Annotated in this window: 48 protein-coding genes and 1 pseudogene (1 of these 49 cut by a window edge); 33 read left to right on the top strand and 16 right to left on the bottom strand. The window is 73.1% G+C overall.

Going from position 1 to position 56958, the window contains the following annotated elements; all coding sequences use genetic code 11:
- The 12 genes from ABD944_RS13195 to ABD944_RS13140 form a co-directional block, all read left to right on the top strand.
- A protein-coding gene (locus ABD944_RS13195; RefSeq protein WP_345175786.1) for a precorrin-8X methylmutase crosses the window boundary here: on the top strand, positions 1-380 show its 3' portion. It extends 217 nt beyond the left edge of the window; 380 of the gene's 597 nt are visible here — the last part of the coding sequence; its start codon lies beyond the left edge, outside the window; it ends in the stop codon at positions 378-380.
- A complete protein-coding gene (cobC, locus tag ABD944_RS13190; protein WP_345175784.1) occupies positions 377-1402 on the top strand; it encodes an Rv2231c family histidinol phosphate aminotransferase CobC in 1026 nt (341 codons plus the stop codon). Before ABD944_RS13195 ends, cobC begins: the two co-directional genes overlap by 4 nt.
- 17 nt (positions 1403-1419) lie before the next feature.
- Positions 1420-2499, top strand: coding sequence for a nicotinate-nucleotide--dimethylbenzimidazole phosphoribosyltransferase (gene cobT / locus ABD944_RS13185; RefSeq protein ID WP_345175783.1), 1080 nt, complete (start codon positions 1420-1422; stop codon positions 2497-2499).
- A 127-nt stretch (positions 2500-2626) separates the two neighbouring features.
- The gene (gene cobA, locus ABD944_RS13180) at positions 2627-3865 is read left to right on the top strand and encodes a uroporphyrinogen-III C-methyltransferase (RefSeq protein ID WP_345175782.1); all 1239 of its coding nucleotides are present in this window, start codon (positions 2627-2629) and stop codon (positions 3863-3865) included.
- Positions 3862-5859, top strand: coding sequence for an AAA family ATPase (locus ABD944_RS13175; RefSeq protein ID WP_345175779.1), 1998 nt, complete (start codon positions 3862-3864; stop codon positions 5857-5859). Before cobA ends, ABD944_RS13175 begins: the two co-directional genes overlap by 4 nt.
- Positions 5856-7571: a GTPase family protein gene (locus ABD944_RS13170; RefSeq protein WP_345175777.1), complete on the top strand. Its 1716-nt coding sequence runs from the start codon at positions 5856-5858 to the stop codon at positions 7569-7571. Before ABD944_RS13175 ends, ABD944_RS13170 begins: the two co-directional genes overlap by 4 nt.
- An 84-nt stretch (positions 7572-7655) precedes the next feature.
- A complete protein-coding gene (locus ABD944_RS13165; protein ID WP_345175775.1) occupies positions 7656-8120 on the top strand; it encodes a single-stranded DNA-binding protein in 465 nt (154 codons plus the stop codon).
- Positions 8121-9211: 1091 nt separating this feature from the next.
- Complete coding sequence (locus ABD944_RS13160; protein WP_345175773.1) at positions 9212-10501, top strand: GGDEF domain-containing protein; 1290 nt, start codon at positions 9212-9214, stop codon at positions 10499-10501.
- A gap of 47 nt (positions 10502-10548) precedes the next feature.
- Positions 10549-12213, top strand: a complete 1665-nt coding sequence (gene ettA / locus ABD944_RS13155; RefSeq protein WP_345175770.1) for an energy-dependent translational throttle protein EttA — start codon at positions 10549-10551, stop codon at positions 12211-12213.
- A 700-nt stretch (positions 12214-12913) separates the two neighbouring features.
- Entirely contained in the window at positions 12914-13345 is a 432-nt protein-coding gene (locus tag ABD944_RS13150; RefSeq protein WP_089309629.1) for an acyl-CoA thioesterase, read from the top strand.
- Positions 13342-13935, top strand: a complete 594-nt coding sequence (locus tag ABD944_RS13145; protein ID WP_345175766.1) for a GNAT family N-acetyltransferase — start codon at positions 13342-13344, stop codon at positions 13933-13935. The genes ABD944_RS13150 and ABD944_RS13145 overlap by 4 nt, the downstream gene beginning before the upstream one ends.
- Before the next feature lie 408 nt (positions 13936-14343).
- Positions 14344-15756 carry a S28 family serine protease gene (locus ABD944_RS13140; protein WP_345175764.1) on the top strand — a complete coding sequence of 471 codons (1413 nt, stop codon included), beginning with the start codon at positions 14344-14346 and terminating at the stop codon, positions 15754-15756.
- Positions 15757-15840: 84 nt separating this feature from the next.
- Here the strand turns inward: ABD944_RS13140 and ABD944_RS13135 are convergent, their stop codons facing one another.
- From ABD944_RS13135 to ABD944_RS13120, 4 genes and pseudogenes are all read right to left on the bottom strand, one after another.
- A complete protein-coding gene (locus tag ABD944_RS13135) occupies positions 15841-17412 on the bottom strand; it encodes a glycoside hydrolase family 13 protein (RefSeq protein ID WP_345175762.1) in 1572 nt (523 codons plus the stop codon).
- 24 nt (positions 17413-17436) lie between these two features.
- Positions 17437-17802: pseudogene (locus ABD944_RS13130) on the bottom strand (globin); the annotation flags it as partial.
- Positions 17803-17874: 72 nt separating this feature from the next.
- The gene (locus tag ABD944_RS13125) at positions 17875-18906 is read right to left on the bottom strand and encodes a mechanosensitive ion channel family protein (protein WP_345175760.1); all 1032 of its coding nucleotides are present in this window, start codon (positions 18904-18906) and stop codon (positions 17875-17877) included.
- Between the two features lie 292 nt (positions 18907-19198).
- Positions 19199-19483 carry a hypothetical protein gene (locus ABD944_RS13120; protein WP_179836786.1) on the bottom strand — a complete coding sequence of 95 codons (285 nt, stop codon included), beginning with the start codon at positions 19481-19483 and terminating at the stop codon, positions 19199-19201.
- Positions 19484-19876: 393 nt separating this feature from the next.
- On the opposite strand from ABD944_RS13120, the gene ABD944_RS13115 reads away from it, so the two are divergent.
- Positions 19877-21526 (top strand): NsdA family TPR-like regulatory protein, encoded by a 1650-nt coding sequence (locus ABD944_RS13115; RefSeq protein ID WP_345175757.1) that lies wholly within the window; start codon positions 19877-19879, stop codon positions 21524-21526.
- Positions 21527-21531: 5 nt separating this feature from the next.
- A complete protein-coding gene (locus ABD944_RS13110; protein ID WP_345175755.1) occupies positions 21532-22134 on the top strand; it encodes a GNAT family N-acetyltransferase in 603 nt (200 codons plus the stop codon).
- 439 nt (positions 22135-22573) lie between these two features.
- On the opposite strand, the gene ABD944_RS13105 is transcribed toward ABD944_RS13110, so the two are convergent.
- Positions 22574-24670, bottom strand: a complete 2097-nt coding sequence (locus tag ABD944_RS13105; RefSeq protein ID WP_345175753.1) for a prolyl oligopeptidase family serine peptidase — start codon at positions 24668-24670, stop codon at positions 22574-22576.
- Positions 24671-24931: 261 nt separating this feature from the next.
- On the opposite strand from ABD944_RS13105, the gene ABD944_RS13100 reads away from it, so the two are divergent.
- Together ABD944_RS13100 and ABD944_RS13095 are read left to right on the top strand one after the other, a co-directional pair.
- A complete protein-coding gene (locus tag ABD944_RS13100) occupies positions 24932-25441 on the top strand; it encodes an HNH endonuclease (RefSeq protein WP_345175751.1) in 510 nt (169 codons plus the stop codon).
- A 31-nt stretch (positions 25442-25472) separates the two neighbouring features.
- Positions 25473-25691, top strand: coding sequence for an FmdB family zinc ribbon protein (locus tag ABD944_RS13095; protein ID WP_345175750.1), 219 nt, complete (start codon positions 25473-25475; stop codon positions 25689-25691).
- A gap of 42 nt (positions 25692-25733) precedes the next feature.
- Here ABD944_RS13095 and ABD944_RS13090 read toward each other — a convergent pair whose 3' ends face one another.
- The 3 genes from ABD944_RS13090 to ABD944_RS13080 all read right to left on the bottom strand — a co-directional run bounded on the left by ABD944_RS13090 (position 25734) and on the right by ABD944_RS13080 (position 29014).
- Positions 25734-26081 (bottom strand): DUF1330 domain-containing protein, encoded by a 348-nt coding sequence (locus ABD944_RS13090; protein ID WP_345175749.1) that lies wholly within the window; start codon positions 26079-26081, stop codon positions 25734-25736.
- 98 nt (positions 26082-26179) lie between these two features.
- A complete protein-coding gene (ilvD, locus tag ABD944_RS13085; RefSeq protein WP_345175748.1) occupies positions 26180-28042 on the bottom strand; it encodes a dihydroxy-acid dehydratase in 1863 nt (620 codons plus the stop codon).
- Between the two features lie 246 nt (positions 28043-28288).
- Positions 28289-29014, bottom strand: a complete 726-nt coding sequence (locus tag ABD944_RS13080; RefSeq protein ID WP_345175746.1) for a nuclease-related domain-containing protein — start codon at positions 29012-29014, stop codon at positions 28289-28291.
- 364 nt (positions 29015-29378) lie between these two features.
- Here ABD944_RS13080 and ABD944_RS13075 point away from each other — a divergent pair, with 364 nt between their 5' ends.
- Together ABD944_RS13075 and malQ are read left to right on the top strand one after the other, a co-directional pair.
- The gene (locus ABD944_RS13075) at positions 29379-30803 is read left to right on the top strand and encodes an amidase (RefSeq protein ID WP_345175745.1); all 1425 of its coding nucleotides are present in this window, start codon (positions 29379-29381) and stop codon (positions 30801-30803) included.
- A gap of 28 nt (positions 30804-30831) precedes the next feature.
- Positions 30832-32934: a 4-alpha-glucanotransferase gene (malQ, locus tag ABD944_RS13070; protein ID WP_345175744.1), complete on the top strand. Its 2103-nt coding sequence runs from the start codon at positions 30832-30834 to the stop codon at positions 32932-32934.
- On the opposite strand, the gene ABD944_RS13065 is transcribed toward malQ, so the two are convergent.
- Both ABD944_RS13065 and pepN read right to left on the bottom strand, forming a co-directional pair.
- Positions 32915-33907 carry a hypothetical protein gene (locus ABD944_RS13065; RefSeq protein WP_345175743.1) on the bottom strand — a complete coding sequence of 331 codons (993 nt, stop codon included), beginning with the start codon at positions 33905-33907 and terminating at the stop codon, positions 32915-32917. The two genes, malQ and ABD944_RS13065, sit on opposite strands and share 20 nt — an antisense overlap.
- 81 nt (positions 33908-33988) lie before the next feature.
- A complete protein-coding gene (gene pepN / locus ABD944_RS13060) occupies positions 33989-36523 on the bottom strand; it encodes an aminopeptidase N (RefSeq protein WP_345175742.1) in 2535 nt (844 codons plus the stop codon).
- Positions 36524-36687: 164 nt separating this feature from the next.
- Here pepN and ABD944_RS13055 point away from each other — a divergent pair, with 164 nt between their 5' ends.
- From ABD944_RS13055 to ABD944_RS13020, 8 genes are all read left to right on the top strand, one after another.
- Complete coding sequence (locus ABD944_RS13055) at positions 36688-37302, top strand: mycothiol-dependent nitroreductase Rv2466c family protein (protein WP_345175740.1); 615 nt, start codon at positions 36688-36690, stop codon at positions 37300-37302.
- 136 nt (positions 37303-37438) lie between these two features.
- Positions 37439-38149: an energy-coupling factor ABC transporter permease gene (locus tag ABD944_RS13050; protein WP_345175739.1), complete on the top strand. Its 711-nt coding sequence runs from the start codon at positions 37439-37441 to the stop codon at positions 38147-38149.
- Between the two features lie 11 nt (positions 38150-38160).
- Positions 38161-38517, top strand: coding sequence for a PDGLE domain-containing protein (locus ABD944_RS13045; RefSeq protein ID WP_345175738.1), 357 nt, complete (start codon positions 38161-38163; stop codon positions 38515-38517).
- The gene (gene cbiQ, locus ABD944_RS13040) at positions 38517-39281 is read left to right on the top strand and encodes a cobalt ECF transporter T component CbiQ (protein ID WP_345175736.1); all 765 of its coding nucleotides are present in this window, start codon (positions 38517-38519) and stop codon (positions 39279-39281) included. Before ABD944_RS13045 ends, cbiQ begins: the two co-directional genes overlap by 1 nt.
- On the top strand, positions 39278-40030 hold the full coding sequence (locus ABD944_RS13035; RefSeq protein ID WP_345175735.1) for an energy-coupling factor ABC transporter ATP-binding protein: 753 nt from the start codon (positions 39278-39280) through the stop codon (positions 40028-40030). Before cbiQ ends, ABD944_RS13035 begins: the two co-directional genes overlap by 4 nt.
- Before the next feature lie 179 nt (positions 40031-40209).
- Positions 40210-41154 (top strand): ATP-binding protein, encoded by a 945-nt coding sequence (locus tag ABD944_RS13030; protein WP_345175734.1) that lies wholly within the window; start codon positions 40210-40212, stop codon positions 41152-41154.
- 62 nt (positions 41155-41216) lie between these two features.
- Complete coding sequence (locus ABD944_RS13025) at positions 41217-42224, top strand: hypothetical protein (protein WP_345175733.1); 1008 nt, start codon at positions 41217-41219, stop codon at positions 42222-42224.
- Between the two features lie 43 nt (positions 42225-42267).
- On the top strand, positions 42268-42744 hold the full coding sequence (locus tag ABD944_RS13020) for a ribose-5-phosphate isomerase (RefSeq protein ID WP_345175732.1): 477 nt from the start codon (positions 42268-42270) through the stop codon (positions 42742-42744).
- A 13-nt stretch (positions 42745-42757) separates the two neighbouring features.
- Here ABD944_RS13020 and ABD944_RS13015 read toward each other — a convergent pair whose 3' ends face one another.
- On the bottom strand, positions 42758-42991 hold the full coding sequence (locus ABD944_RS13015) for a hypothetical protein (protein ID WP_345175731.1): 234 nt from the start codon (positions 42989-42991) through the stop codon (positions 42758-42760).
- A 131-nt stretch (positions 42992-43122) separates the two neighbouring features.
- On the opposite strand from ABD944_RS13015, the gene ABD944_RS13010 reads away from it, so the two are divergent.
- Complete coding sequence (locus ABD944_RS13010; RefSeq protein ID WP_345175729.1) at positions 43123-44241, top strand: SpoIIE family protein phosphatase; 1119 nt, start codon at positions 43123-43125, stop codon at positions 44239-44241.
- A gap of 24 nt (positions 44242-44265) precedes the next feature.
- On the opposite strand, the gene ABD944_RS13005 is transcribed toward ABD944_RS13010, so the two are convergent.
- The gene (locus tag ABD944_RS13005) at positions 44266-45606 is read right to left on the bottom strand and encodes a serine/threonine-protein kinase (RefSeq protein WP_345175728.1); all 1341 of its coding nucleotides are present in this window, start codon (positions 45604-45606) and stop codon (positions 44266-44268) included.
- Between the two features lie 332 nt (positions 45607-45938).
- Between ABD944_RS13005 and ABD944_RS13000 the strand changes: the two genes are divergently transcribed.
- The gene (locus tag ABD944_RS13000; protein ID WP_345175726.1) at positions 45939-47300 is read left to right on the top strand and encodes a sensor histidine kinase; all 1362 of its coding nucleotides are present in this window, start codon (positions 45939-45941) and stop codon (positions 47298-47300) included.
- On the opposite strand, the gene ABD944_RS12995 is transcribed toward ABD944_RS13000, so the two are convergent.
- On the bottom strand, positions 47297-48718 hold the full coding sequence (locus ABD944_RS12995) for an amidase (protein ID WP_345175725.1): 1422 nt from the start codon (positions 48716-48718) through the stop codon (positions 47297-47299). The two genes, ABD944_RS13000 and ABD944_RS12995, sit on opposite strands and share 4 nt — an antisense overlap.
- A 101-nt stretch (positions 48719-48819) precedes the next feature.
- Between ABD944_RS12995 and ABD944_RS12990 the strand changes: the two genes are divergently transcribed.
- The gene (locus ABD944_RS12990) at positions 48820-50298 is read left to right on the top strand and encodes a carboxyl transferase domain-containing protein (RefSeq protein WP_345175724.1); all 1479 of its coding nucleotides are present in this window, start codon (positions 48820-48822) and stop codon (positions 50296-50298) included.
- The gene (locus tag ABD944_RS12985; protein WP_345175722.1) at positions 50295-50909 is read left to right on the top strand and encodes a class I SAM-dependent DNA methyltransferase; all 615 of its coding nucleotides are present in this window, start codon (positions 50295-50297) and stop codon (positions 50907-50909) included. Before ABD944_RS12990 ends, ABD944_RS12985 begins: the two co-directional genes overlap by 4 nt.
- Before the next feature lie 10 nt (positions 50910-50919).
- On the opposite strand, the gene ABD944_RS12980 is transcribed toward ABD944_RS12985, so the two are convergent.
- Complete coding sequence (locus ABD944_RS12980; protein ID WP_345175719.1) at positions 50920-51606, bottom strand: gamma-glutamyl-gamma-aminobutyrate hydrolase family protein; 687 nt, start codon at positions 51604-51606, stop codon at positions 50920-50922.
- Positions 51603-53072 (bottom strand): aldehyde dehydrogenase family protein, encoded by a 1470-nt coding sequence (locus ABD944_RS12975; RefSeq protein WP_345175718.1) that lies wholly within the window; start codon positions 53070-53072, stop codon positions 51603-51605. The genes ABD944_RS12980 and ABD944_RS12975 overlap by 4 nt, the downstream gene beginning before the upstream one ends.
- 109 nt (positions 53073-53181) lie before the next feature.
- Between ABD944_RS12975 and ABD944_RS12970 the strand changes: the two genes are divergently transcribed.
- From ABD944_RS12970 to ABD944_RS12960, 3 genes are read left to right on the top strand one after another with little or no spacing between them, the layout of a single operon-like run.
- Positions 53182-54630, top strand: a complete 1449-nt coding sequence (locus ABD944_RS12970) for an aldehyde dehydrogenase (protein ID WP_345175716.1) — start codon at positions 53182-53184, stop codon at positions 54628-54630.
- Positions 54618-55520 carry a DODA-type extradiol aromatic ring-opening family dioxygenase gene (locus tag ABD944_RS12965; RefSeq protein WP_345175714.1) on the top strand — a complete coding sequence of 301 codons (903 nt, stop codon included), beginning with the start codon at positions 54618-54620 and terminating at the stop codon, positions 55518-55520. Before ABD944_RS12970 ends, ABD944_RS12965 begins: the two co-directional genes overlap by 13 nt.
- The gene (locus ABD944_RS12960; protein ID WP_345175713.1) at positions 55520-56365 is read left to right on the top strand and encodes a fumarylacetoacetate hydrolase family protein; all 846 of its coding nucleotides are present in this window, start codon (positions 55520-55522) and stop codon (positions 56363-56365) included. The genes ABD944_RS12965 and ABD944_RS12960 overlap by 1 nt, the downstream gene beginning before the upstream one ends.
- Before the next feature lie 11 nt (positions 56366-56376).
- On the opposite strand, the gene ABD944_RS12955 is transcribed toward ABD944_RS12960, so the two are convergent.
- Positions 56377-56949, bottom strand: a complete 573-nt coding sequence (locus ABD944_RS12955; RefSeq protein ID WP_345175712.1) for a MarR family winged helix-turn-helix transcriptional regulator — start codon at positions 56947-56949, stop codon at positions 56377-56379.
- Positions 56950-56958: the final 9 nt, after the last annotated feature.

The raw sequence follows: 56958 nt of genomic DNA, 5'->3' as shown, positions 1-56958 counted from the left end.
ACGAGGGCATGGCCGCCGCCGGGATCAGCGCCCGCGAGGCGGTCTGCCACGCCGCCGACCCGGCCGCCGCCCGGATGGCCCGCGCCGCCGGCATCACCCGGTCGGCCGCGGCCGTCCGGCTGTCGTACTCGGAGGTGGGGCCGGGGGCGGTCTGGGTGGTCGGCTCCGCGCCCGAGGCCGTCTTCGAGATCATCGCCCGCCGGGTGAGCCCCGCCCTGGTGATCGGGATGCCGGTCGGCTTCGTCGGCGCCTGCGAGGCCAAGGAGGCCCTGCGCGCGAGCGGGCTGCCGCAGCTCAGCAACGTCTCGGAGAAGGGCGGGTCGGCGGTCGCGGCCGCCGCCGTCAACGCGCTGCTCTACCACGAGGCGGAGCGGCCGTGACCGGGCCCGCCGAGATCGACCTGCGCCACCACGGCGACACCGAGGTCGGCGACGGCCTCGCCGACTTCGCCGTGAACGTCCGCACCGGCACGCCCCCCGCGTGGCTGGCCGAGCGGATCCGCGCGTCCGTCGACGACCTCGCCGCCTACCCCGACCCCCGCCCGGCCCGCAAGGCGGTCGCCGCACGGCACGGCAGGTCCGTCGAGGAGGTGCTGCTCACCGCCGGGGCCGCGGAGGCGTTCGTGCTGCTCGCGCGGGTGCTCGCCCCGCGCCGCGCCGTGGTGGTGCACCCCCAGTTCACCGAGCCGGAGGCGGCGCTGCGGGCCGCCGGGCACGAGGTGGAGCGGGTGATCCTGGAGGGCGACTTCACCCTCGGCCCGCGGGCGGTCCCGGACGGCGCCGACCTCGTCGTGATCGGCAATCCGACCAACCCGACCTCGGTCCTGCACCCGGCCGCCGCGCTCGCCGCCCTGGCCGCCCCCGGACGGACGGTCGTGGTCGACGAGGCGTTCATGGACTGCGTCCCGGGGGAACCGGAGAGCCTCGCCGCCCGGCTGCCCCCCGGAGTGGTGGTGATCCGCTCCCTGACCAAGACGTGGGGGCTCGCGGGGCTGCGCGCCGGGTACGTCCTGGCCGACCCCCACCTGATCGGACGGCTGGCGGAGGCGCAGCCGCTGTGGGCGGTGTCCACGCCCGCGCTCGCCGCCGTCGAGGCGTGCTCCACCCCCGATGCCGTCGCCGAGGGCGAGGCGTGGGCCGTCGAGCTCGCCGCCGAACGCGACCGGCTGGCCGCGGAGCTGTCGGCACGGGGCCTGTACGTCGTGCCGGAAGCGCGCGCGTCGTTCGTGTGCGTCCGCCTGCCGGACGCCCTGGGCATCAGGGCCCTGCTCAGGCAGCGCGGCTACGCCGTCAGGCGCGGAGACACCTTCCCAGGGCTCGGCCCAGACTGGCTGCGGATCGCCGTGCGCGACCGTCCGTCCAACGACCGGCTCCTGGACGTGCTCGGCGAGCTGGGCATCTGACCCCCCGAAAGGACACCATGAACCTGATCGAGGAGACCGTCGCCTCCATCGCCCCCCTGGACGAGACGGCCGTACGGGACGCCCGAGACCTGCAGGCCCGGCTCACCAAGCCGCCCGGGTCCCTCGGCGTCCTGGAGGAGGTGTCGGTCCGCCTCGCCGGGCTCGCCGGGCAGTGCCCGCCGCCCCTGCCCGAGCCCGCCGCCGTCGCCGTGTTCGCCGCCGACCACGGCGTCCACGCCCAGGGCGTCACCCCGTGGCCGCAGGAGGTCACGGCGCAGATGGTGGCCAACTTCCTGGCGGGCGGCGCCGTCGTCAACGCGTTCGCCGCCCAGGTCGGCGCAGCCGTCACGGTCGTCGACATCGGCGTCGCCGCCGAGCTGGAGGAGGCCCCCGGCCTGCTCCAGCGCAAGATCGCGCCGGGCACCGCCGACATGACGGCCGGGCCCGCGATGACCGCCGGGCAGGCCCGGCGCGCCGTCGAGACGGGGATCGAGATCGCCCGTGACCTCCACGGGCAGGGCGCCCGGTGCCTGCTCACCGGCGACATGGGGATCGCCAACACCACCGCGTCCGCCGCGCTGATCGCCGCGTTCACCGGCCTGCCGCCCGAGCGGGTCACCGGCCGGGGGACCGGCATCGACGACGCCACCCACGCCCACAAGGTCGAGGTGGTGCGCGCCGCCCTCGACCGGCACGGCCTGCGGGAAGGGCACGGCCGGCCGCCGATGGAGGTGCTCGCGGCGGTCGGCGGGCTGGAGCACGCGGCGATCGCCGGGTTCGTCCTCGGCGCGGCGGCCCTGCGCGTCCCCGTCGTCCTCGACGGCGTGATCGCCGGAGCGGCCGCCCTGGCCGCCGCCGCGCTGTGCCCGGACGCCCTCGGCGCGTGCGTCGCCGGGCACCGCTCCGCCGAGCCCGGCCACGGCGCCGCCGTGGAGTTCCTCGGCCTGCGGCCACTGGTCGACCTGGAGCTGCGGCTCGGCGAGGGGACCGGCGCCCTCCTGGCGCTGCCACTGGTCCAGGGCGCGGCGCGGGTCCTGCGCGAGGTCGCCACGTTCGACTCCGCCGGGGTGAGCGAGAAGGGCGCCGGGCGGCCGTAACGACGCGATCACGGAAGAAGTCACGCTCGGCTATCGAACGGGCGAGGCCCCTCTCCACGGACTCCCCGAGCCGAGTACCTTTGTTCCACAAAGAGAGCGTCCGCCACCCGCGTCCGAGAGATCCACCGTGCCCCCGTACCTGCTAGGCCTGCGACTCGGCGGGCGACGCGTCCTCGTCGTCGGCGGAGGGCGGGTCGCCCAGCGCCGCGTGCCCGCCCTGCTGGACGCGGGCGCCGAGGTGGTCCTCGTGTCCCCCTCGGTCACCGCCACCCTGGAGGGCCTCGCCGAGCGCGGCCGGATCACCTGGCACCGGCGGGGCTACCGGCGCGGCGACTGCGCGGGCGCCTGGCTGGTGCAGGCCGTCACCGACGACGCCAAGGTCAACGGCGACGTGGTGGCGGAGGCCGACGCCGCGCGCATCTGGTCCGTCCGAGCCGACGACGCCGAGTCCTCCCCTGCCTGGACGCCCGCCAGCGGGCACGCGGGCGACGCCACCGTCGGGGTGCTGCTCGGCGGCGACCCGCGCCGCGCCGCCGGCATCCGCGACGCGGTGGTGGAGGGCCTGCGCGACGGCGCCCTGGAGTCCCGGCACTCCCGGAGCAAGCCCGCCGGCGTCGCGCTCGTCGGCGGCGGCCCGGGCGACCCGGGCCTGATCACCGTGCGCGGGCGGCAGCTGCTCGCCATGGCCGACGTCGTCGTCGCCGACCGCCTCGCCCCCGGCGGGCTGCTCGACGAGCTCGCCGCCGACGTCGAGGTCATCGACGCCGCCAAGATCCCCTACGGCCGGACGGTCACCCAGGACCGCATCAACGAGTCCCTGGTCGAGCACGCGCGGCGGGGCCGCTTCGTCGTCCGGCTCAAGGGCGGCGACCCGTTCGTGTTCGGGCGCGGCGGCGAGGAGGCCCTGTACTGCGCCCGCCACGGCGTCCCCGTCACGGTCGTCCCCGGCATCACCAGCGCGGTCGCCGTTCCGTCGGCCGCGGGCATCCCGGTCACCCACCGGGGCGTCGCGCAGGAGTTCCACGTCGTCTCCGCGCACGTCCCTCCCGGGCACCCCGACTCGACCGTCGACTGGGAGGCGCTGGCCCGCGCGAACGGCACGATCGTCCTGCTCATGGCGGTGGAGCGGATGGCGCTCATCGCGGCGGCCCTCATGCGCTATGGTCGGTCGTCCGGAACGCCGGTGGCCGTGGTGCAGGACGGCACCCTTCCCGGCCAGCGGGCGCTGACGGCGACGCTGGGCACGGTGGCCGACGAGATGGCCGCCGGAGATGTCCGGCCCCCGGCGATCGTGGTCGTGGGCGACGTGGTCAACGTGGCACGAGAGATCGACATGATTCGAGCGGACTTGGGACGGGATCCGTGACACCCCCCGCAGAGCAGAGCACGGTCCACGACGAGGAGGCCGGCGCCGGCTCGGGCCGGGCCGGCGAGCCCGCCCCCGACGAGGCCGCGGCGTCCGGCGAGACCACGGGCGGCGAGGACGCGTCCGGGAAGGACCCGGAAGGCCCCGGCGCGGCGGCCGGGAAGCAGACCTCCGAGAAGGGCGCTGCCGACGACGACGCGGCGCCCGAAGGCGAGGCCGCCGACGACGAGGCCCGAAGCGGCGAGAAGGCCGAGGCCAGGCCCAGGCGCGGACGGCGCCGCGCCCCCAAGGCCGGGGCGACCGTCAACCGCGCCGAGCTGGTCCGCGCCCTGACCGCGCTGCGCGAACAGCTCGGCGCGTTCGACCTCCTGCTGGACGTCCCCGGCGTCGAACAGGCCCGCGAGGCCCGCGACGAACTGCGCGCCCAGCTCGTCGACTACGTCCTGCCGCGCGTCCAGGCGTCCGGCGCCCCCATGCTCGTGGTGCTCGGCGGCTCCACCGGCGCGGGCAAGTCCACCCTGGTCAACACGCTCGTCGGCGCCCGCGTCAGCGCGACCGGCGTGCTGCGCCCCACCACCAGCAGCCCGATCCTCGTCTGCCACCCCGACCACGTCCGGTGGTTCATGGAGGGGCCGATGCTGCCCGGCATGGGACGGGTCCGCGGCCCCGCGCCCGACGCCATCGCGGGCGACCAGCTGGTCATCATCGCCAGCGACGTCCTGCCGCCCGGCCTCGCCCTCCTCGACAGCCCCGACTTCGACTCCGTCTTCGAAGACCACTACGAGTTCGCGACCAAGCTGATGGCCGCCGCCGACCTGTGGCTGTGCGTCACCACCGCCGCCCGCTACGCCGACGCCCAGGTCTGGCAGATGCTCCAGCGCGCCAAGGAGAACGGCGCCACGATCGGCGTCGTGCTGTCGCGCGTCCCGCAGGGCGCGGGCGCCGGCGGCGGCGAGATCGTCGAGCACTTCGCCGAGATGCTGGACGAGCACGAGGTCGGCGACGCGCGCCGCTTCACCATCCCCGAGACCCGGATCGAGGAGAGCCGCCTCCCCGAGGAGACCGTCGAGGACATCCGCGACTGGCTGACCGGCGTCGCCGAGGACGCCGAGGACCGCGAGATCGTCGTCAGCGACACCCTCGCCGCCGTCCTGGACAGCTTCCGCACCCGCGTCCCCGAGCTCGCCCGGCAGGTCGAGGCGCAGGTCGAGCGGCGCACCGAGCTGGCCAGGGAGGTCGAGGCCGGGTACGGCACCGCCCTCGCCGAACTGGACGAGGCCACCCGCAACGGCTCGCTGCTGCGCGGCGAGGTGCTGGCCCGCTGGCAGGACTTCGCCGGCACCGGCGACCTGCTGCGCGCCCTGCACGTCCAGCGATCCCGGCGCGGCCGCGCCGCCAGCCGCCGCCACCGCAGCCCGGCCCGCGTCCGCGCCCTCAAGGCGGCGCTGCGCAGCGGCCTCGAATCGCTCATCATGGCGTCCGCCGAGCACGGCGCGGAGCAGGTCATGGCCCGCTGGCGCGAGCACCCGGCGGGCGCCCAGGTGCTCGCCGGCGCCGACGCCGGCCTCGGGCACGTCTCCCCGGAGCTGTCGCGGCGCGTCACCCGGGCCGTCAGCGCCTGGCAGGACCACGTCCAGGAGCTGATCCGCACCCAGGGCGTCACCAAGCGCTCCGTCGCGAAGCTGGTCTCGTTCGACACCGAGGCGGTCTCGCTCGTCCTGACGATCGGCCTGCTCGGGTACGGGACGTCCGACGTGGCCGTGGAGGGCGGCAACAGCGCCGTCCCGCAGCGGCTGCTGAAGGCCCTGTTCGGCGCCGAGTCCCTGCGCGGCATGGGCGCCAAGGCCCGCGCCGACCTGCGCAGCCGCATCGGGATGCTGTTCGACGAGGAGGCCATCCGCTTCGGGCAGGTGCTCGACTCCGCCGGCATCCCCGACGAGACCGTCCCCGTCCAGCTGTACCAGGCCACCTACAACCTCGAGGTTGCCCGATGACCACCTCGGCCATCCCCGCGAACTCCACGGCGGGAACCGGCGAGACCCCGCTCCCCGGCATGCCCGAAGCCGCTCCCCCCGCCGAGCCCGCCGGCCCGCCCGGACTCGTCGAGCGCCTCGACGGGCTCGACCGGCTCGTCCAGGCCGGCCTCGGACGGCTCGACCAGCCCGTCCTGGACGACGCCGGAGCGCTGCTGCGGCGCGCCGGCCAGCGGCTGCGGCTGTCGGGCGACCACACCGTCGTCACCCTCGCGGGCGGCACGGGCAGCGGCAAGTCCTCCCTGTTCAACGCCATCTGCGGGCTCGAACTGTCGCCCACCGGGATGCGCCGCCCGATGACGTCGAAGGCCCACGCGTGCGTCTGGGGGCTGGACGGCGCGGGCCCCCTCCTCGACTGGCTCGACGTCGACAAGCGCCACCGCTACGCCCGCGCCAGCGCCCTCGACCTGGAGCGCGCCGAAGCCACCCTGCAGGGCCTCGTCCTGATCGACCTGCCCGACCACGACTCGATCCAGGCGATGCACCGCGCCGAGGTCGACCGGTTCGTCACCATCGCCGACCTGCTGGTCTGGGTCGTCGACCCGCAGAAGTACGCCGACGCCGCCCTGCACCGCAACTACATCGTCCCGTTCGCCCGGCATGCCGGCGTCACCCTGATCGTCCTCAACCAGGTCGACCGGCTCGCCCCCCACGAGATCGACGACTGCGTCGCCGACCTGCGCCGCCTGCTGGAGGCCGAGGGGCTCGCCGACCCGCGGATCGTCACCACCTCCGCGGTCGCCGAGGACGGCGTGCACGGCTTCCGCGACACCCTCGTCGAGACCGTCGCCGCCCGCCGCGCCCGCACCGAGCGGCTGACGGCCGACGTCGACCGCGCCGCCGAGCGGTTCACCGCCTACCGCTTCGACGCCGAACCGCCCGTCACGGTCGACGACGGCCGCAAGGCCGAGCTCCTGCAGTCCCTCACCGACGCCGCGGGCGCGCCCGCCGTCGCCGAGGCCATGGAGAGCGCCTACGAGCTGCGCGCCGCCGACTTCATCGGCTGGCCCGTCACCGCCATGGTCACCCGGCTGCGCTCGGACCCGCTGCGCCGGATGCGCCTCACCGAGCTCCGCGAGGAACTGCGCAACGCCTTCACCGGGCCGATCGGCGCCCAGCAGGGCGACGTGGACAACGCCCTCCAGAACGTCGCCGAGGGCGTCACCGCCGAGCTTCCGCCGCACTGGGGCCGCTCCGTCCGCGCCGCGGCCCGCTCCCACGCCGCCGAGATCCCCGAGGCGCTCGGCGAGTCCCTCAAGGAGGCCCTGCCCACGTTCAACGTGGTGCCGCGCTGGTGGTGGCTGGTCAAGACCTGGCAGTACTTCCTCGTCCTGGTCGCCGCCCTCAGCGTCGTGTGGATCGGCTTCCTCGTCGCCTACGGCCTGCTCGACCTCGGCGGCGACGACCCGGACGGCCTCATCGGCCAGGCGGGCCTGATCCCCTACGTCGCCATCCTGGTCGTCTGCACGCTCGGCATGGGCTGGCTCACCGCGTCCGCGTGCCGCAACATGGTCGCGCTGTCGTCCGCCAGGCACGGCGAGAAGATGGAGCAGCACATGCGCCAGGGCATCGAGCGCGTCGCCCGCGAGAAGGTGATCGTCCCCATCGAGGAGGACCTGGAGGTCTACGCCCGCTTCCGCCGGGACGTCGACGTCGCCCTCGGCCGCGGCTGAGTTATCCACAGTTCCGCGACCGCGGGCGCCGCCCTGCGCGTCTGAGCCACCGTTGTCCTCGTACGCGAGACAACGGAGGACGCGATGAACGAGGCGCACGTCACCATCACCGGCTGGGTAGCGGCCGAGCCCCGCTACGCCGTGACGGCCAACGGCCACCCCTTCCTGTCGCTGCGGGTGGGCTGCACGCCCCGCCGCTTCGACCGGCAGACCGGCCAATGGCAGGACGACGATTCCCTGTACGTCACGGTGAACTGCTGGCGCGGCCTGGCCGACAACGTCAACGCGTCCGACCTCCAGCGCGGCACGCCGGTCCTGGTCACCGGCCGCCTGCGCATCCGCCAGTACGAACGCGACGACCAGTGGCGCTTCTCCGCCGAGGTCGAGGCCACCACCCTGGGCCCCGACCTGACCCGCGGCACCGTCGACTATCGCCCCGCCCAACGCACCGGCCCCCTGACCGACGAAGACCGCCAACTGGCCCGCGACACCGCCGACCAATGGGCCCTGACCACCCCCACAGAAGAAGACGAACCCAAAGCCGCCTAACCCCACCCACCGAGAGAACCCACCCGCCCCACTCGGCCCCCCCGAACACCGCCCGGCTGCCACAGAAGCGGCGACGCGCGGTTCGGCCTGGCTCGGTCCCATGCGCGCTCCCACCCGTCGCACGACGCAGCCAAAGAAGGGCACGCGCCAGCGCGGGACCCTCGACCGGCTCTCTCCAGGGCGCCCTAGGGCAGCGACGAGCGACCCACGCTCCGCGCTACCTGTCCCACGGCGTGACCAAGGGATGCATGCGTGGTGGAGCGGCTCGGCCGGGGGTGCTCGGGGCAAGTGGGTGCCGCTGGTGGGGCGGCGTGCGTGGTGGGGCTGGTTTCGCCGCGGGCGCCACCTGGCGTAAGGCGTGAGCAGGGGATGTGGCGTGGTGGAGCGGCTCGGCCGGGTGTGCTCGGGGCAAGTAGGCGCCGGTGGTGGGGCGGCGTGCGTGGTCGGGCTGGTTTCGCCGCGGGCGCCGCCTGGCGTAAGGCGTGAGCAGAGGAAATATGCGGTGCTGAAGCGGTCGATGGGGCTGGGTGACGCTGGGCGAGGAGCTGGCGCGGAGGTGCGCTGGTTGGTCTGGCTTGGCTGGTGGGTGCTCTCGCCTGTCGTGCGGCGTGGCCAAGGGTGTGTGCGTGGTGGAGCGGCTTGGCCGGGGGTGTTCGGGGCGAGTGGGCGCCGCTGGTGGGGTGTGGCTTTGGTGTGGGGTGGTGGGTTTTTGGCTCCTTGCTCCCGCTGTTTTGGGGTGGCTGGGTGGCGGCCAGGTGCGGCCAGTGCTCGGGGCGGCCCGGCTGGGGCCGGGCGGGAGCCGGGTGTGGGAGTTGGAGGTGAGGCGAAAGTGTTCGGTGGGGGGATGTGGGCCGTGGGAGCGGTGAGCGCGCGCCCCCGGCGTTTTGGGTGGCTGCTTGCTGGTCAGATCCAGGAAACGCCGCGCATGGTGGTCCCCCTCAGGATGGTCGGGCTCCGCGGATCAGCGGGCCCGGATACCGGTGATCAGAACGGTCACCCGCATGTGCGTTCCCGAACGTACCTGTTTCACGCCCGTTCCGCACACGTTGCAACTATCGTGTTACACAACGTGATGCGCGTAAGGGGGAAGGATGACGGCAGTGCAGTCGTCCGCCGAGGACCGTGGTGGGGAGCTGGTCCGCAGGCCGAGGCGCAGGGCGCGACTTGGGCGTCGGTCCCTGCTCGCGGTCTACGTGCCGGTGGTCGTCGCCGTCCACCTGGGGCTGATCGTCGCGGGGCTGGTCGAGACCCCGTTCCGGGGCGACGATCTGATGACCTTCGGGGCGCTGCTGGCGTGCGGCGCCGTGTGCATCGAGGCGACGCGGAGGCTGGGGATGCCGGCGGGGGTCGCGCGCGACCTGCTGTCGGCCTGGTGGCTGCCGGTCGCGCTGCTGCTGCCGCCGGTGTACGCGCTGCTGGTCCCGGTGCCGATGCAGGCGCTGCTGCAGTTCCGCGTCCGGCGGACGCTGATCTACCGGCGGGCGGTCGTCGCCGCCGCGCTCGGGATCGCCGGGGCGTGCGCGTCGGTGGTGTTCCACCGGGTGGTGGCCGACCCGCTGCAGGGGGCGCCGCAGTGGGTCGTCGAGAGCTACCCGGGCATCCCGGCGGCCGTCGGCTGCGCGGCGCTGTTCACGGTGGTGAACGCGGCGATCGTCGCGGTCGCCGCGCATGCCGCCGATCCCGAGAGCCGGTGGCGGGACGTCCTGTGGACGCGCGAGAGCCTCCTGCTCGACACGGTGGAGCTCTGCGTCGGCATCCTGGTGGCGATCACGAGCGCCCTGTCGCTGGGCCTGCTCCTGCTGGCCCTTCCGCCGGTGATGCTCCTGCAGCGCAGCCTGATGCACCAGCAGCTCCAGGCGGCCGCGCGCACCGACGCCAAGACGGGCCTGCTCAACGCCGCCGCGTGGCAGCGCGAGGCCGACACCGAGCTCTCCCGGGCCCAGCGCACCCACGACGCCGTCGCGCTCCTCCTGATCGACATCGACCATTTCAAGCGCGTCAACGACACCCACGGCCACCTGGTCGGCGACCAGGTGCTGGTGGGGGTGGCGAGCACCCTGTGCCACCAGCTGCGCGACTACGACGTGGTGGGCCGCTTCGGGGGCGAGGAGTTCGTCGTCCTGCTGCCGGGCGCCGACACCGTGGAGGCCTGCCGCGTCGCCGAACGCCTCCGCGGCCGGGTGCGCCGCCTCGCCGTCCCGGCCGAGGAGGGCACCGTCACCGTCACCGTCTCCGTGGGGGTGTCGCTGTTCCGCACCCACGGCCAGGACCTCCTGGAACTCATGACGGCGGCCGACCTGGCGCTCTACCGGGCGAAGTCCTCGGGGCGCGACCGGGTGTGCCTTCCCGCGCTGGAAGGCCCCAGGCCGTCCGGCAACTGAGGCGGCAACGCGAAAAACAGGTTCCAGGACCCCCTAGTCTTGACGATATGGCCGAGTACATCTACACGATGCAGCGTGTGCGCAAGGCACATGGCGACAAGGTCGTCCTTGACGACGTCACCCTGCATTTCCTTCCGGGTGCGAAGATCGGGGTCCTGGGGCCCAACGGCACCGGCAAGTCGACGCTGCTGCGCATGATGGCCGGTCTGGAACAGCCCTCGAACGGCGACGCGCGCCTCATGCCCGGTTTCAGCGTGGGAATGCTGCAGCAGGAGCCGCCCCTGAACGAGGAGAAGGACGTCCTCGGGAACGTCCAGGAGGGCGTCGCCGAGACCAAGGCGATGCTCGACCGGTTCAACGAGATCGCCGAGCTGATGGCGACGGACTACTCCGACGCGCTGATGGAGGAGATGGGCAAGCTGCAGGAGCAGCTCGACCATCGCAACGCCTGGGACCTCGACAGCCAGCTCGACCAGGCGATGGACGCGCTGCGCTGCCCGCCCGGCGACGCCGAGGTGTCGAAGCTGTCGGGTGGCGAGCGCCGGCGCGTCGCGCTGTGCAAGCTGCTGCTGGAGGCGCCCGACCTGCTGCTGCTGGACGAGCCCACCAACCACCTGGACGCCGAGAGCGTCCAGTGGCTGGAGCAGTTCCTCGCCAAGTACGAGGGCACCGTCCTGGCCGTCACGCACGACCGGTACTTCCTCGACAACGTGGCGACCTGGATCCTGGAGCTCGACCGCGGCCGCTGCTACCCCTACGAGGGCAACTACTCCGTCTACCTGGAGAAGAAGGCCGAGCGGCTCAAGGTCGAGGGCAACAAGGACGCCAAGCGCAAGAAGCGCCTCCAGGACGAGCTGGAGTGGGTGCGCTCGAACCCCAAGGCCCGCCAGACCAAGAGCAAGGCCCGCCTTGAGCGGTACGAGGAGATGGCCGCCGAGGCCGACAAGTACCGCAAGCTCGACTTCGAGGAGATCCAGATCCCGCCGGGCCCGCGCCTGGGCAACACGGTGATCGTCGCCGACAAGCTGAACAAGGGCTTCGACGACCGGCTCCTGATGGACGGCCTGACGTTCAACCTGCCCCCGAACGGCATCGTCGGCGTCATCGGCCCGAACGGCGTCGGCAAGACCACGCTCTTCCGCATGATCGTCGGGGAGGAGCACCCGGACGCCGGCGACCTGCGGGTCGGCGAGACCGTCAAGATCTCCTACGTCGACCAGGGCCGCGGCGGCATCGACCCGAAGAAGACGGTGTGGGAGGTCGTCTCGGACGGCCTGGACCACATCAACGTCGGCCAGGTCGAGATGCCGTCCCGCGCGTACGTCGCGGCGTTCGGGTTCAAGGGCCCCGACCAGCAGAAGCCCTCCGGCGTCCTGTCCGGCGGCGAGCGCAACCGCCTCAACCTGGCGCTGACGCTCAAGCAGGGCGGCAACGTCCTGCTGCTGGACGAGCCGACCAACGACCTCGACACCGAGACCCTGTCCAGCCTGGAGAACGCCCTCCTGGAGTTCCCCGGGTGCGCTGTGATCACCTCGCACGACCGGTGGTTCCTCGACCGCATCGCCACGCACATCCTCGCGTGGGAGGAGGGCTCGAACTGGTTCTGGTTCGAGGGCAACTTCGCCGACTACGAGAAGAACAAGATCGAGCGGCTGGGCGCCGACGCCGCCCGCCCGCACCGGGTCACCCACCGCAAGCTGAAGCGCGACTGACCCACGCCTCCCCGAACGGCCGCGCGATCACCGATCGCGCGGCCGTCCGCGTCCTCAGCAGTACGTGTTCCCGGCCGCCCCTGTTCCCTGGCGTTCGCCTGCCAAGGCGGTAAAGCCGGAGGCGAGCGGAGCCGGGCAGATCGCGAAGCGATGCCCGCGTTCGCCCAGGCCCGGTCACGGAGCGAGCCGCCAGGCGAGCGAAGTGAGACGGGACTTCGAAACACGGCCTAGGCCCCGGTCGCCGGTCGTTTCCGGGGGCGTCGCGCCGTCTCCGGTCACTGCGTGCCGGTTGCCGGTCGTCACCGGGATGCGGTTCCGTGCCGGGTGCAGAATGCCGGTTGCTGGTCGTCACCGGGGTTTGGTCGTGCTGGACGCCGGTCTTTGGTCGCCGAGTGCCAGGTGCTGGGCGTTGCCGGGATGTGGTTGTGCTGGTTGTGACAGGTGGCTGGTTGATTTAGGTGTGCCCGCGGCCGCTTCATGTGGGATCTGGGTTTGTTCTGCGACTCGTCGGGCGGCATGGGCTGCGGTGAGGTGGCGGGTGGTGAGGGCGGCGGGTGGAGGTTGGAGGATCTCCCCGCGGCGATGAGGCGCGTGGTTCCGGACTGGTGGTTCGACCTGGAGCGACCCTGCCTTGTCAGGGACCTCGGCCGCGCCCGGTAGCATCGGGCCGACCCCCGGTTTCCCGTACCCAGGCGAGGACATGCAGCAGTTGCCCGCGGCCGAGTACCGCCACGTCTACGAGTTCAAGATCCGGTTCGGTGACATCGACTCCCAGGGACACGTGAACAACGTCAAGTTCCTCGGCTACCTGGAGGACGCGCGGCTGGAGATGTTCCACGGCGACCCGGTGCGCAAGGGGGAGCCGCCCGTGCGCGGCATGGTGATCTCCCGGCACGAGATCGACTACCGGTATCCGCTGCTCCCGACCGTCTACCCGATCCGGGTGGAGACGTGGGTGACCGAGGCCCGCGCCGCGTCGTTCAAGCTGGCCTACGAGGTGCGGGACGACGACCACGTGTACGCGGAGGCGACCTCGACGCTCGTCGCGTTCGATGTGGAGGCGAACCGCCTGCGCCGCTTCACCCCGGAGGAACGCGAGTTCATCGGGCGGTACGTGGTGCCCCGCGCATGACGGCGCTCGCCGGCCCCCCGCCCGCGCTCGACGGACGTCGGGTGGGGGTGCGCCTGCGCGCCGTCCAGATCGCGGACGCGGAGGCGCTCGCGGCGCTGTACCGGGAGAACCGCGCCTACCTGCGTCCCTGGGAGCCGGAGCGGGGGGAGGCGTACTTCACCGTCGACGGCCAGCGCGACAACCTGCGCGACCTGGTCGAGGCGTACGCGGCGGGGGAGATGTGGCCGGGCGTCATCCTCGTCGACGGCGAGGTCGCCGGGCGCATCACGCTCAACAACATCCTGCGCGGCCCTCTCCAGAGCTGTTTCGTCGGCTACTGGGTGGCGCGCGCGCACGCCGGCAGGGGCGTCGCCACCGAGGCCGTCAGGCAGGCACTGGACGTCGCGTTCGGCGCGCTCCGCCTGCACCGCGTCGAGGCGTTCACGAGAGTCGACAACGTCGCTTCTCAGCGGGTGCTCGAACGCAACGGGTTCACGCCCGTGGGGACGGCCCGCCGCCACATCCACCTGGACGGGCGCTGGCACGACGAGCGGCTCTTCGAACGCCTGGCCCCGTGGGACGACGGCTTCGCCCTCGCCCCTCCCACCTGATCCTCCGCTCGGCCCCATCCCTGCACGCCCCGGCGGACGTTTCGTCGGCACCCGCGTGCCCGTCAGGCTTGCCGATGCCTCGCGCTCGGTCGAAGGGTCGGCCCTCCGCAGGTCGTCTGCCCGGGGCGAGCTGATCTCCGCTCCCCGTTGGTCGCCGTTCCGGACGTGATCGCTGCTCACCGTGCGGCCCCGCGTTCTTCCAGCGTGAACGCCAATGCGTACCTGATCACGCTTCCGCCCCTCTTGGGGGTTGTTTTCCGGTCTGATCGGGTGACAACCGACCTGTCACGGATAGGTAACAAGCCCAACAGCAATCCGTTTTAGCCGGGCTTCTCCCTCTAGGGTCGCGACGCGAATGTGGAGAACCCACGTGAAAGGGGCACAATGCGGCGCGTCTCACGAGGAGCCATGGCACTGCTGCTCGCCGCGGGCATGACCGGGGCGGGCGCCACCGCGGCGCAGGCCGCGGCCACGGCTCAGGCGGGCACGGCGAAGGCCGGCGCCGCCCAGGCGGGCGACATCCTCGCCCAGCTGAAGGCGATCCCCGGCATGCGGGTGACGGAGAAGCCGTCCACCCTGCCCGGCCAGCGCTGGTTCTGGCTGGAGTACCGGCAGCCTGTCGACCACCGCAACCCGCGGGGGCAGTGGTTCGAGCAGCGCATCATGTTGCAGCACAAGTCGGCGGACCGTCCCATGGTGCTCTACACCAGCGGGTACAACACGCCGGAGACGATGTTCACCTCCGAGCCGACGGCGCTGGTCGACGGCAACCAGATCTCGGTCGAGTACCGGTACTTCACCCCGTCCCGTCCCGAGCCGACGGACTGGAAGAAGGACACGATCTGGCAGGCGGCCACCGACGAGCACCGGCTGATCGGCGCCCTGAAGACCATCTACCAGGGCAAGTGGATCTCGACGGGGGCCAGCAAGGGCGGCATGACGGCCGTCTACCACAAGCGGTTCTACCCGCGGGACGTCGACGGCAGCGTCGTGTACGTGGCGCCCAACGACGTCAACAACAACGACGACCGCGCCTACGACAAGTTCTTCCAGACGGTCGGCTCCGACCCCGCGTGCCGCGCGAACGTCAAGGCGCTCGCGCGCAAGTTCCTCGAACGCCGCACCGAGATGCTCAAGCGCTTCAAGGCCGCCGCGGACGAGAACGGCTGGACGTTCGACATCCTGCGCACCCAGGACCGCGCGTTCGAGAACTCGGTGATGGACTACGAGTGGGGCTTCTGGCAGTACAGCCTGCAGTCCGACTGCGCGGCGCTGCCGAACGCGAAGGACGCCACGGACGACCAGCTCTACGAGACGCTCGACAACATCTCCGGGCTCTCGTTCTACAGCGACCAGGGCCTCGCCCCGTACATCCCGTACTACTACCAGGCGGGGACGCAGCTGGGCTGGCCGACGCCGAAGTTCAAGCACCTGCGGCCGCTGCTGCGGTACGAGGCCAGCTACCAGCCGCGCACCTACGTCCCGCGTGACATCGCCATGCGGTTCGACAACGGCCGTGCCATGCGCGACATCGACCGCTGGGTGCGCGGGAACGCCAACCACATGCTGTTCCTGTACGGCGCCAACGACCCGTGGGGTTCCGAGCCGTTCCGCCTCGGGCGCGGCAGCCGCGACTCGGCGGTCTACGTCGCTCCGGGCATGAACCACAGCGGCCGCCTCATCGCCAGGCTGCCCAGTGACCAGCAGACCAAGGCGATGTCCGACGTCAAGCGCTGGGCGGGCGTCGGAACCGGCATGCAGACCCTCAAGTCGGCCCCGATGGCCGACGACCCGCTCCAGCTCCAGCGCCCGCCGCTGTAGCCGGAAGCGTCTTTCGGCGAAGGACCGCGGTGTGCCGGTCCGTGCGTTGACCCCTCGCACGGACCGGCGCACCGCGTCCTGCGTTCAGGGGACGCTCAGCCACGCGGCGGTGTTGCCGGGAAGCAGGTCGCCGTAGAGGGGCGTGCTGGTCAGGAGCGGCGTGCCCTCGGGGAGGCGCACGGGGTTCTCGCCGCAGTTGAGGGCCAGGATCAGAGAACCGCGCCGGAAGAAGAGGGCGGTCTCGGGGGAGTCGAGCCACTCCAGGTCATCGGGGAGGCCGCCGTGCAGGCGGCGGCGCAGCGCGAGGGCCTCGCGGTACCAGCTCAGCATGGAGGACGGGTCGGACGCCTGCGCCTCGGCGGTCATCGACGCCCACCGCTCCGGCATCGGCAGCCACGGCCGGACGCCGTCAGGGGAGAAGCCATAAGGCTCGGCGCGGCCCGACCACGGCAGCGGTACCCGGCAGCCGTCGCGTCCTGCGGTCTGCCCGTTCGTGCGCTTGAAGATGGGGTCCTGCCTGGCGTCGTCAGGCAGATCCGTCACCTCGGGCAGTCCCAGTTCCTCGCCCTGGTACAGGTAGGCCGACCCTGGGAGCGCCAAGAGCAGCAGTAGCGCGGCCTTGGCTCTGGCGTGCCCGATGCCCTGGAAGCCGTCCCGCTGCTCGTAGCGGGTGACGTGGCGGACGGAGTCGTGGCTCGACAGCACCCATGTGGGGGCGGCGCCCATGGGGGCGACGGCCTTCAACGCTGCGTCGATCACTTCGCGGAACGCCATGGCCGACCACGGGGCAAGCTGCAGGTCGAACTGGAACACCTGGTGCAGTTCGTCTGGACGCAGGTAGAGGGCGAGGTCTTCCGGACCGTCCGTCCACACCTCGCCTATGGCCATGCGGTCGCCGTCGTACTCGTCGAGGATCTGGCGCCATCTCCGGTACACGTCGTGGACTTCCGGACGGCTGTACATGGGCCCGTTCACCATGTCCCGGTCCTGGCCGCGGAGGTCGCGGAACGACTCGTCCTTGAACAGTCCGGCGGCGACGTCGATGCGGAAGCCGTCCACGCCGCGGTCGAGCCAGAACCGCAGGATGTCCTCGAACTCGTGCCGCACCTCGGGGTTGCGCCAGTTGAGGTCGGGCTGCTCGGGCGCGTACAGGTGCAGGTACCACTCGCCGTCGTCCAGCCGCGTCCAGGCGGGGCCGCCGAACGCCGACGGCCAGTCGTTCGGTGGGGCGGCCTCGCCGGGACGTTCCCCTGGCTTGCCGGCGCGGAAGATGTAGCGGGAGCGTGCGGGCGACCCGGGCGGAGCCGCGAGCGCCTCCCGGAACCAGCGATGCCGGTCGGAGGAGTGGTTCGGGACGATGTCGACGATCAGCCGCATCCCGTGGGCGTGCACGTCCGCCACGAGGGCGTCGAAATCGTCCAGCGTGCCGAACCGGGGATCGACGTCGCGGTAGTCGGCCACGTCGTAACCGCCGTCCGCCAGAGGGGAGGTGTAGAAGGGGGTGAGCCACAGCGCGTCCACACCGAGATCCCGCAGGTGGCCGAGCCGGGACCGGACCCCCTGGAGATCGCCTTCGCCGTTCCCGTCGGCGTCGGCGAAACTGCGGACGTAGATTTCGTACACGACGGCGTTGCGCCACCACGGGATTCGCGTCATACGGGGCGCTCTACCCGCTCACGTCGGGGCGTTCACCATGCTCTGCGCCGCCATGGTGAAGTAGGCCCAGAGCTGCTTCTCCAGGTCTTCCGGAAGCCCGAGCTCGTCCACCGCGACCCGCATGTGCCGCAGCCACGCGTCCCGCTCGGCCGCGCCGATGACGAAGGGCACGTGACGCATCCTCAGCCTCGGGTGCCCGCGCTGAGTGCTGTAGGTGTTGGGACCGCCCCAGTACTGGATCAGGAAGAGCCGCAGCCTCTCCTCGGCGGGACCGAGGTCCTCCTCGGGATAGAGGGCGCGGAGGTCGGGGTCGTCCGCGACCCCCTGGTAGAAGCGGTGCACCAGCCGGTGGAAGGTCTCCTCGCCGCCGACCGCTTCGTAGAAGGTCACCTGTTCAGCCATAGCGCCCCCACCCTATGTGAGACGCGCCCTCTTCCTCACCTTGATCCACTGGGAAGGCGGCTAGGGCGCGGGGGTGGCGACCGTGACGCCCGCCTCGTCGAACGCCCGCTTGACGCGTTCGCGCAGCTCGCGGGCGATGTCGCCCTGCTTGCCCGGCGCCGTCTTGAGCACGACGCGGATCACGACGGCGTCGCCGGCGAGGGCCTGCACGCCCCACACCGACGGCTGCTCCAGGACGAGGTCGTGCCACGCCCCGTCCGCGGCCAGCTCGTCGGCGGTGGCCTGCAGGATCTCCTTGACCTTCTCGGTGTCCTCGTTGATGTCGACCGGGATGTCCAGGACGGCGCGTCCCCAGTTCTGCGACTCGTTCCCGACCTTCTTGATCTCGCCGTTCGGGACGTACCAGACGACGCCGTTGACGTCCCGCATGCGGGTGACCCGCAGGGTGACGGCCTCGACCGTCCCCTTGGCGCTGCCCACGTCGATGACGTCGCCGACGCCGTACTGGTCCTCCAGCAGCATGAACAGCCCGGCGAGGAAGTCCTTGACGATGTTCTGCGCGCCGAAGCCGACCGCGACGCCGATCACGCTGGCGCTGGCGAGGATGGGGGCGAGGTTGAGGCCGAGCGAGCCGAGGATGCTGAACGCGGCCGTGCCCATGATGATGATGGACGCGATGGAGCGCAGCACCGAGCCGAGCGTCTGGGCCCGCTGGGCGCGCCGCCTGTTGAGCAGCGCGGGACTGCCCTCGAAGACCGTCCGGGACCGCTCCCGGACCTTCTCCGACATCGTGCCCTCGGCCATCCGCAGCGTGACCTTGGTGATCATCCGGTGCGCGATGTTCTTCACGATCAGCGCGACCACGAAGGTCACGATGATCCACAGCAGCGTGGTGAGCGGCTTGTCCAGCCAGGTCGCCCAGAACTGGGTGAAGTCGGTGTTCTTCGAGATGTTCCAGACCAGCCGGCACGAGACGCTGGGGTCCGTGTTCTTGCAGGCGGCCTCGGGGGTGCCCTTCTCGGCCCAGGGCAGGAACGGCTTGGCGACCGGCGACACGGCGAGCGGCACGCTGATCGACGCGAACAGAGACATGGTGTGGCAGACCCTCCCCGGCCATTGCGGTTCCCCGCCAACTCGCCGTGGACCTGCGGCGGGTACGAGCCCGATCGTAGGGGACGGTTCCGACCGGTTCATACGAACGCCGGGGCCGGCGGCGGGGACCGGCCGGGGAGGGGGCCTGCCGGGCGAACGTGTCCCGCGGGGTCCGCGGCTGCCGCGCCCTTCGCCGCGGCCTCGCGGGACACGCCCGGCCTGGTGGGCGCCCTGCCGGCGGGCGCCCGGGTCGGTGACGGTGCTCGGGCTCGGGGGCCCGGAGTGAGTCAGCTCACCTCGCGGCGAGCGGCTGGAGGACGTGCGCCAGCTTGAGGGCCGCTCCGCCGACGTCGTCGACGCGGTGCATGCGCTCGCCCCAGGACCACCAGAAGTAGTGGTCCTTGGTCTCGGGGGCCGGTGCGCAGGTGACGTCCTCCGCGAGGCTCGCGGCCTCGGGGTTCACGACCCTCAGGAAGGCCGGCCCCGAGCGGGTCCTGACGACGCGCGCGACGAGGCCCCGCGTGTCGAGTTCGTGTTCCAGCTCTTCGAGGTAGCCGACGCGTCTGTCGCTGACCACCTTCGCACCCCCTCCATCGGCGGGCGGAACGCCCGCGAGCACAGTGCCGGTCGATCCAGATGATCGACTCTCCGGATTCGCTCGATCACAACACGAGAGATTTCCAACACTCACACTGACCGGTCAAGGGGGCGGCCGGGGGCCGAAGAACCGGATTTCCCCACCTCAGGAGAAGTCCTCCTCCCTGCGGAGGAAGATTCTCTACCCACGGGGTGCGGAGCGCGTCCCGGCCCTCATCACTTCTCCGGAATCGCTTGGCGGGGACTGTGACGAGGATTACGCTGCGTGCGCAAGAGATTATCTGTTGTGGCCAAATCGACCGGTCGCCGCGGTCGGAACGGTCGTCCACCCCCCGAGGGGACGGCGTTCCGGCACGACCGGAGGAGGCGCCGGATGTCGGACCCCCCGCGGAGAGAAACGGACGTCGCTCGCCGGATCCGCGCGCACGCCCTGGCGCGAGGACGGGGCCCGGTGGCGATCGCGCAGGAGATCCACGAGCAGTGCGGGCCGCTGTTCGGGACCAGCCGGATCAAGGCGCACCGGCTGGCCCACGGCGTCGCGCTCTCCGACATCGTGGCGCAGGTCAAGGCGCTCTACGAGGTCGACGGCAAGCCGCCGCCGCGACTCGGGGAGACGCTGCTGTCCGCGTACGAGAGCGGCTACAAGCGACCCGGCCCGGAGTACCTGCACTACCTGTGCGCCGTCTACAGGGTGGAGCCCGACGCCCTCGACTACCAGAGTCCCTGCATCTGCGGCCGCGGGCACGCGACCCGGGCGGGCGCCTCGAGCGTCCCGCAGCCGCGCGCGCCGGACCAGCGTCCGGTACCCGACCCCGACGCCATCGTCGGGGCGATCGTGCCCAGGAGCGAGGAGCGCCCCTGGGCGACCGTCAACGACCTGCGGGGCCATGACCGCGCCGACGGCCCCCTGACCATTGATGTGGGAGAGGAGGACATCGTGCTTCGTAGGACCCTTCTGCAGCTGCTGGCCGGAGCGGGCGTGGCGCTCGACGGTCAGTTCCTTGGGGCCGTCGACAACCTGCGCCGCAAGATGGACGACACGCTCGTCGGCGCGACCGTCTCGCCGACCATGCTCGACCAGTGGGAGGAGACCACCTACGGCTACGGCCGGCAGTACCAGGCGACCCCGTCCCTCCGGATGCTCTGCGACGTGCTGCTCGACTTCAGCGAGGTGCGGCGCATGTGCGACAAGCGCCAGCCGGTCGAGCTGCAGGAACGCCTGTGCCGGATCGCCGCGCAGCTGTCCGGGCTGTCCGGGCTCATCATGATCAACCTGGGCGACCACCGGCTCGCCCGCTCGTTCTTCCGGACCGCGCGGACCGCCGCCGACGAGACCGGCGACCGCCAGCTGCGCGCCTGGGTGACCGTCCGCGAATCGCTCGTGCCGATGTACTACGGCGACCCGCGCGAGGCGCTGCACCTGGCCCGCAAGGCGCAGGACCTCGCCGGCCGCACCCCCGGCGTCGCCGCCGCCATGGCCCCCGCCGTGGAGGCGCGCGCGCTCGGCATGCTGGCGATGCGCGGCCGCGGGGACGCCGCCCCCAGCGCCCGCCGCGCGCTCGTGCGCGGCCGCTCGGTGTTCGACCAGCTCTCCAAGACCGACACCTCCGACCTGGTGTTCGGGTTCACCGACCGCCAGATGGCCTTCTACGAGGGCGACACGTTCACCAACCTCGGCGACCACAGGCAGGGCGACGAGGTGCTCAGCCACGCCCTCACCCTGTACTCGCCCACCGACCGCGTCGACCTCACCCTGGTGCGGCTCGACCGGGCGATGTGCAAGCTGCACGCCGGCCACCCCGAGGCCGCGCTGACGGCCGGCCGGGAGGCCATCTTCGACCTGCCCGCCGACCACCGGTCCGACATCCTCGTGCACCGCGCCCGGCAGATCGGCGCGGCGGTCGCGACCAAGCACGGCCAGATCCCGGAGCTGCAGGACTTCTACGAGGCCCTCTCCGGCCCGTCCGTGAAGAGCCCCACCCAGGATCCGCCCGCCGCCGTCCGCCCGGGGGAACAGGTCTGACCGGGATGAGCGCCGACAACGCCTCCTGGCAGGGCCACCCCACGCTCGTCCGGCTCGAGGACGATCCCCCCGAATGGCGCTACGGCGACCTGCGGATCCGCCGGTACCACGCGACCGACCACGGCGTCGTCCTGGCCCTGCACCAGGAGGGCCTGGCCCAGGTCGGCCTGCGCCCCGGCGACGGCGTCTACTACGACCACGACTTCTTCCGCATGGAGGACATCTATCTCCGCAACAACGGCGAGTTCCTCGTCGGCGAGCTCGACGGCAGGGTGGTCGCGATGGGCGGCCTGCGCCGCGCCGACCTGATCCCGGGCGGCCACGCCCGCGCCTACGGCGGCTACGCCCCCGGCAACCCGACCCTCGACGTCGCCGAGATGGTGCGCCTGCGCGTCCTGCCGGCGGTCCAGCGCCGGGGCTACGGCACCGCACTGGTCCAGGCCCTGGAGGAACGCGCGGTGGAGTACGGCTACCGCATCCTGCGCGCCGACACCACCGAGTTCCAGTCCCCCGCCCTGGCCCTCTACCGCAAGTTCGGCTGGACGGAGACCCGCCGCGAAACCATAGGCGGAATAGTCAACATCTACATCCAAAAGCCACTGCGCTGACACGTGTAGCAGTGCTCTTCTCCACCAGAGAAGAGCACTGCGACAACCCCCACCTGACAACCGCGCCCGCCTCCGAAGCCAGGCTCAAGCGGACCGCAACCTGCTCGCGCAGCGAGCCCAAGCAATGCCAGCAGGCGCCCCAGCACCAGGCGTTGGAAGCCCGCCACCCCCAACGGCGGAGAGCTGACAGCGACAAATGCCGTCACGGCGCCAACCCCGGCCTTAAGAGCAACCACCCAACAACCTGAGAAGTCGCGATCGCGTCCGAAGGCAGGTTCAAGCGAAGCAAGAACCTGATCGCGCAGCGAGCCGCCAAGGCGAGTCGGAGCGATGCCAGCGATCGCCGCAGTGCCCGACGATGGAGGGCCCTCAGGCCCGAAGGAGGAGGGCACTGCCATAGGCACAGCGATCGCCCGCAGTGATCGACGATGGAGGGCCCTCAGGGCCCGAAGGAGGAGAGCACTGCCATAGGCACGAGACCGGTCTGGGCGGCCAGGAAGGTGAGGGTGTCGGCGGTGAGGTCGGCCGAGCGGGTCACCGAGCGGGCGGCGTGGCCCACCTCGGCTTCGTCGCGCAGGAGGATCGGGGCTTCGGACGTGGTCGCGTGCTGGAGGGCGGCGCACATCTTGCGGGCGTGGAGGGGGTCCACGCGGGTGTCGCTGCCGAACGTGGTGAACAGGACGGCCGGGTAGGCGGTGCCGGGGCTGACGCGGTGGTAGGGCGAGTAGCCGATGAGCCAGCCAAACTCCTCGGGGTCGTCGGCCGTCCCGTATTCGTCGTTCCAGGTCTGGCCGAGGCCGAAGCGCTCGTAGCGGACCATGTCCAGGAGCGGCGCGGAGCACACCACCGCCCGGTAGAGGTCGGGGCGCTGGGTGAGGGCGGCGCCGACGAGGAGGCCGCCGTTGGAGCCGCCGGAGATCGCGAGCTGGGACGGCGTGGTGAGGCCGTCCGCGATCAGCTTCTCGGCGGCGGCGTGGAAGTCGTCGAAGACGTTCTGCTTGCGGTCCCGCATGCCGGCGCGGTGCCACTGCTCGCCTTCCTCGGAGCCGCCGCGCAGGTTGGCGACCGCGTAGACGCCGCCGGCCTCGACCCACGCGAGGATGCTCGCCGAGTAGGACGGCGTGAGCGAGATGTTGAACCCGCCGTAGCCGTAGAGGATCGCGGGGCGCGGCCCGGTCAGGCCCGGACGGGACGAGACGAGCATGCGCACCTGCGTCCCGTCCCGGGAGGTGTAGACGACCTGGCGCGTCTCGATCTCGGGGACGTCGACCGTGCCCGGCGCGGACGCCCACGGCGTCGTCTCGCCGGTGCGCGCGTCGTAGCGCAGGACGGAGGAGGGGGTCACGCCGTCGGTGTAGCCGAACCAGGCCTCGTGCCCGCCCTCGGGCCGCTCGACGATGCCGCCGATGGAACCGAGGCCGGGGGTCGGGACGGCGCCGAGCCGCTCCCCGGACGCCAGGTCGTGGACGGTGATCTCACTGATCGCGTGGCGGGTCCACCCGGCGAGCAGGACGGGGCGCTCCAGGTCGTCCAGGATCGCGAAGTCGGTCAGGACGGCCTCGGCGTCCTGGGGGAGCAGGTCCCGCCACGTCCCGTAGGAGAGGTCGGACGGGTCGGCGACGCACAGGCGTGACCGGGGCGCGTCGCGGTCGGTGAAGACGTAGGCGCGGCCGTCGCGGCCCACGTGGACGCCGGTGGAGGCGTCGACGCCCTCCTGCACGGCCCGCAGCGCGGGCGCCTCGGGGGCGGACGCGGTCAGGTCGGCGATCCACAGGTTGTTGCGGGGCGCGGTGCCCTGCGACGCGGAGATCGTGAGCCAGCGGCCGTCGCGGCTGACGCCGACCCCGTAGTAGTTGGTCTTGTCCAGGCCGTCGCCGAAGACCAGCACGTCGTGGGCGTCGGGTTCGGTGCCGACGCGGTGCAGGTAGACGCGGCGGTGGTACTGCTCCTCGCCCGCCGGGACGTCCTCCGCGGGCAGGCGGCGCGTGTAGTAGTACGCCTCGCCGCCCGGCAGCCAGGCCACCGAGGAGTACCGGGCCCGGTCGATGGGCCCCTCCACCCGGTCGCCCGTGGCGACGTCGATGACGTACAGCAGCGACTCCTCGTCGCCGCCGGTCGACACCTTGTACGCGAGGAGGCGGCCCTCCTTGTCGGGCTGCCAGCCGTCCAGCGTCGTCGTCCCGGCGGGGTCGAGGGCCATGGGGTCGACCAGGGCGCGTTCGGAGCCGTCGGGGTCGACGGTGTAGAGCACCGGGTGCTCCTGGTCGGCGGAGCGGCGGGTGAAGAAGCGCCGCTGGCCCCGCCACACGGGGGCTCCGACGCTTCCCGCGCCGAGCAGTTCGAGCAGGCGGGCCCGCAGGGCGTCCCGGCCGGGCAGCGTGTCGATGGTCTCGTGGAAGAGCCGGTCCTGCGCGGCGCGCCACTCGGCGGTCTCGGCGCTGTCCGGGTCCTCCAGCCAGCGGTAGGGGTCGGCGACCCGGTGGCCGTGGATGTCCTCGACGATGTCCTGGCGCTGCGCGGACGGATACGGCGTCATGGATGCACTTTATTGGGCGTTTAGCGCTGCCCGCCCCGGTACTCCCCGCGGGTTCCGTGTTCGAGCGGTGTGCGGATGGGGATTATTGGGGTAGCGGACGACCTCCCTCAGACGCCACACTGATTCTGGTCGGTTCGCCCCTGGGGAGGTCCTCATGGCGAGTGCGCAGGTGCCGGAGACGATAATCGGGCCTCGGTGGGAGGCGCGCTGCGCCGCGACCACCGAGGCGAACGCAGAACGCGGCCCGGCGGAGGGCGTCTGATGCGACAGGTCCTCCTCCTCAACGCGACGTACGAACCCCTCACCACGCTTCCTCTGCGGAGGGCGGTCTGCCTCGTGCTTCGCGAGAAGGCGGAGATCGTCCATCACGACACCTCCGGTGCCGTGCTCCACTCGGCCACGATGACGGTCGAGATCCCGTCCGTCATCCGGCTCCGCCGCTACGTCCGCATCCCCTTTCGCACCCGCGTGCCCCTGACCCGCGCGGCGCTGATGCGCCGCGACAACTTCCGCTGCGTCTACTGCGGGCGCCGCGCCGAGACGATCGACCACGTCCATCCCCGCAGCCGAGGCGGCCAGCACGTGTGGGAGAACTGCGTGGCCTCGTGCATGACGTGCAACCACAGCAAGGCCGACCGCCTGCTGTCGGAGCTGGGCTGGACGCTCAGCGTCACCCCGGCCGTTCCGAGGGGCGCGCACTGGCGGCTCATCGGCCTCGTCAACGACGGCGACCCGCAGTGGGCCGCCTATGTCACCGAGCCCGCGGCCTGACGCGCACACCGGGGGGACGTATCCTGGGGGCGTGCCTCGCTATGACTACCGCTGCCGCGCGTGCGGGTCGACCTTCGAGGTCTCCCGCCCGATGATCAACGCGTCCGACCCGGCCCCGTGCCCGGACGGCCACGACGACACCGTCAAGCTCCTGTCCACGGTCGCCGTCACCGGCTCCTCCCGCGGCGGGGCTCCCCAGTCCCCGCCGAGCGGGGGCGGGGGCTGCTGTGGCGGGGGCTGCTGCTCCTGACCGCCGACCTGCTCTGTTGCCGACCGGTCAGTGCCTGACCGGTCAACCGGCCTGGGCCGCGCGCAGCGCCTTGCCGGTCGCGGCGACGTCGTAGTCCCGCGGGACGCCCTGGAGCAGCACGAGGTGTCCGGGAATGTGGTCGCTGCGCTTCGCCGCGATCGCCTGGTAGGCGTCCGAGTTGTACCAGTCGCGGGCCTTGTCCATGTCGGGGAACTCGAGGATGACGTAGGCGCCGTCGAACGGGCCCTCGACCACCTCGGTCTCGCTGGCGTGCACGATGAACCGGCCGCCGAACGGGTCCATGGTCTCCTGGATGCTCTCCATGTAGACGAAGACGTCCTCGGGCAGCGGCGGCTGGGGGGTCATGTGGGCAAGGGCGTAGGCGGTCATCACGGTCTCCTTCAGTGGTGGGGCCGGGCCTGGTTCGCCCGACACCCACCACTTTGCCCTAGGCGGGGAATGACCGCGATTACCCGTCTGGTAACCGCTCAGCCGTTGAGGCGGTCGAGCTGGGAGACGTCGCGCGCGGCGCCGGTCGAGGCGGACGTGGCCATCGCGGCGTAGGCGCGCAGGGCGGCGCTCACCGGGCGGTGGCGGTCGCGGGGCCGGTAGCCGCCGAGGTCGGCGAGCAGCTTCTCGCGGCGGATCTCCAGCTCGTCGGCCGGGACGTCCAGCTCCAGCACGCGGTTCGGGATGTCGATCACGACGCGGTCGCCGTCCTCGACGAGGGCGATGATCCCGCCGCCCGCGGCCTCGGGGGAGGCGTGCCCGATGGAGAGCCCGGACGTGCCGCCGGAGAACCGGCCGTCGGTGATCAGCGCGCAGGCCTTGCCGAGCCCGCGGCCCTTGAGGAAGCTCGTCGGGTACAGCATCTCCTGCATGCCGGGCCCGCCCTTCGGGCCCTCGTAGCGGATCACGATGACGTCGCCGGCCTTGATCTTGCCGCCGAGGATGCCCTCGACGGCGTCGTCCTGCGACTCGAAGACGACGGCGGGGCCGGTGAAGGTCCACAGCTCCTCGTCCACCCCGGCGGTCTTGACGATCGCGCCGTCGGGGGCGATGTTGCCGCGCAGGACGGCCAGGCCGCCGTCGGCGGTGTAGGCGTGCTCGGCGGAGCGGATGCAGCCGTTCTCGCGGTCGAGGTCGAGCGACTCCCAGCGGGCGCTCTGCGAGAACGCCGAGGTGCTGCGGACGCCGCCGGGCGCGGCGTGGAACAGCTCGACGGCCTCCGGCAGGACGTCGGGGGAGCGGACGTCCCACTTGGCGAGGAACTCGTCGAGGGACGCGGAGTGGACCGAGTGGGCCGACGCGTTCAGCAGGCCGGCGCGGTTCAGCTCGCCCAGCAGGGCCGGGATGCCGCCGGCACGGTGGCAGTCCTCGACGTGGTACTTGGCGGTGGCGGGGGCCAGCTTGCAGACGCACGGGACGCGGCGGGAGATCGCGTCGATGTCGGCGAGCCCGAAGTCGACGCCGCCCTCGGTGGCGGCGGCGAGCAGGTGCAGGATCGTGTTGGTGGACCCGCCCATCGCGACGTCGAGGACCATGGCGTTCTCGAACGCCTCGCGGGTGGCGATGTTCAGCGGCAGGACGGACTCGTCGTCACCGTCGTAGTAGCGCTTGGCGATCTCGACCACGGTGCGGCCGGCGTCCTCGTAGAGGCGGCGGCGGGCGGTGTGGGTGGCGAGGACGGTCCCGTTGCCGGGCAGCGCCAGCCCGATCGCCTCGGTGAGGCAGTTCATCGAGTTGGCGGTGAACATGCCCGAGCAGGAACCGCAGGTCGGGCAGGCGCTCTCCTCCATCTCCAGCAGCTTGTCCTCCGGCATGGAGGCGTCGGCCGAGGCGATGATCGGGTCGATCAGGTCGAGCTTGTTGCCGCCCATGACGCCCTCGACGGGCTTGCCGGCCTCCATCGGGCCGCCGGAGACGAACACGGTCGGGATGTTCAGGCGCAGCGCGGCCAGCAGCATCCCCGGGGTGATCTTGTCGCAGTTGGAGACGCAGACCAGGGCGTCGGCGCAGTGCGCGTTGACCATGTACTCGATCGCGTCGGCGATCACCTCGCGGGAGGGCAGCGAGTACAGCATGCCGTCGTGGCCCATCGCGATGCCGTCGTCGACCGCGATCGTGTTGAACTCGCGGGGCACGCCGCCGGCCTCCCGGACGGCGCCGGCGACGACCTTGCCGACCTCGTCGAGGTGGACGTGGCCGGGCACGAACTGGGTGAAGCTGTTGGCCACCGCGACGATCGGCTTGCCGAAGTCCTCGCGTTCCACGCCGCTGGCCCGCATGAGCGCGCGGGCGCCCGCCATGTTCCTGCCATGGGTGACCGTGCGTGACCTGAGCGGTGGCATTTCGACCTCTCCAAACCTGGGACGTGCGGGGACGACGGGCCGCGCATGGTTCGGCGTGGGCGGGCGGGTCGCCTGGAAGGGATACGCGCAGCGGCGGGTCGCGGCGCTGCCGCCGGCTCAGCGGAGGTCGCGCCCGGGCCGGCCCGTGGCCTTCGATGCTACCAACCGCAGGAGGGCAGGAAAAAAGCCGGGACGACGGTGTCCCGGCTTTGCGGCGGGCGGCCCGGAACGGGGCCGCCCTCGGCCTCAGTCGGGGTACTTCGGCGGCAGGGCGTCCTCGGCCGCCTGGAAGATGCGCTGCACGTCGCTCTCGGTGAGGATCTTCGGACGGCGGCGCAGGTACGAGCGCGCCCGGTTGCCCGCGTAGACGTCGACGTCGCGCACCCGCATGACCTTCCACGGGATGGACGGGCCGTAGATCGCCACGGAGGGCTGCACCGGCACGTCGAAGCCGACCCGCTCGGCGAGGATGATGCTCGCCATCTGGGCCTCCCAGCGCGCCTCGTCCAGCCGGTCCTTCTTGTTGAAGGGGCCGTGGAAGAGCTTGAGGTGGGACATGGTGCGCACGGGGAGGCGCTTGTCCCACTTCTCCGAGTCGATGGCGTAGACGCCGCTCGGCCCGATGACCAGGTGGTCGATCCGCCCGTCGCTGACGCCCTCGTCGTCGCGGGGGACCGCCCGCGCGTGCAGCACGAGGTATCCGTTGCGCCGCAGGGACTTCAGTTGCCGCTCGGTGCGCCGTTCCGCCGCCGAGGACTTCTGCCAGGCGGTCACGGTGGAGCTCTTGCGGGACTGCCGCACGTAGTCGCCGATGACGACGAGCACCGCGACCGTCAGCCCGAGCCGCCAGCTGGTCAGGGCGAGGGCGGCGGCGCCGGCGACGACCGCCGCGCCGATCCGGTACGCCCAGCGCCGGATCTTCGGATCGTCGAGCATCGCCGCGGCGGCGCTCGCCTCCAGCCGCTCCTTCACCGGGGGCTGGTCATCGTGCTCACGCGTCTCATCGAGTTCACGAATGTCATCGTGTTCATGAGTGTCATCGTGCTCACGCGCCTCCTCGGACTCGGGTCGCGCCCTGGCATTCTGCGTGTTGCCCCGCTCCATGGTCGCCATGGTGACGCTCCGTGTTCCTTTCCCTTCGGGGGCATGATCCTCCGTGCGCAGAGTAATCATCGGGAGGGTGGGCGACCAGTCATGCCGGGTTAATGTTTTGTCGCCCCACGTCAGTGATTCTCTTACGGCACGGTCGGGTAGGCCAGTATTAATCTCCTTCCGCCGCTGCTGTCGTGTGTGCCCTCTTTGATGCCCGCGCACACGGCGTCTAGCGTTCCGGATCGTGACACAGATTCATGACCTCAGCGCCACACGCATGGCCGCCGCCGTCCGCGCCCGGGACGTCTCCCCGGTCGAGATCGCCGACCACTACCTGGCCCGCATCGAACGGCTGGACGAGCAGGTGGGCGCCTACGTGACGGTCACCGCCGACCGCGCCCGCGAGGAGGCGCGCCGCGCCGAGAAGGCGGTGCTGGAGACGGCGGACGCGGCGGAGCTGCCGCCGCTGCACGGCGTCCCGGTGCCGATCAAGGACCTGAACATGGTGGACGGCGTCCGGATGACGTTCGGCTCGGCGGTCTACGCCGACCTGACCGGGTTCGCCGACGACCACGTGGTGGCCAAGCTCGCGGCGGCCGGGACGGTGCTGCTCGGCAAGACCGCGTCCCCCGAGTTCGGGCTGCCCTGCTACACCGAGGGCGCCGTGTCGCCCCCGGCCCGCACGCCGTGGGACCCGTCCCGGTCGGCCGGCGGTTCGAGCGGCGGGGCCGCGGCGGCGGTCGCGTCCGGGCTGGCGCCGATCGCGCAGGGCAGCGACGGCGGCGGCTCGATCCGGATCCCGAGCAGCGTGTGCGGGCTGTTCGGGATCAAGCCGACCCGCGGCCGGATCTCCCAGGGACCGGTCATCCCCGACCTGTTCGGCCTCTCCACCAACGGGCCGATCGCGCGGACCGTCCGCGACGCCGCCCTCATGCTGGACGTCATGGCGGGCCCCATGCCCGGCGACCTGTACCGGGCGCCGGAGGCGGACGGGCCGTTCCTCGCCCGCGCCGACCGCGCGCCGGGCCGGCTGCGGATCGCGCGGAGCCTCCGGCCGCCGGTGCCGGACGTCGAGGTCCACCCCGACTGCGTCGCCGCCTACGAGGACGCGTCCGCCCTCCTCGAGGAGCTCGGCCACGAGGTCGTGGAGCTGCCGGAGGTGCTCGGCTCCGATCTCGTCCCGCACTTCGCGACCCTGTGGGGCGTGATGGCGACGATGACGCCCGTCCCCGAGGGGAGCGAGGAGCTGCTCCAGCCGCTGACCCGCTGGCTGCGCGGCTACGGCGAGAAGACGACGGCGCCGCAGCTGTTCCAGGCCCACGCCGCGCTCCAGGGGGCGCTGCGCGCGGCGTTCCCGGTGATGGACGAGTTCGACGCGATCCTGCACCCCACGCTCGCCATGCCGCCGGTGCCGGTCGGCTACTTCCACGACCAGGACCCGGAGGAGAACTTCCGGCGGCAGACGCACTTCACCCCGTTCTGCGCCATGTACAACATCTCGGGGCAGCCCGCGGTGAACGTCCCGCTGCACTGGAACGCCGAGGGCCTGCCCATCGGGGTCATGCTCGCCGGGCGGCTCGGCGGGGAGGGCACGCTGATCTCGCTGTCCGCGCAGCTGGAGGAGGCCCGCCCCTGGATCGGCCGCAAGCCCCCGGTCTGGACGGCGTGACGCGCCCCGCACCGGGCATGGTGCAGGCGTGGCTGACGACGAACTGATCAGACTGGCCGGGCTGCACGGCGTCGCGACGCGCTACGAGGACTGGCGGGGACGGGAGACGGAGGTCTCGCGCGACACGCTCGCCGCCGTCCTCGCCGCCCTCGGGGTGGACGCCTCCACCCCCTCCGCCGTCCGGGCGGAGCTCGACCGCCACCGGGAGCGGGCGCGGGAGCTCCCGCCGGCCGTCGTCGTCCGCCGGGCCGGCGCCGGCACCGCCGGGCGGATCCGCGCCGCGCTCGGCGGCCACCTGGACGGCGCCGCCGAGGTGGAGATCGAGACCGGCACGGACGAGGTCCTGGCGCCGCAGCGCGCCCACGTGCCGCCCGCCGAGCGCTCCTTCGAGCCCCTGGACGGGCTCGCGGACGTCCCTCCCGGCTGGCGCGGCCTGCGCGTCCGGAACGGGGAGCGGACGCGGTACACGCAACTGCTGGTGGCGCCCGGCGCGCTGCGCCCGCCGCCGAGGATGTGGGGGTTCACGGCGCAGCTGTACTCGGTGCGCTCCGCCGCGTCGTGGGGGCTCGGCGACCTGCGCGACCTGGCGGACCTCGCGGACTGGAGCGGCCGGGAGCTCGGCGCGGGCTTCGTGCTGGTCAATCCGCTGCACGCGACCGAGCCCGTCCCGCCGATCGGGGCGTCCCCGTACTCGCCGATGAGCCGCCGCTTCCCCTCGCCGCTCTATCTGCGGATCGAGGACATGCCCGAGTACGCCGAGCTGCCCGCCGCGGACCGGGAGCGGTTCGAGGCCGTCGCCGCCAAGCTGCGCGCCCAGGAGGGCCTGCTGGACCGGGACGCCGTGTGGGCCGCGAAGCTGGAGGCCCTGGAGGCGATGCACCGCCGCCGCCGGGACCGCGACCCGGATTTCGAGGAGTTCCGGCGGAGGGAGGGCGCCGCCCTCGCGAGCTTCTCGACGTGGTGCGCCATCAGCGAGGAGCAGGGGTCCACGGACTGGCGGCGCTGGCCGTCCGGGCTGCGGAGCGCCCACGACCACGGAGTGGTGGACGCCCCCCGGTACCACGCCCGCGCCGGCTTCCACGAGTGGCTCCAGTGGAGGCTGGACGGGCAGCTCGCGGAGGCGCAGCGCACGGCCCGGGACGCCGGGATGCCCCTCGGGATCGTCCACGACCTGGCGGTCGGGGTGCCGCACGGCAGCGCCGACGCCTGGATGTACCGCGACTCATGCGCGGCCGGGATGAGCGTCGGCGCGCCTCCCGACGAGTTCAACCAGCGCGGGCAGGACTGGGGGCAGCAGCCGTGGCGGCCGGGCGCGCTCGCCCTCGACGCCTACCGGCCCTTCCGCGAGATGGCCGCCGCCGCGCTGCGGCACGCCGGCGGGATCCGCCTGGACCACGCGATGCAGGTGTCGCGCCTGTGGTGGGTGCCCGAGGGGGCGTCCCCCGCCGACGGCACCTACGTCCGCTACGACCGCGACGCGCTGCTCGGATCGCTGGCCTGGGAGGCCGAGCGCTTCGGCGCCGTCGTCGTCGGGGAGGACCTCGGCACCGTCGAGCCGGAGGTCCGGGAGGCGCTGGCCGACAGCGGCGTCCTCGGCACGTCCCTGCTGTGGTTCGAACGGGACGAGCGGGGCCGGCCCAAGCCGCCGGGCCGGTGGCGGGAGCTGTCCCTGGCGACCGTCGGCACCCACGACATGCCGCCGATCACCGGGTTCGTGCACGGCGACCACATCGACCTGCGCGACCGCCTCGGGCTGCTCACCCGTCCCCGCGCCGAGGAGGAGGACGACCACCGCCGCCAGCTGGCCGACTGGCTCGCCGTGCTGCACGCCGAGGGCCTGCTGGCCGCCGAGCCGGCCGTGGTCGTGCGGGCGCTGGCGGACGGCTCCGGCGCCTACGACGAGGAGATCGTCACCGGGCTGCAGGAGTTCCTCACCCGGACGCCCGCCCGTCTCATCGGCGTCTCCCTGGCCGACGCCGTGGGCGAGCGCCGCACCCAGAACCAGCCGGGCACCGTCGACGAGTACCCGAACTGGCGGGTCCCGCTGGGGGACGTGGAGGGCCGCCCCGTCCTCCTGGACGACCTCAGGAACCGCGGGACGCTCAGGCTCTTCAGGCGAGCGTCGACGTGATGCGCTCGGTGACGTCGCGCAGGAGCGTGTCGGGGCGCAGGTCGGCGGCGGCGATCGCCGAGAAGACGGCCGGCAGGCCCGGGAGGGGGTAGGAGTCGTCGTCCGCCAATGCGGACTTGCCCAGCGGATGCCGGGCCAGGGACCTGCGGGCGCGGGTCCAGGCGGCCTGGACCTCCTCGGGCGAGGGGACGCCGAACCCGTGGCCGACCGGCGCGGCGTGCCGCAGCTTCACCAGGGCGCCGTCGGCGAAGTCGGCGGCGAGCCGGCAGCGGTCGCTGAGGTCGGCGCGGACGAGGCCGTCCAGGCGGGTCATGACCGTGCAGGGGGTGCGGCAGCGGGCGGCGCAGTCGCCGAGCGCGGCCGAGACCTGGCTGTGCTGGCGGTCGAGGTAGGCGCGCCAGCCGGACGGCGGCTCCTTAGCGACCCGCAGGGTGCGCTCGCAGGCGGAGCGCTCCGGCCGGGTGTGGTCGCACATGCGGACCGCCCCCGGCTCGACGGGGACGCCGAAGCGGCTGCCCTCGCCGCGCACGGCGGAACCGATCAGCGCCGGGTCGCCCGCGTGGCCGAGGACGGGCTCCCAGGCCAGCATCGGCAGGTACTCGCCGGCGATGTGGACGGCGGCGACGAGCGCGGCCATGTCGCGGCGGTGCCAGCGGATCGCGATGACCTCCAGCAGCAGCGAGTACGCGGGCCGGAGGCTGGCGAGCGCCCCGCGGGGGTGCTCCCGCGGGGCCTGCGGCATGCGGCTGGCGCGGGCCCGGTCGAGGAGGTCCCGCGGGACCTCGCCGGCCTCCTCGGGCATGCCGAAGTCCTCGGCGTCCAGGTCCAGGACGCGCTGCCCGAACGCGCACAGCGCCGCGACCGGCACGGAGCGGCCGTCCGCGGCCAGGGTGCCCTGGCTCAGCAGCGCCTCCAGATCGCCGAAGGCGTAGCGCCGCGCCAGCGCCGTCAGAACGTCGCGAGCCGTCTCCACTTCGTCCCCTCCCCGTGACCATGCAACGATCGCATGGTCACGGGGCCTTTGGGCCGGTTCGCTGGGACAGGCGCGGCCGGGTCAGGCCGAGGCGGCGTCCTTCGCGCGGGCGCGCAGGGCGCGCGCGACGCCGTCGCGCCCCTCCGACAGCAGCCGCCGCAGCGCCGCCGGCGGGTCGTTCTCCGCGATGTAGGCGTCGGTGCGGTCGACCGTGGACTGCTCGATCACCAGGAACGGGTAGGCGACCTCGGCGAACGTCTGGGACATGTCGCTGGTCCACTCCTTCCACACGCGCCCGACCTCGGCGAAGTACCGGTCGACATAGGGGACGAGCAGCGCGGCCTGGTCAGGCTCGACGAAGCCGCCGAGCGTCGCCCGGAAGACGGCGTTCGGCAGGTCGCCCGCGATGATCCGCTCCCAGGCGGCCGCCTTGGCCTCGGGGGTGGGGATCGCGGCCTTGCAGGCGGCGGCGTGCCGCTCCCCGGCGGCGGTGCGGTCCCGCTCGTGCTCGGCGTCGATCTCGGCCTCGCCCGCCTTGCCGGTGGTGACGAGGCGGCGCAGCAGCGCCCAGCGCAGGTCGGTGTCGACGGTGAGGCCGTCGAGGACCTGCGAGCCGTCCAGCAGGCCCTGGACGAACGCCAGGTGCTCGCCGGTGACCGCCGACCCGGTGAACGCCAGGGTGTAGGCCAGCTGGAGGTCCGAGCCGGGCTCGGCCTCGCGCGCCAGGTCCGCCAGGGTGTCGGCCATCAGGGCGAGGCCCTCCTCGCGCCACCCCGGGTCGGCGTACTGCTGGACGGCGGTGCGCGCCTGCCGCAGCAGCGTCTGGGTGACCGAGATGTCGGTGACGCCGCGGATCCCCTTGACGACGAGCCGGACGTAGTCGCGCGTCGCCATCTCGGCGTCGCGGGTCATGTCCCACGCCGCCGACCAGCACAGGGCGCGCGGCAGGCTGTCCCTGACCTCGCCGATGTCCTCGATCAGCGTCTTCAGGGAGTGCTCGTCCAGGCGGACCTTGGCGTAGGTGAGGTCGTCGTCGTTGACCAGGACCAGGTCGGGCTGCTTCTTGCCGACGAGCTGCGGGACCTCGGTACGGGCCCCGACCACGTCCAGTTCGACCCGGTCGCGCCGCACGAGTCCGTCGGCGGTCTTGTCGTACAGGCCGATGGCCAGGCGGTGCGCGCGCAGCGTCGGGTAGTCGGCCTTGGCCTCCTGGAGGACGGTGAACGAGGAGAAGTTCCCCACGCCGTCGACCTCGTACTCGGGCCGCATGGTGTTGACCCCGGCGGTCTCCAGCCACTCCTTCGACCAGGACGCCAGGTCGCGGCCGGACGTCTCCTCCAGCGCCCCCAGCAGGTCGGTGAGGACGGTGTTGCCCCACGCGTGCCGGTCGAAGTAGCGCCGCACGCCCTCCAGGAAGTTGTCGAGGCCGACATAGGCCACGAGCTGCTTCAGGACGGACGCGCCCTTGGCGTAGGTGATCCCGTCGAAGTTCACCTCGACCGCGCGGATGTCGGGGATGTCGGCGGAGATCGGGTGGGTGGACGGCAGCTGGTCCTGCCGGTAGGCCCACGCCTTCTCCAGGTTCGCGAACGTCGTCCACGAGCCCTTCCACTTGGTGGCCTCCGCCTGGCACAGGACGCTCATGTACGTGGCGAACGACTCGTTCAGCCAGAGGTCGTCCCACCAGCGCATGGTGACGAGGTCGCCGAACCACATGTGCGCCATCTCGTGCAGGATCGTCTCGGCGCGCCGCTCGTAGGCCGCGTCGGTCACCCGGGACCGGAAGACGTAGTCCTCCAGGAACGTCACACAGCCCGCGTTCTCCATGGCGCCCGCGTTGAACTCGGGCACGAAGAGCTGGTCGTACTTCGAGAACGGGTACGGGCGGCCGAACACCTTCTCGAAGTAGCCGAAGCCCTGGCGGGTCACGTCGACGATCGCGTCGGCGTCGAGGTGCTCCGCCAGCGAGGCGCGGCAGTACACGCCGAGGGGGATGACGGTGCCGTCCTCACGGCGGTACTCGTCGCGGACGACGTGGTACGGCCCGGCCACGAGCGCGGTGATGTAGGTGGAGATCTGCGGCGTGGACAGGAAGTGCCACGTCCCGCCTCCGGCCGTCTCGGCGGCCTCGTTGGTGACGACCTCCCAGTTCTCCGGCGCCTTCACGGTCAGCTCGAAGGTGGCCTTGAGGTCGGGCTGGTCGAAGCAGGTGAACATGCGGTGCGCGTCGGCCGTCTCGAACTGCGAGTACAGGTAGACGCTGTCGTCGACCGGGTCGACGAACCGGTGCAGGCCCTCACCCGACCGGGAGTACGCGCAGTCGGCCACGACCCGCAGCTCGTTGTCGGCCGCCAGGCCCGGCAGCGGGATCCGGCCCTTCTCTGCGTCGTAGGACGCGGGGTCCAGGGACTCGCCGTTCAGGGTCACCTCCCGCACGACGGCGCCGTGCAGGTCGATGAAGGTCGACGCGCCGGTCTCGGCGCTCCCGAACCTGACCACGGTGGTGGAGCCGAACCGCTCCTCGCCCGTCGTGAGGTCCAGGTCGACCGCGTACGACGCGACGCTGAGCAGCCTGGCCCGTTCCCGCGCCTCGTCGCGCGTGAGGTTGCCTGCCACATGAACTCCTTGGTCGGCTTAAAGGCTTGGTGTCCCCATGTCTACCAACCGGACGACCCTACGGCCCGTCCGCCACGGACTTCGGCGACCTCTCGCCGACGGGAATCGGGACGAGCGCCCCCGGGTTGTCGCTTGAGGACATGCACACTCTCTAGGAGGCCACGTTGCCCGAGGACGCTCCCACACCCGTTGACTTCTGGTTCGACCCCCTCTGCCCCTGGGCGTGGATCACCTCCCGATGGATCCTGGAAGTGCAGGAGCAGCGGCCGATCGACGTGCGCTGGCATGTGATGAGCCTGGCCGTCCTCAACGAGGACAAGGACATCCCCGAGAACTACCGGCGGATGCTCGCCGACGCCTGGGGCCCCGTCCGCGTGTGCGTCGCCGCCGAGCAGAAGTACGGCCCCGAGGTGCTCGGGCGGCTCTACACCGAGCTGGGCACCCGCAGGCACCACGAGCGGCAGAAGTTCGACCGCGCGTTCTTCGAGGCGTCGCTGACCGCGGCGGGCCTCGACCCGGCCCTCGCGGACGCCGCCGAGTCCACCGACTACGACGACGCCGTGCGCGCCTCCCACAAGGACGGGATCGACCGCGTCGGCCAGGAGGTCGGCACCCCGGTGATCGAGGTCGAGGGCCACGCCTTCTTCGGCCCCGTCGTCACCCCGATCCCGCGCGGCGAGGCCGCCGTCAAGCTCTTCGACGGCGTCCTGGCGGTCGCGAGCACGCCCGGTTTCTTCGAGCTGAAGCGCACGAGGACGGAAGACCCGAGCTTCGACTGAGCCCCGCCCGGGGACGTCCCCGGGCGGTCTCGCCGGCGGGCCACACATCGGTTGCTATTGCGAGAATGTTGCAACTACGAGGTCTATGCCGACAAACTGGTCCTGCTGGCTGCAAAGAGGTAGGGGTGGTTGAGTCGTGCATGTACCGGACGGATTCATCGACGCGCCGGTCTCGCTCGCGGCGGGCGCCGTCGCGGTGGCCGGGGTCGGGGTCGCGCTGCGCGGCGCCCGGCGGGAACTGGACGACCGCACCGCGCCGCTCGCCGGGCTGACGGCCGCGTTCGTGTTCGCCGCGCAGATGCTCAACTTCCCGGTCGCGTCCGGGACGAGCGGGCATCTGCTCGGCGGCACGCTCGCCGCGATCCTCGTCGGGCCCTATACCGGCGTCCTGTGCGTGTCGGTGGTCCTGCTCATGCAGGCGCTGCTGTTCGCGGACGGGGGCCTGACCGCGCTGGGCGTCAACGTCACCACGATGGCGCTGGTCACGGTGGCCGTCGGCTACGGCCTGTTCCGGCTGCTGCTGCGGGTGCTGCCCAAGACGCGCGCGTCGGCGTCCGGGGCGTCGTTCGCCGCGGCCGTCGTCTCGGTGCCCGCCGCGGCCGTCGCCTTCACGCTGATCTACGCGGCCGGGGGGACGGCCGACGTCTCGATCGGGAAGGTCGCCGCCGCGATGATCGGCGTGCACGTGCTGATCGGCATCGGCGAGGCGCTGATCACCGCGGTGACCGTGTCGAGCGTGCTCGCCGTCCGGCCCGACCTGGTGCACGGGGCGCGCGGGCTGATGAAGCCGCTGGAGCTGCGCACGGGCGGGCGGAACGCCGCCGAACCGAAGCCGTCCCGGGCCTGAGGAGGACCACGATGACCACCAAGCGCTTCTTCGCCGGGTTCCTGCTCGTCTCCCTCGTCCTGGCCGGGATCGTCAGCTACTACGCCAGCGCGAACCCCGACGGCCTGGAGAAGGTCGCCGAGGACAAGGGCATCAGCGCCAAGGAGAAGGACCACTCGCTCAAGGACTCGCCGCTCGGCGACTACGGCGTCAAGGGCGTCGACGACGCGCGGCTGTCCGGCGGGCTGTCCGGCGTGATCGGCGTGGGCCTGGTCCTCCTCGTGGGCGGCGGGCTGTTCTGGACGGTCCGGGGGCGCGGCACGGCCGCCGAGCGGACGGCTCCGGAGCGGGAGACCGAGGCGCCGTCCGAGCCGTCCCGGAAGGGCTGATGGGCGCGGGCCACGCGCACCGGCTCTACGTGCCGGGCGCCTCGCCGGTGCACCGGCTGCCGCCGCAGTGCAAGCTCGTCGCCGTCCTGGCGTTCGTGCTGCTGGTCGTCGCCACGCCGCGCGAGCGGATCTGGGCCTTCGGCGTGTACGCGCTGCTGCTCGCGGCGGTCACCGCGGCGGCCCGGATCCCGTTCGAGACGGTCGCGCGGCGGATCGTCATCGAGGTGCCGTTCGTCGCGTTCGCCTTCCTCATGCCGTTCGTCGCGAACGGCGAGAAGGTCACCGTCCTGGGGCTGCGGCTCAGCGAGAGCGGGCTGTGGGGCGCCTGGAACATCCTCGCCAAGGGCACCCTCGGTGTCGTCGCGTCGATCCTGCTGGCCGCGACGACCGAGCCGCGGCTGCTGCTGCTCGGCATCGAACGGCTGCGGATGCCGCAGCTCATCACGCAGATCGCCGGGTTCATGCTGCGCTACGGCGACGTCGTCGCCGCGGAGCTCGGCCGGATGAGGGTCGCGCGGGCGGCCCGCGGCTTCGAGGCCCGCGACATCCGCGCGACGGGGGTGCTCGCCCGATCCGTGGGCGCCCTGTTCCTGCGCTCCTACGAGCGCGGCGAGCGCGTCCACCTGGCCATGATCAGCCGCGGGTACGACGGCCGGATGCCCGCCGTCGACGGCGCGGGCGCGACCGCCGCGCAGTGGACGGCCGCCGCCGCGCTGCCCTCGGCCGCCGCGCTCGTCGCGCTGGCTGCTTGGATGGCCCCATGACCCTGTCGCTCGAGGTGAAGGGCCTCGCCTACGCGTATCCCGACGGAACGCAGGCGCTGTTCGGCGTCGACCTGGCGGTCGGGCGCGGGGAGCGCGTCGCGCTGCTCGGGCCGAACGGCGCCGGGAAGACCACGCTCGTCCTGCACCTGAACGGCATCCTGCACGGCGGCCTGGGCGAGGTCCGGGTGGGCGGCCTCGCCGTCGACCCGAAGGACAGGAAGGCGCTGCGGGAGATCCGCCGCCGCGTCGGGATCGTCTTCCAGGATCCCGACGACCAGCTGTTCATGCCGACCGTCCGGGAGGACGTCGCGTTCGGCCCCGCCAACCTCGGCCTGCGCGGCGAGGACCTGGACCGCCGGGTGCGGGACGCGCTCGCCCGCGTCGGCATGCTGGACGCCGCCGACCGCCCGCCGCAGCACCTCAGCTTCGGCCAGCGCCGCCGCGTCGCCGTCGCCACCGTCCTGGCGATGGAGCCGGAGATCCTCGTGCTGGACGAGCCGTCGTCCAACCTGGACCCGGCCAGCCGCCGCGAGCTCGCCGAGATCCTGCTGAGCCTGGACGTGACGGTCCTGATGGTCACGCACGACCTGCCGTACGCGGCCGAACTGTGCCCGCGGTCGGTGATCCTCTCCGGCGGGGTCATCGCGGCCGACCGGCCCACCCGCGAACTGCTCGGCGACGCCGGGCTGCTGGCGGCGCACCGCCTGGAGCTGCCCTTCGGGTTCGACCCGGCCGCGGCGCCGCGCTGACCGCCGCGCCCCCCGCAGCACCCCCCGCAGCATCCCCGCAGCGCCCCCTTGCCTTGCCTTGCCCTGCCCCCGCGCCGATCGCCGGCACTTCGGCCGTTCCGCTTGCCTGCCCGGCCCCGCTCCGGGAGACTCGTGTCCTGACAGTGGTAACGGTTTTCATATCCAGAATGGGGGCATTCGTGAAGGTTGCGTTCGTCGGCAAGGGCGGCAGCGGCAAGACCACCCTGTCGGCGCTGTTCGTCCGCCATCTGGCCGGACGGGGGCTGCCCGTGGTCGCCATCGACGCCGACATCAACCAGCACCTCGGCGTGGCGCTCGGGCTCGACGAGGGCCGCGCCGCCAAGATCCCCGCGCTGGGCGACCGGCTCCCCGAGCTCAAGGAGCACCTGCGCGGCGCCAACCCGCGCATCTCCTCCGCGGAAGCGATGGTCAAGACCACCCCGCCCGGCTCCGGGTCGCGGCTGCTGCGGTTCCGCGGCGACGACCCCTTCCACGAGGCGGGCCAGGAGGTCGACGGCGTCACGCTGCTCGCCACCGGCCCGTTCAACGACGACGACCTCGGCGTGGCGTGCTATCACTCCAAGACCGGCGCGGTGGAGCTCTACCTCAACCACCTGGTGGACGGGGCGGGCGAGTACGTCGTCGTCGACATGACCGCCGGCGCCGACACGTTCGCCTCCGGGCTGTTCACGCGGTTCGACCTGATGTTCCTGGTCGCCGAGCCCACCCGCAAGGGCGTCGGCGTCTACCGGCAGTACACCGAGTACGCCCGCGACTACGACGTCGCCATCCGCGTCGTCGGCAACAAGGTGCAGTCGGAGGAGGACGTCGCCTACCTGCGCGAGCACGTCGGCGACGACCTGCTCACCTGGGTCGGCCAGTCCGCCGCCGTCCGGGCGCTGGAGCAGGGCCGTGAGGGCGTCGCGCTGGAGGACGGCAACACCGCCGCCCTCGACCGCATGCGCGCCGAGGTGGACGGCCGCGTCAAGGACTGGGACGAGTTCCAGCGGCAGGCCGTGGAGTTCCACGTCAAGAACGCGCGGAGCTGGGCCAGCCGGGCCGCCGGAGAGGACCTGGAGGCGCAGGTCGACCCCGGGTTCCGCTTCCCCGTCCCCGCCTCCTGAGCGCCTACAGCGGGTAGCGCGGGCCCTACCGGCGGAGACCGAACCGCACTACTCTGCCCGCCATGACGATGCGGCGGATGCTCGCGATGACGGGCGGCGCGGTGGTTCCCATGGCCCTCCTCGCCCTCCTCTTCGGAAACCAGTGGGTCGTCGAGCAGATCAACAGGAGCGACATCAGGTACGACGAGGGCATCGGACCGGTCGTGTCGTGGCTGCTCACGCTCGCCTGGCGGCTCACGCCGATGGAAGGGCCCGGCGTGAAGGGGGCGTTCGCGGAGGACTTCAGCCTGCTCGTCTTCTTCGCCGTGCTGGTCGGGCTGGTCCTGGCGGGCGCCCGGCTGGCCGATCCGGAGCGCGGCCCGTTCGGCGCTCTGATCATCGGCTGGTGGGCGGCGGTCGTCGCGGGCGGCGTCTCCGGAATCGTGGCCGCCCCGCTGACCCGCTGGGCGTTCGAGTTCCACGACGGGTCGTTCGGCCGGACCTTCAGCTCCACGGTCGGCCAGGGCGCCTCCTTCGGCTTCGCCTTCGGCTGGCTGGCCGGGCTCGGCGCGCTGGCCGGGTTCTTCCTCGCCCGCACCCGCGAGGCCGGGCCCCGGCAGCCCTATGCCCCGGCGCAGCCCTCCCTGGCCCAGCCGGGCGTGCCGATGCAGCAGACGCCCTATCCGCAGCAGATGCCGCCGCACCCCTCGGCCGTCCCCTACGTCCCGCCGCAGGGGCAGCCACAGCAGCCGGCCTGGGGCGCCCCGCCCGTCCCGCCGCAGCCGCCGCAGCCCGGGCAGGCCCCGCAGCCGGGGCAGTTCGGCGTGCCGCCCGTCCCGCCGCAGCCGTCCGCACCGCCGCAGGAACGGACGCCTCCCGAGACGCCCGAGGAGCCGGACGCGGCGCCTGGGGAGAGTTCGGAAGGGGCGCCGGAGGAGCCGAAGGAGAGCCCTGGGGAGGGCCCGCAGGAAGGCCGCGAGGACGAACCGAAGGACGGTCCGAAGGACGCGCCGGAGGACGCCCCCGAGGACGACGATCCCGATCCCGCCGACCGGACCATGATCGACCGCAGGCGGGACGACGACGCCTGACCCGCGCGCGCGGGCCCGGCGGGGGCCTGCGACAATCGGGCGCATGCGCGTGTTTCTTGGATCCGACCATGCCGGCTTCGAACTGAAGGAGCACCTGGTCTCCTGGCTGAAGGCGAACGGGCATGAGGCCGTCGACTGCGGCGCGTTCGTGTACGACGCCGTGGACGACTACCCGCCGTTCGTCCTGCGGGCGGCCGAGCGGACGGTGGCGGAGCCGGGAGCGCTCGGCATCGTGATCGGCGGCTCCGGCAACGGCGAGGCGATCGCGGCGAACAAGGTCAAGGGCGCGCGTGCGGCCCTGGTCTGGAACGAGGACACCGCAACGCTCGCCCGCGAGCACAACGACGCGAACATCATCGCGCTCGGGGCGCGGCAGCACGACCTCGACACCGCGACCCGCTTCGTGGAGCTGTTCCTCGCGACGTCCTACTCCAAGGAGCCGCGCCACACCCGGCGGATCAGGATGCTCAGCGCCTACGAGCACTCCGGCGAGCTGCCCCCGCTGCCGCGCGAGGGCTGATCGGCCGCCCCGGCTAGGAGCCGTTCTCGGAGGGCCTGCGGGCGCCGCGCTTGTCGAGGCGGCGCCGCTCGTTCTTCTCGGCCTTGGTCCGCCTGCCGGTGTCGCCGGGCTTGCTCGGGTTCGATCCGGAGGCGGCGCCGGGTCCGGGGCCCGCCGCGGGCGGGCTCCCGCTCCCGGCGCGCGGGCGCGAGACGTCGCGGGCCCGCATCGCCGCGTCCACCGTGATCCGCATGCCCGGCTGGACCATGGGCCGCTCCCTCCGAGATAGTCGCAAAGCGACATCTACCCCGATTTCGCGTAGCACGATCGTGACAGTGCGTCACCGGTGCCCTCGGATACTGACCGACCGGGCGCATTGCTCGATACAGTGCCGGAGTCATGCTTCAACGTCTGGTGCAGCTGCTCCCGCCGCGTGTGCGTGCCGTGCTGCGCAGAGTTCCGTTCCTGGTCGTGCTCTACCGCTGGCTCAGGCGGGGCACCCTCACCCGGGACCGGTACGTCTTCGTGCCGCTGGCGCTCCTCGCGCTCGCGATCGGCATCGCCACGTCCGGCGACTCGCGCGGGCTGGCGCCGTCCGGCGCGCTGGTGCTGATCGTGGTGGTCGGCGGGCTGCTGCTGAAGGTGCGGAGCCTGGCCGCCCTGCTGGCCGTGGTGGCGGCGATGGCCGCCTACAACGTCTGGAAGGACGTCGCCGCCTTCGGGCTCGGCATGATCGCCACGCTGAGCATCACCGCGGTGCTCGCCGTCACCCTCGCCCGGACCCGCCAGCAGCTCGGCGTGCAGGGCCTGCGCGGCGACTCGATGCTGCTGGAGCTGCGCGACCGGCTCCGGCGGCACGGCGAGATGCCGCGGCTGCCCGACGGCTGGAACTCGCAGGTCGTGATGCTCCAGGCGGGAGGCTCCTCGTTCGGCGGCGACTTCGTGGTGTCGGCCTCCGACGGTGACACGCTGGAGGTCGCGCTGGTCGACGTGTCGGGCAAGGGCACCGACGCCGGAACCAGGGCGCTGATGCTCTCGGGGGCCTTCGGTGGCCTGCTTGGATCGGTCCAGCCCGAGAACTTCCTCCCCGCGTGCAACGTGTACCTGCACCGCCAGCAGTGGGACGAGGGCTTCGTGACGGCCGTCCACGTCGTGGTCGACCTGCGCACGGGGGAGTACACGGTCGAGTCGGCGGGGCACCCGCCCGCCGTCCAGTTCGACGCGGGCAGCGGCGCCTGGCGGGTCAGCTCGGCCAAGGGCGTGGTGCTGGGCGTGGTGCCCGACCTGAACTGCGTGCCCGAGCGGGGGCAGCTGCGTCCGGGCGACGCGCTGCTCCTGTACACCGACGGCCTGGTGGAGTCGCCCGGCAGCGACCTCGACGCCGGGATCGACCGGCTGCTCGGCGAGGCGGAGCGGCTCGTCCCGCAGGGGTTCGGCCGCGGCGCGCGGGAGCTGGTGGAGACCATGGCCGCGGCGCGCGACGACGACTGCGCCCTCGTCCTGATCTGGCGCACCTGACGAGCGCGGCCCTGAGGGCCGGGCTCAGCGCTTGTACTTTCCCTTGGCCTTGCCGTGCTTCGCCGCGTGCTTCGGCTTCGTCTTCGGCTTCTTCTCCTGCGCCTTCTGCTTCTGCTTCGGCTTCTGGACCGGCTTCTGCTTGGCGGTCTTCGCCAGGGGCCGCTTGGACGTTCCGGCCCTGACGGCGCTCGCCTTCTTCGACGGCGCGGCGGAGACCGCCGGCGCGGACGGGGCCGGCGTCCCCGGCGAGGACGGCGGAGGGGCCTTGGCGCCGGTGATCCCGAGGACGACCGCTCCGAGCAGGAGGGTGCCCGCCGCGGCCCCGGCGCCCGCCAGCAGACGCGCGCGGGTGGACGTCGTGGCGTCCGCCACGCCGAGCGGCGTGAACGCCCTGGTGTCGGTGTCCTCGGCGCCGGACCTCCGCGACGGCGTCGCGGGCACGGGCGTGGGGCGCCGCCGCCGTGAGTGCGGGGCGAGGGAGCGCCGGGGAGCGGTGCGCGGCGGGCCGGCCGGAGGCGCGGGGCGCGCCGCGGGACGGGCCGCGGCGTGCGGCTGCGGCTGCTCGACGAGGGCGAGGAGCAGGTCGGTCGCGGTGGGGCGGTCCGCCGGGTCCTCCGCCAGCGCCCACCGGACGAGCGGGACCAGCGCGTCCGGGAGACCGGACAGGTCGGCGTCCCCGGCGGCGGTGCGCAGCGTCGCGGGGTCGCCGCCGATCGGCATCTGCCCCGTCCCGGCGTGGGCGATGAGGCAGCCCCAGGCGAAGATGTCGGCCGCCTGGGACGAGGCGCCCCCGACGAGCACCTCCGGGGCGATCCACCCGGGGGTGCCGAACACCTGGCCGGTCGTGGCGGCATCGTCCGGCGCGTCCTGGCTGCCCGCGATGCCGAAGTCGATGACGCGGCAGCCGGACAGGGTGAGCATCACGTTGGCGGGCTTGATGTCGCGGTGCACGAGCCCCGCCGCGTGGATCGCGGCGAGCGCCGAGGCGACGCCCACGGCGACGCCGTGCAGGTCGGCGGGCGGCAGCGGGCCGCCGGAGGTGAGCCTGTCGTGCAGGGACACGCCTCCGACGTAGTCGGTGACGAGGTAGGGCAGACCGTCCTGCTCGCCCTGCGCGAGGACGCGCGCGGTGCAGAACGAGGCGACCCGGCTCGCGAGGTGCGCCTCGTCGCGGAAGCGCCGCCGGTAGGACGGGTCCTCGGCGAGGTGCGGATGGATCGTCTTGACCGCGACGCGCCCGCCCGACACCGGGTCGGCTCCGAGGAAGACCGTCCCCATGCCGCCGGATCCGAGCCTGCCCAGCAGTCGGTGGCCGCCGACCTCTCGGGGGTCGGCGGGTTCGAGTGGCCTGAAGTCAGTGTCCATGCGGTGCTCCAGCACCCCCCTTCCGTCTCTCCCGCCCACCCATCCCCTATCGGCGGCGAATTATGGCGGGTTTTTCCGAAGAAGGGCGGAAACGTGATCGTCACGTCGATGTAGCACCCCGTGCATCGGAGGCGTGCACAGTGAGGGAAGCGGTGCCCGTGTGGGCGGCTCCCCAGGGGTGGGAGGCGCCGCCCGCACGGGCGCCGGTCCGATATGTGGCGATGTTTTGCAGGGCAACGGCCCGGTAAGAACCGTCCTGCGCCCTCCCCCCGGCGCGTCGACGCGGCGCGGCACCGGCCGCCGCTCGCGAGCCGGAGGGGGAGGGGCGCCGGGTGCGGATACTCGGGGACCGGCTGTCGCCGGTGTCCTGGTCGGTGCGGACCCGCGTGACCGCGGCCGCCACCCTCATCGTCGCGCTGCTGCTCGTCGGCGGCGTCACGCTCTTCTACCAGGTCCTCCGCGGCACCGTCTACCGCGGGCTGCACGACCGCGGCACCCTGGTCGTGACCGACCTCTCCACGCTCGTGCGCGAGACCGACCTGCGGGGGACGATCCGCGTCGAGGACCCCGGTTTCCCGCTGCTCCAGGTCCAGGACGGCGAGGGCGGCGTGCTCGCGGCCAGCGACACGCTGCGCGGCCACGGCCCCGTGAAGGTCCCGGTCTCACCGGTGGCGGGCCGCCCCGAGTACCACACCGTGCGGTCCCAGGGGCTCGCGGACTTCTACTTCGTCACCGAGCGGGTCGACACCCGCTTCGGCACCCGCACGGTCTACGTCGGCGCCCCCATCACGACGGTCACCCGCTCCAGGTCGGTCTTCCTCGCCCTGCTCGTCGTGACGGTGCTGGTCGCGACGACCGTGGTGGGCTGGATCGTGTCGCTGTCGGTGCGGCGGGCGCTGCGGCCGGTCCGGGTGATGAGCGCCGAGATGACGGAGATCACCGGCGGCGCCGACCGCCGGGTGACCGTTCCGGCGCCCAACGACGAGGTGTCCGAGCTGGCCGAGTCGGTGAACGTGATGCTGGACCGGCTGGAGGACGTCCTCACGCGGCAGCGCGCGTTCGTCGCGGACGTCTCGCACGAGCTGCGCAGCCCGCTGACGGGCCTGCGCACCCAGCTGGAGGCGGCGCTGGAGCAGCCGGAGGACGAGGACTGGCCGGCGGTCGCCCGGGCGGCCCTCGCCGACGCCGACCGGCTGCAGGGCATCGTCGGCGACCTGCTCATCCTGGCGAGGCTGGGCGCGGGCGTGCACGTCCCGCGGGAGCGGGTCGACCTCGGCGAGCTGGTCCGGGCGGAGGTGAGCCGGCGGCCCCGGCGGATCCCGGTCGAGGTCGCGGCGGACGAGGGCGTCGTGGCCCGGGTCACCGAGGCCCAGCTCGTCCGCCTGCTGACGAACCTGCTGGACAACGCGGAGCGGCACGCGGAGTCGCGGATCTGGGTGCGGGTGACCGCGGACGGACCGGAGGCGGTGCTGGAGGTCCGCGACGATGGCTCAGGGGTCGCGCCGGAGGACCGCGAGCGCATCTTCTGGCGGTTCCACCGGCTCTCCGAGGGCCGCGAGCTGGACCGCGGCGGCACCGGCCTCGGGCTGACGATCTCCCGCGACATCGCCCGCGCGCACGGCGGCACGCTCGTGGCCGCCGACAGCGACCAGGGCGCCCGGTTCGTCCTGCGCATCCCCCGCGAGGAGGGCTAGGGCTGGGCGAGGGGCGGTCGCCGGTCGCCGTGCCGGGTCGCCCGCTCGAACGCGTGGCCGATCCGCAGGACGGCCAGGTCCGCGTGGTGGGGGCCGACGATCTGCAGGCCCACCGGCAGCCCGTCGGAGGTGAACCCGGCGGGCACCGACAGGGCGGGGCACCCGGTCGCCGAGATGAGGAAGCACGACCGCATCCACTCCAGGTAGTCGCGCATCGGCCGCCCGGCGACCTCGCCCGGGTACTCGGCGCCGGCGTCGAAGGGCGGGACCTGGCTGACCGGCAGCAGCAGCGCGTCGTAGCGCTCGAAGAACTCCCGGACGCGGTGGAACAGCGCCGTGTGGAGCGTCTCGGCGCGGCCGAGGTCGGCGCCGGTGAGGGAGCGCCCGGCGTCGATGTTCTCGGCCAGGGAGGGCTTGAAGTCGGCGCGGCGCTCGTCCAGCAGGGGGCGCAGGGTGATGTCCCAGTGCCAGGCGCGCAGGGTGCGGAAGACCTCGTCGGCGCCGGTCAGGTCGGGGGAGGCCTCCTCGACGGCGCAGCCGAGCTCCTCGAACACCTTGGCGGCGGGCGCGAGGACGCCGGTGACGGCCGGGTCGACGGGGATCGTCCCGCCGAGGTCGGGGGACCAGGCGAGGCGCAGCCCGGCGATGTCGCGGTCCAGCGGCGCGGCGAACGCCGCCCCGGGCGTCTCCAGCGCGATCGGGCTGCGCGGGTCGGGGCCGGCGAGCACCGACAGCAGCAGCGCGGCGTCCGCGACGTTCCGGGCCATCGGCCCCTGCACGCCCAGCGTCGACCAGCCCGCGAGGACCGGCCAGGACGGCACCCGGCCCGGCGACGGGCGCAGCCCGACGACGTTGCAGAACGAGGCGGGGTTGCGCAGCGAGCCGCCCATGTCGCCGCCGTCGGCGAGCGGCTGCATGCCGCACGCCAGTGCGGCCGCGGCGCCGCCGCTGCTGCCGCCCGCCGACCGGGATGGGTCGTAGGGGTTGCGGGTCAGGCCGAACACCGGGTTGAAGGTGTGGGACCCGGCGGCGAACTCCGGCGTGTTCGTCTTGCCGAGCGTGACGGCGCCCGCGGCGCGGATCCGCTCGACGACGAGTTCGTCGCGGTCCGGGACGTGGTCGGCGAAGATCGGCGAACCGGAGGTGGTGCGGATTCCGGCGGTGGCGTGGGTGTCCTTGTGCGCCACGGGCAGGCCGTGCAGCGGGCCCGGCCGCTCTCCGGCCGCCAGCCGCTCGTCGGCCTCGCGCGCCTGCCGTTCCGCCCGTTCGGCGACCAGCGTGATGATGGCGTTGACCTGCGGGTTCGTCCGTTCGATCTGGTCGAGATGCGCCTGCAGGACCTCGCGCGCCGACAGTTCGCGGGCGCGGATCCGGCGCGCCAGTTCGCGGGCGGACGCGAAGCAGATCTCCTCGGACACATGCCCTCCTCGTGCGCGGGGTCCCCACCAGTGTCCACCCCGGGCGCCCGGTGGTCCCCGGGTGAGGACATCATGCAGGAGGGACCGGCGGAAGGGGCTTCGTGACGGATCGTGTCGGGGCGCGCGACCTGCTGCGCCGCGTGCTGGACGAGGGAGCCTGGACGTCCTGGGACGTTCCGCCCGCCGGGGAGCCGCCCCCCGCCTCCGCGTACGCCGAGGATCTCGCGGCCGCCCGCGAGCGCAGCGGGTGCGACGAGGCCGTCCTGACGGGGGAGGGCCTGCTGCGCGGGCGCCGCGTCGCGTTCGTCGTGTCGGAGTTCCGGTTCCTCGCGGGCTCGATCGGACTCGCCACCGCGGACCGGATCGTCGCGGCCGTCGGGCGCGCCACCGCCGAGGGACTGCCGCTGCTGGCCGCGCCGTGCTCCGGCGGCACCCGCATGCAGGAGGGGACGGCCGCGTTCGTGCAGATGGCCCGCATCACCGCCGCCGTCATGGCCCACCGGGCCGCCGGCCTGCCCTACCTGGTCTACCTGAGGCATCCGACGACCGGCGGGGTGTTCGCGTCGTGGGGGTCGCTCGGGCACGTGACGGCCGCCGAGCCCGGCGCGCTGATCGGCTTCCTCGGCCCCCGCGTCTACGAGGGCCTGCACGGGGAACCGTTCCCGCCGGGGGTGCAGGTCGCCGAGAACCTGGCGGCCAAGGGCCTGCTGGACGCCGTGGTGGCCATCGACGACCTCGCGGGGGTGGCGTCCGCCGCGCTGGACGTCCTGTGCGGGCGGCCGCCCTCGGCGCCCGCGCCCTCGCCTCCGCCCGCGGGCGTTCCGCCGGAGGGGACGGCGTGGGACTCGATCGAGCGGTCGCGCCGCCCGGACCGTCCGGGCGTCCGCGAGCTGCTGCGCTTCGGGGCCGCGGACGTGACGCCCCTGTCGGGCACCGGCCAGGGGGAGGCGGAGCCCGGCCTGCTGCTCGCCCTGGCCCGTTTCGGGGCGGCGCCGTGCGTCCTGGTGGGGCAGGACCGGCGCGGCCAGCGCGGCGGCCACCCGCTCGGCCCGGCCGGGCTGCGGGTCGCGCGGCGCGGGATGCGGCTGGCCGCGGAGCTGGGCCTTCCGCTGGTCACGGTGGTCGACACGCCCGGCGCCGTCCTGTCGGCCGAGGCGGAGGAGGGCGGGCTCGCGGGTGAGATCGCCCGCTGCCTGGCCGACCTGATCACCCTGCCGGCGCCGACGCTCTGCCTGCTGCTGGGCGAGGGCACGGGCGGCGCCGCGCTGGCGCTGCTGCCCGCCGACCGCGTCCTGGTGGCCCGGCACGCCTGGCTGTCGCCGCTGCCGCCCGAGGGCGCCTCGCTGATCGTCCACCGGACCCCGGCGCGGGCCGGCGAGATGGCCGAGGCGCAGGGCGTCCGGTCGGCGGACCTGCTGCGCGGCGGGCTGGCGGACGTGCTCGTCGACGAGCGCCCGGACGCCGCCGACGAGCCGGAGGCGTTCTGCCGCCGGGCCGCCGCGGCGGTGGAGCGGGGGCTGTCGGGTCTCGCGCCCACCGGCCCGGCCGCCCGCCAGGCGCGCTACCGTCCTGGATCATGACCGAGACCGTCTCCAGCGCCTACGACGCCATCGCCGACCTGTACGCCGACCTCTTCCGCGACGCGCTCGACGAGCTCCATCTGGACCGGGCGATGATCACCGCGTTCGCGGCGATGGTCCCGGCCGGGCCGGTCGCCGACCTCGGCTGCGGCCCCGGCCGCGGGACGGCGCTGCTGCACGGCCTCGGCCTGGACGCGTTCGGGCTCGACCTGTCGCCCGCCATGATCGCCCGCGCCCGCGCCGACCACCCGCACCTGCGTTTCGACGAGGGCGACATCACGGCGCTCGACCTCCCGGACGGCGGCCTGGCGGGCGTCCTGTCGTGGTACTCGACCATCCACCTGGGGCCGGAGGAGATCCCGCGCGCCTTCGCGGAGTTCCACCGGGTGCTGGCCCCCGGCGGCCTGCTCCTGGTCGGGTTCCAGTCGACCGACGAGGACGAGGCGGAGGCGTTCGACCACAAGGTCGCCCTCGCCTACCGCCGGCCCGTCGACGCCATGGCCGAACTGGCCGCCCAGGCGGGGCTGGTGGAGGTGGCGCGGCTCCTGCGCCGTCCGGCGGAGAACGAGCGCCCGGTCCCCGCCGGCAGCCTCCTGGTCCGCAAGCCCTGACGCGCGGCGGTCACCGCCGGGCGGACGCCTGGACCAGGGCCGTGAAGAGCGCCTGCTGGGCGCGGTCGGTGGCGGCGGTGTCCTCGGGATGCCACTGGACGCCCAGGAACCACGCCCGCGCTTCCGCGAGCTCGGCGGCCTCGACGGTGCCGTCGGCGGCGCGGGCGGTGGGGGCCAGGGCCGGGGCGAGGGCCGCGACCGACTGGTGGTGGTAGCAGGACACGACGGTCTCCTCGGCGTCGAGGGTCTTGGCGAGCAGGGTGCCGGGCCTGACCGGCACGGGGTGGACCCGGTGCCGGTGGTCGGGCTCCATGTGCTGGTGGAGGGTGCCGCCGAGCACCGCGTTCACCACCTGGAGGCCGCGGCAGACGGCGAGGGTCGGCAGGCCCGCGTCCAGGGCGTGGGCGGCCAGGGCGAGGTCGAAGGCGTCCTGCTCGTCGTCCACGTCGTACAGGGCCTCGTGCGCGGACGCGGCCCCGTAGCGGCGGGGGTGCAGGTCGCCGCCGCCGGGCAGCAGCACGCCGTCGCAGCGCTCCAGCCGGGACGGGTCGAACGGCGAGGCCGGGTGCATGAGGAACGGTTCGCCGCCCGCCCGGTGCACCGCCTCGACCAGGGACCGGGACGCGACCTCGGCCCGGTGCCGCAGGGCCGAGGCGCTCGCGGAGAACCGGGCGGGAAGCGCGATGAGGGGCCTCACAGCTCGATCCACGTCGTCTTGAGGTCGGTGTACTTGTCCATGGCGTGCAGGGACTTGTCGCGGCCGTGGCCCGAGAGCTTGACGCCGCCGAACGGGACGCTCATGTCGCCCTCCTCGTAGCAGTTCACCCAGACCGTCCCGGCGCGCAGGGCGCGGGAGACGCGGTGCGCCGTCGAGAGGTCGGAGGTCCAGACGGCGGCGGCGAGGCCGTAGTCGGTGTCGTTGGCCAGGCCGACCGCCTCGTCGACGTCGTCGAACTCCAGGACGGCCAGGACGGGCCCGAAGACCTCCTCGCGCGCGATCCGCATCCCCGGGTCGACCCGGTCGAACACGGTGGGGGCCATGAACCGGCCGTCGGCGCGCCCGCCGGCGCGCACGCGGGCGCCGTCCGCGCGGGCCGCCTCCACGTGCGACACGACGCGGGCGTGGTGGGCGGGCGAGACCAGCGGGCCCATCTCGGTGGCGGGGTCGAGCGGGTCGCCCATCCGGAGCGACTCGGCGCGGGCGACGACCCGGTCCAGGACGCGGGAGGCGACCGAGCGGTGGACGAGCAGCCGGGACGGGGCCGTGCACATCTCGCCGGCGTTGAAGAAGATCCCCCAGGCGGCCGTGTCGGCGGCGGCGTCCAGGTCCGGGGCGTCCGGAAGGATGATGTTGGGCGACTTGCCGCCGAGTTCGAGCCAGACGCGCTTGAGGTTGGAGGCGGCGGCGTAGCGCAGGAAGTGCCGCCCCACCTCGGTGGAGCCGGTGAACGCCAGGACGTCGACGGACGGGTGCTCGCCGAGGGCGCGGCCCGCGGTCTCGCCGGGGCCGTTGACGACGTTGAACGCCCCGGGCGGCAGGCCCGCCTCGGCGGCGAGCGCGGCCAGGTGCAGCGCCGACAGCGGCGACTCCTCGGCGGGCTTCAGCACGACCGTGCAGCCCGCGGCCAGCGCCGGGGCGATCTTCCAGGCGGCCATCGTCAGCGGGAAGTTCCACGGGACGACGGCCGCGACGACGCCGGCGGGTTCGCGGCTCACCAGGGCCAGGGACGAGGAGGGGGTGCGGGGGGCCTCGTCCAGCCGCTTGTCGGCGATCTCGGCGTACCAGCGCAGGCAGCCGGCGACGGCGCGCAGCTCGATCCCGTACGCCTCGGAGATCGGCTTGCCCATCTCCAGGCTGACCAGCAGGGCGAGCGTCGCGCGGTCGCGTTCGACGAGGCCGGCCCAGCGCAGGAGGGCGGCCTTGCGCTCGGCGGGCGCGAGGCGGGGCCAGGGGCCGGTGTCGAAGGCGCGGCGCGCGGCGGCGACGGCCGCGTCCACCTCCGCCGCCCCGCCCGACGCGACGTGCGCGATCGTCGCCCCGTCGCGGGGCGCCACGACGGGGACCGAGCCGGAGCCGGTGGACTTCCCGTCGATGTGGTGGCCGGTGTGCGGGGCGAGCCCGGCGGCGCGGGCGCGCCATTCCTCGTAGGGGACGTCGGGCACGGACCCTCCCTCAAGTCGTTTGGTCCCGAACAATAGCCGGGACGGCTTGACCGCCGCCATCCCCGCTTCCTAGATTATTTGGGGCCAAACAAACTGGAGGTACGCAGCGATGGCAACAGTCGCGGGCGTCGCCGTCGAGACCGGGCACTGGATCGGCGGTGAGCGCGCCGCCTCCGCCGCGGTGTTCACCGACGTCTCCCCGATCGACGAGCGGCCGATCGCCGAGATCGCGCGGGGCGGTCCGGCCGAGGTGGACGCGGCGGTCGCCGCCGCGCGCCGGGCGTTCCCCGCCTGGGCCCGGACGGGCAGGGACGAGCGGGCGCGGCTGCTGCACGCCGTCGCCGACGGCGTGGAGAAGCGCGCCGAGGAGCTCGCCCGGGTCGAGACGGCCGACAACGGGGCGCTCGTCCGCTCCCACCGGCGCGGCGTCATGCCCCGCGTCGCGCACAACTTCCGGTTCTTCGCCGACCGGCTGCTCGGCCTCGGCCACGACGACTTCGACACCCGCGGGCACACCAACCACGTCAGCTGGAACCCGGCGGGCGTCTGCGCGCTCATCACCCCGTGGAACGCGCCGCTGATGCTCGCCACCTGGAAGATCGCGCCCGCCCTGGCCGCCGGGAACACCGTCGTGCTGAAGCCCGCCGAGTGGACGCCGCTCACCGCGTCCCTGCTGGCCGACGTCGCCGCCGAGGCGGGGCTGCCGGACGGGGTGCTCAACGTCGTCCAGGGCTACGGCGCGGAGGTCGGCGGGCCGCTCACCGCGCACCCCGACGTGCGGCGGATCAGCTTCACCGGCTCGGTGCCCACGGCCCGCACGATCGCGGCCGCGGCCGCGGCGAACCTGACGCCGCTGTCGCTGGAGCTGGGCGGCAAGTCGCCGCTGCTCGTCTTCGCCGACGCCGACCTCGACCTGGCCGCCGACCTCGCCATCGAGCAGTACGACAACGCGGGCCAGGTGTGCCTCGCGGGCACCCGGCTGCTCGTCGAGTCGTCCGTCGCGGACGAGTTCACCGCGCGGTTCGTCGAGAAGGCGTCCAGGCTCCGGCAGGGCGACCCCCGCGACGAGTCCACCGACGTCGGCCCGCAGATCCACCGCCGCCACCTCGAACGGGTGGACGGATTCGTCCGGCGCGCCAAGGACGCCGGGGCCCGCGCCCTCCTCGGCGGGGGCCCGAACGACGACCTGGGCGGCCTCTACTACCGGCCCACGCTGTTCACCGGCGCCCCCGAGGGAGCGGAGATCCTCACCGAGGAGGTCTTCGGGCCCGTCCTCACCCTCCAGACCTTCGACTCCGAGGACCAGGCCGTCGCCATGGCGAACGGCACCCGGTTCGGCCTCGCCGCCACCCTCGCCACGGGTGACCCGGAGCGCGCGCGGCGCGTCACCGGGCGGCTCGTGGCCGGGACGGTGTGGGTCAACTGCTTCTTCGTCCGCGACCTGCGGGCCCCGTTCGGCGGGTCCCGGCAGTCGGGGGTCGGGCGCGAGGGCGGCGACTGGAGCTTCGACTTCTACTGCGACCTGAAGAACACGGTGACGGCGCCATGGGCGAGGTAGTCGGCGCGGGGCTCCTCTCGCACGTCCCCACGATCGTGCTGCCCGAGGCCACGCGCCGCGAGCTGAACGGCGGCGAGGACACCACGCTCGTCTCCGGCCTGCGCAGGCTCCGCGCGGACGTCTTCGAGCGGGACGACTACGACACGGTCGTCGTCCTCGACTCGCACTGGGCCACCACCGTCGAGTTCGTCACCACGGCGCAGGACCGCCGCGCCGGGCTCTACACGTCCGAGGAACTGCCGCGCGGCATGTGCCGCATGCCCTACGACATCCCCGGCGACCCCGAGCTGGCCCGCGCGGTGGCGCGCTACGCCGGCAGGCACGGGACGTACATCACCCCGATCGACGACCCCCACCTGCCGATCTACTACGCGACCGTCAACCTGTGGACGCACCTCGGCGTCCGCGACGACCCCTACCTGGGCGTGCCGGGGAAGCGGTGGATCTCGATCGGCGTGTGCCAGACCGCCGACACCGAGGACTTCCTGCGCCTCGGCCGCGCCCTCGGCGACGCCGTCGCCGCGACCGGCCGGCGCGTCCTGCTGATCGCCTCCGGCGCGCTGTCGCACACCTTCTGGCCGCTGCGCGTGATCCGCGACCACGAGGCGTCCGGCCCCGAGCACATCTTCACGCCGCAGGCGCGGGCCGCCGACGAGCAGCGCATCGCCTGGCTCGGGAACGGCGACCACGCCCGCGTCCTCGACACCATGCCGGAGTTCCTGGCCTTCAGGCCCGAGGCCCGCTTCGGCCACTACCTCATGATGATCGGCGCCCTCGGCGAGCACGCCTGCACCGCCCCCGGGCGCCTCTACAGCGACTACGAGAACTCCGTCGGAACGGGCCAGGTGCACATCTGGTTCGACCGCCCCGCGAACGGATGGACGGCCTGATGACCGAGTATCGGAGAATCCTGCTGGAGGGCGCCGCGACCCAGGTCGTCCGGGACGGTGACGACCTCCTCGCCGCGGACGGCCGCCGGGTGCGGGCGGCCGACGCCGTCCACCTGCCGCCGTGCGAGCCGTCGAAGGTGGTCGCGGTGCACCTCAACCACCGCAGCCGGGTGGAGGAGTTCCGGACGGAACTGCCGCCCGCGCCGACCTACTTCCACAAGCCGGTCTCGGCGCTGAACGCGCACGGCGGCGCCGTCGTCCGCCCGGAGCGGTGCCGGTACCTGAACTACGAGGGCGAGATCGCGATCGTCATCGGCCGGACGGCCCGCAACGTCTCCCCCCAGGAGGCCGGCGCCCACATCGCCGGCTACACGGTCGCGAACGACTACGGCCTGCACGACTTCCGCGACACCGACGCGGGCTCGATGCTGCGCGTGAAGGGCTCCGACACTCTGTGCCCCCTGGGGCCGGGCCTGGTCACCGACTGGAACTTCCGCGGCAAGTACCTGCGCACGTACGTGAACGGCGAGCTCGTGCAGGACGGCAGCACCGACGAGATGGAGTGGGACATGCACTACCTCGTCGCCGACATCGCCCGCACCATCACGCTGTATCCGGGGGACGTGCTGCTGTCCGGCACGCCGGCGAACTCGCGTCCCGTCCGGCCCGGCGACGTCGTCGAGGTCGAGGCCGAGGGGCTCGGACGGCTCCGCAACCACATCGTCGGCGGGCCCGTCCCCGTGCGGGACGACTGCGGCGCGCAGCCCACCGAGTCCGAGGAGGTCGTCTCCACCGCGTTCGGCGGAGACTGGGAGTTCCGGGGCGTCCGCCCGCCGCGCGGGTGAGCGGGAGGGCGTCAGGCGCGCGAGCGGCGGCCCGAGCGCCGGGGCGGCGGCGGCGACTGCTCGCGCAGCGCGGCCCGCCGCTCCTCGCCCTCCTCCTCCAGGTGCTCGACCACCGACCGGAGCGTCCCGGCGAGGGCGCGGTTCTCCTCGCCGCTCAGCCCCTCCACCACGAACGCCTCCTCGGCGTTGAACGCGGGGAACATCTCCCGCATCAGCTCCTGCCCCTTGCCGGTCAGCCGCAGCAGGACCAGCCGCCCGTCCGTCGCGTGCGAGCCGCGCTCGATCAGGCCGCGCCCCTCCAGCGTCTTCACGACCCCGGTGAGCGTGCCCTTGGAGATCCCGGCCTCCTCGGCGACGTGCCGCGTCTCCATCTCGTCCCAGATCCACACCACCCACAGGACGACGAACGACGTCCACGTCAGGTCGGCGCCGCGCAGGACCGAGCTCTCGAAGTGCTGCCGGATCGCGGCGGCGGCGCGGTAGATGTTGGACACCGCCATCATCGCGTCGTGCCGCAGCGGGACGTCCCCGAGCCGCCGCTGGATGGCCTGCTCGGTCTCTTGCAGGGTGTGGTGCCCGGTCACGTGCGTCCT

The organism is Actinomadura verrucosospora (genome assembly GCF_039540335.1).
In the GTDB taxonomy this organism is placed as follows: domain Bacteria; phylum Actinomycetota; class Actinomycetes; order Streptosporangiales; family Streptosporangiaceae; genus Spirillospora; species Spirillospora verrucosospora.
Note: the sequence above shows the minus strand (reverse complement) of the source record. Positions and strands in the feature narration are given on the sequence as shown.

What these genes read in the sequence shown, in the direction of transcription:
- cobT (WP_345175783.1), top strand. Translation starts at nt 1,420, where the DNA reads ATGAACCTGATCGAGGAGACCGTCGCCTCCATCGCCCCCCTGGACGAG.
- ABD944_RS13170 (WP_345175777.1), top strand. Translation starts at nt 5,856, where the DNA reads ATGACCACCTCGGCCATCCCCGCGAACTCCACGGCGGGAACCGGCGAG.
- ABD944_RS13165 (WP_345175775.1), top strand. Translation starts at nt 7,656, where the DNA reads ATGAACGAGGCGCACGTCACCATCACCGGCTGGGTAGCGGCCGAGCCC.
- ABD944_RS13160 (WP_345175773.1), top strand. Translation starts at nt 9,212, where the DNA reads ATGACGGCAGTGCAGTCGTCCGCCGAGGACCGTGGTGGGGAGCTGGTC.
- ettA (WP_345175770.1), top strand. Translation starts at nt 10,549, where the DNA reads ATGGCCGAGTACATCTACACGATGCAGCGTGTGCGCAAGGCACATGGC.
- ABD944_RS13150 (WP_089309629.1), top strand. Translation starts at nt 12,914, where the DNA reads ATGCAGCAGTTGCCCGCGGCCGAGTACCGCCACGTCTACGAGTTCAAG.
- ABD944_RS13145 (WP_345175766.1), top strand. Translation starts at nt 13,342, where the DNA reads ATGACGGCGCTCGCCGGCCCCCCGCCCGCGCTCGACGGACGTCGGGTG.
- ABD944_RS13140 (WP_345175764.1), top strand. Translation starts at nt 14,344, where the DNA reads ATGGCACTGCTGCTCGCCGCGGGCATGACCGGGGCGGGCGCCACCGCG.
- ABD944_RS13135 (WP_345175762.1), bottom strand. Translation starts at nt 17,412, where the DNA reads ATGACGCGAATCCCGTGGTGGCGCAACGCCGTCGTGTACGAAATCTAC.
- ABD944_RS13125 (WP_345175760.1), bottom strand. Translation starts at nt 18,906, where the DNA reads ATGTCTCTGTTCGCGTCGATCAGCGTGCCGCTCGCCGTGTCGCCGGTC.
- ABD944_RS13115 (WP_345175757.1), top strand. Translation starts at nt 19,877, where the DNA reads ATGTCGGACCCCCCGCGGAGAGAAACGGACGTCGCTCGCCGGATCCGC.
- ABD944_RS13110 (WP_345175755.1), top strand. Translation starts at nt 21,532, where the DNA reads ATGAGCGCCGACAACGCCTCCTGGCAGGGCCACCCCACGCTCGTCCGG.
- ABD944_RS13105 (WP_345175753.1), bottom strand. Translation starts at nt 24,670, where the DNA reads ATGACGCCGTATCCGTCCGCGCAGCGCCAGGACATCGTCGAGGACATC.
- ABD944_RS13100 (WP_345175751.1), top strand. Translation starts at nt 24,932, where the DNA reads ATGCGACAGGTCCTCCTCCTCAACGCGACGTACGAACCCCTCACCACG.
- ABD944_RS13090 (WP_345175749.1), bottom strand. Translation starts at nt 26,081, where the DNA reads ATGACCGCCTACGCCCTTGCCCACATGACCCCCCAGCCGCCGCTGCCC.
- ilvD (WP_345175748.1), bottom strand. Translation starts at nt 28,042, where the DNA reads ATGCCACCGCTCAGGTCACGCACGGTCACCCATGGCAGGAACATGGCG.
- ABD944_RS13045 (WP_345175738.1), top strand. Translation starts at nt 38,161, where the DNA reads ATGACCACCAAGCGCTTCTTCGCCGGGTTCCTGCTCGTCTCCCTCGTC.
- cbiQ (WP_345175736.1), top strand. Translation starts at nt 38,517, where the DNA reads ATGGGCGCGGGCCACGCGCACCGGCTCTACGTGCCGGGCGCCTCGCCG.
- ABD944_RS13035 (WP_345175735.1), top strand. Translation starts at nt 39,278, where the DNA reads ATGACCCTGTCGCTCGAGGTGAAGGGCCTCGCCTACGCGTATCCCGAC.
- ABD944_RS13025 (WP_345175733.1), top strand. Translation starts at nt 41,217, where the DNA reads ATGACGATGCGGCGGATGCTCGCGATGACGGGCGGCGCGGTGGTTCCC.
- ABD944_RS13020 (WP_345175732.1), top strand. Translation starts at nt 42,268, where the DNA reads ATGCGCGTGTTTCTTGGATCCGACCATGCCGGCTTCGAACTGAAGGAG.
- ABD944_RS13015 (WP_345175731.1), bottom strand. Translation starts at nt 42,991, where the DNA reads ATGGTCCAGCCGGGCATGCGGATCACGGTGGACGCGGCGATGCGGGCC.
- ABD944_RS13010 (WP_345175729.1), top strand. Translation starts at nt 43,123, where the DNA reads ATGCTTCAACGTCTGGTGCAGCTGCTCCCGCCGCGTGTGCGTGCCGTG.
- ABD944_RS13005 (WP_345175728.1), bottom strand. Translation starts at nt 45,606, where the DNA reads ATGGACACTGACTTCAGGCCACTCGAACCCGCCGACCCCCGAGAGGTC.
- ABD944_RS12985 (WP_345175722.1), top strand. Translation starts at nt 50,295, where the DNA reads ATGACCGAGACCGTCTCCAGCGCCTACGACGCCATCGCCGACCTGTAC.
- ABD944_RS12970 (WP_345175716.1), top strand. Translation starts at nt 53,182, where the DNA reads ATGGCAACAGTCGCGGGCGTCGCCGTCGAGACCGGGCACTGGATCGGC.
- ABD944_RS12965 (WP_345175714.1), top strand. Translation starts at nt 54,618, where the DNA reads ATGGGCGAGGTAGTCGGCGCGGGGCTCCTCTCGCACGTCCCCACGATC.
- ABD944_RS12960 (WP_345175713.1), top strand. Translation starts at nt 55,520, where the DNA reads ATGACCGAGTATCGGAGAATCCTGCTGGAGGGCGCCGCGACCCAGGTC.